The 43,397-nt window shown below is 55.5% G+C and carries 34 protein-coding genes and 1 tRNA gene; 16 read left to right on the top strand and 19 right to left on the bottom strand.

Translation table 11 applies throughout. The features are described from left to right. A partial coding sequence (locus ABJM11_RS04685; RefSeq protein ID WP_348292858.1) for a contractile injection system protein, VgrG/Pvc8 family occupies nucleotides 1-249 on the bottom strand: 249 nt, incomplete at its 3' end. A 166-nt stretch (nucleotides 250-415) separates the two neighbouring features. Here ABJM11_RS04685 and ABJM11_RS04680 point away from each other — a divergent pair. Beyond that, nucleotides 416-1,441, top strand: coding sequence for an NADP-dependent oxidoreductase (locus tag ABJM11_RS04680; protein WP_348294473.1), 1,026 nt, complete (start codon nucleotides 416-418; stop codon nucleotides 1,439-1,441). 26 nt (nucleotides 1,442-1,467) lie between these two features. Here ABJM11_RS04680 and ABJM11_RS04675 read toward each other — a convergent pair whose 3' ends face one another. From ABJM11_RS04675 to ABJM11_RS04650, 6 genes are read right to left on the bottom strand one after another with little or no spacing between them, the layout of a single operon-like run. Then, the gene (locus tag ABJM11_RS04675; RefSeq protein WP_348294471.1) at nucleotides 1,468-2,436 is read right to left on the bottom strand and encodes an NAD(P)H-quinone oxidoreductase; all 969 of its coding nucleotides are present in this window, start codon (nucleotides 2,434-2,436) and stop codon (nucleotides 1,468-1,470) included. A 29-nt stretch (nucleotides 2,437-2,465) separates the two neighbouring features. Continuing rightward, the gene (locus tag ABJM11_RS04670) at nucleotides 2,466-3,578 is read right to left on the bottom strand and encodes a DUF3524 domain-containing protein (RefSeq protein ID WP_348294470.1); all 1,113 of its coding nucleotides are present in this window, start codon (nucleotides 3,576-3,578) and stop codon (nucleotides 2,466-2,468) included. Between the two features lie 15 nt (nucleotides 3,579-3,593). Continuing rightward, a complete protein-coding gene (locus ABJM11_RS04665; RefSeq protein WP_348294477.1) occupies nucleotides 3,594-5,291 on the bottom strand; it encodes a sugar phosphorylase in 1,698 nt (565 codons plus the stop codon). Between the two features lie 29 nt (nucleotides 5,292-5,320). Further along, on the bottom strand, nucleotides 5,321-6,541 hold the full coding sequence (locus tag ABJM11_RS04660; protein ID WP_348294469.1) for a glycosyl transferase: 1,221 nt from the start codon (nucleotides 6,539-6,541) through the stop codon (nucleotides 5,321-5,323). A 30-nt stretch (nucleotides 6,542-6,571) separates the two neighbouring features. After that, entirely contained in the window at nucleotides 6,572-7,387 is an 816-nt protein-coding gene (locus tag ABJM11_RS04655) for an HAD-IIB family hydrolase (RefSeq protein WP_348294468.1), read from the bottom strand. Between the two features lie 11 nt (nucleotides 7,388-7,398). Next, complete coding sequence (locus ABJM11_RS04650; RefSeq protein ID WP_348294466.1) at nucleotides 7,399-8,346, bottom strand: hypothetical protein; 948 nt, start codon at nucleotides 8,344-8,346, stop codon at nucleotides 7,399-7,401. Between the two features lie 148 nt (nucleotides 8,347-8,494). Here ABJM11_RS04650 and ABJM11_RS04645 point away from each other — a divergent pair, with 148 nt between their 5' ends. After that, nucleotides 8,495-9,949: a protein adenylyltransferase SelO gene (locus ABJM11_RS04645; protein WP_348294464.1), complete on the top strand. Its 1,455-nt coding sequence runs from the start codon at nucleotides 8,495-8,497 to the stop codon at nucleotides 9,947-9,949. Between the two features lie 15 nt (nucleotides 9,950-9,964). Here the strand turns inward: ABJM11_RS04645 and ABJM11_RS04640 are convergent, their stop codons facing one another. Further along, on the bottom strand, nucleotides 9,965-11,479 hold the full coding sequence (locus ABJM11_RS04640) for a fumarate hydratase (protein WP_348294463.1): 1,515 nt from the start codon (nucleotides 11,477-11,479) through the stop codon (nucleotides 9,965-9,967). A 184-nt stretch (nucleotides 11,480-11,663) separates the two neighbouring features. Here ABJM11_RS04640 and ABJM11_RS04635 point away from each other — a divergent pair, with 184 nt between their 5' ends. Further along, nucleotides 11,664-12,437 (top strand): enoyl-CoA hydratase, encoded by a 774-nt coding sequence (locus tag ABJM11_RS04635; RefSeq protein ID WP_348294461.1) that lies wholly within the window; start codon nucleotides 11,664-11,666, stop codon nucleotides 12,435-12,437. A 300-nt stretch (nucleotides 12,438-12,737) separates the two neighbouring features. Further along, entirely contained in the window at nucleotides 12,738-15,920 is a 3,183-nt protein-coding gene (locus ABJM11_RS04630) for a hypothetical protein (protein ID WP_348294460.1), read from the top strand. A gap of 426 nt (nucleotides 15,921-16,346) precedes the next feature. Here ABJM11_RS04630 and ABJM11_RS04625 read toward each other — a convergent pair whose 3' ends face one another. Beyond that, on the bottom strand, nucleotides 16,347-19,085 hold the full coding sequence (locus ABJM11_RS04625; protein WP_348294459.1) for a penicillin acylase family protein: 2,739 nt from the start codon (nucleotides 19,083-19,085) through the stop codon (nucleotides 16,347-16,349). A gap of 211 nt (nucleotides 19,086-19,296) precedes the next feature. On the opposite strand from ABJM11_RS04625, the gene ABJM11_RS04620 reads away from it, so the two are divergent. Further along, on the top strand, nucleotides 19,297-20,487 hold the full coding sequence (locus tag ABJM11_RS04620) for a diguanylate cyclase (RefSeq protein WP_348294457.1): 1,191 nt from the start codon (nucleotides 19,297-19,299) through the stop codon (nucleotides 20,485-20,487). Here the strand turns inward: ABJM11_RS04620 and ABJM11_RS04615 are convergent. After that, nucleotides 20,445-21,563: a CaiB/BaiF CoA-transferase family protein gene (locus ABJM11_RS04615; protein WP_348294455.1), complete on the bottom strand. Its 1,119-nt coding sequence runs from the start codon at nucleotides 21,561-21,563 to the stop codon at nucleotides 20,445-20,447. The two genes, ABJM11_RS04620 and ABJM11_RS04615, sit on opposite strands and share 43 nt — an antisense overlap. A gap of 180 nt (nucleotides 21,564-21,743) precedes the next feature. Here ABJM11_RS04615 and ABJM11_RS04610 point away from each other — a divergent pair, with 180 nt between their 5' ends. After that, complete coding sequence (locus tag ABJM11_RS04610) at nucleotides 21,744-22,763, top strand: AraC family transcriptional regulator (protein WP_348294453.1); 1,020 nt, start codon at nucleotides 21,744-21,746, stop codon at nucleotides 22,761-22,763. On the opposite strand, the gene ABJM11_RS04605 is transcribed toward ABJM11_RS04610, so the two are convergent. Then, nucleotides 22,748-23,614, bottom strand: a complete 867-nt coding sequence (locus ABJM11_RS04605; protein WP_348294451.1) for a hypothetical protein — start codon at nucleotides 23,612-23,614, stop codon at nucleotides 22,748-22,750. The genes ABJM11_RS04610 and ABJM11_RS04605 overlap by 16 nt on opposite strands. Nucleotides 23,615-23,619: 5 nt before the next feature. Then, nucleotides 23,620-25,011 carry a DNA recombination protein RmuC gene (rmuC, locus tag ABJM11_RS04600; RefSeq protein WP_407069961.1) on the bottom strand — a complete coding sequence of 464 codons (1,392 nt, stop codon included), beginning with the start codon at nucleotides 25,009-25,011 and terminating at the stop codon, nucleotides 23,620-23,622. Between the two features lie 309 nt (nucleotides 25,012-25,320). On the opposite strand from rmuC, the gene ABJM11_RS04595 reads away from it, so the two are divergent. From ABJM11_RS04595 to ABJM11_RS04580, 4 genes are all read left to right on the top strand, one after another. Beyond that, complete coding sequence (locus ABJM11_RS04595) at nucleotides 25,321-25,686, top strand: hypothetical protein (RefSeq protein ID WP_348294448.1); 366 nt, start codon at nucleotides 25,321-25,323, stop codon at nucleotides 25,684-25,686. Nucleotides 25,687-25,855: 169 nt separating this feature from the next. Further along, nucleotides 25,856-26,635, top strand: coding sequence for a RimK/LysX family protein (locus ABJM11_RS04590; RefSeq protein ID WP_348294446.1), 780 nt, complete (start codon nucleotides 25,856-25,858; stop codon nucleotides 26,633-26,635). Next, entirely contained in the window at nucleotides 26,632-28,149 is a 1,518-nt protein-coding gene (locus ABJM11_RS04585; protein ID WP_348294445.1) for an inactive transglutaminase family protein, read from the top strand. Before ABJM11_RS04590 ends, ABJM11_RS04585 begins: the two co-directional genes overlap by 4 nt. Next, nucleotides 28,149-29,099 (top strand): alpha-L-glutamate ligase-like protein, encoded by a 951-nt coding sequence (locus ABJM11_RS04580; RefSeq protein ID WP_348294444.1) that lies wholly within the window; start codon nucleotides 28,149-28,151, stop codon nucleotides 29,097-29,099. Before ABJM11_RS04585 ends, ABJM11_RS04580 begins: the two co-directional genes overlap by 1 nt. A gap of 65 nt (nucleotides 29,100-29,164) precedes the next feature. Here ABJM11_RS04580 and ABJM11_RS04575 read toward each other — a convergent pair whose 3' ends face one another. Further along, complete coding sequence (locus tag ABJM11_RS04575; RefSeq protein WP_348294442.1) at nucleotides 29,165-30,754, bottom strand: BCCT family transporter; 1,590 nt, start codon at nucleotides 30,752-30,754, stop codon at nucleotides 29,165-29,167. Nucleotides 30,755-30,910: 156 nt separating this feature from the next. Here ABJM11_RS04575 and ABJM11_RS04570 point away from each other — a divergent pair, with 156 nt between their 5' ends. Next, nucleotides 30,911-32,557 (top strand): glutamate synthase-related protein, encoded by a 1,647-nt coding sequence (locus tag ABJM11_RS04570; RefSeq protein ID WP_348294440.1) that lies wholly within the window; start codon nucleotides 30,911-30,913, stop codon nucleotides 32,555-32,557. A 112-nt stretch (nucleotides 32,558-32,669) separates the two neighbouring features. Beyond that, nucleotides 32,670-32,746 (top strand) — tRNA-Pro (locus ABJM11_RS04565). 438 nt (nucleotides 32,747-33,184) lie between these two features. Here the strand turns inward: ABJM11_RS04565 and ABJM11_RS04560 are convergent. Together ABJM11_RS04560 and ABJM11_RS04555 are read right to left on the bottom strand one after the other, a co-directional pair. Next, the gene (locus ABJM11_RS04560) at nucleotides 33,185-33,790 is read right to left on the bottom strand and encodes a LysE family translocator (protein ID WP_322853759.1); all 606 of its coding nucleotides are present in this window, start codon (nucleotides 33,788-33,790) and stop codon (nucleotides 33,185-33,187) included. 55 nt (nucleotides 33,791-33,845) lie between these two features. Then, nucleotides 33,846-34,766, bottom strand: a complete 921-nt coding sequence (locus ABJM11_RS04555; protein WP_322853758.1) for a dihydrodipicolinate synthase family protein — start codon at nucleotides 34,764-34,766, stop codon at nucleotides 33,846-33,848. Nucleotides 34,767-35,262: 496 nt separating this feature from the next. On the opposite strand from ABJM11_RS04555, the gene ABJM11_RS04550 reads away from it, so the two are divergent. Together ABJM11_RS04550 and ABJM11_RS04545 are read left to right on the top strand one after the other, a co-directional pair. Further along, nucleotides 35,263-35,322 carry a hypothetical protein gene (locus tag ABJM11_RS04550; RefSeq protein ID WP_248185651.1) on the top strand — a complete coding sequence of 20 codons (60 nt, stop codon included), beginning with the start codon at nucleotides 35,263-35,265 and terminating at the stop codon, nucleotides 35,320-35,322. Nucleotides 35,323-35,615: 293 nt separating this feature from the next. Beyond that, nucleotides 35,616-35,738: a hypothetical protein gene (locus ABJM11_RS04545; protein ID WP_264766311.1), complete on the top strand. Its 123-nt coding sequence runs from the start codon at nucleotides 35,616-35,618 to the stop codon at nucleotides 35,736-35,738. Between the two features lie 563 nt (nucleotides 35,739-36,301). On the opposite strand, the gene ABJM11_RS04540 is transcribed toward ABJM11_RS04545, so the two are convergent. The 3 genes from ABJM11_RS04540 to ABJM11_RS04530 are packed head-to-tail and all read right to left on the bottom strand — an operon-like array spanning nucleotide 36,302 to nucleotide 42,095. Beyond that, entirely contained in the window at nucleotides 36,302-39,427 is a 3,126-nt protein-coding gene (locus ABJM11_RS04540; RefSeq protein ID WP_348294437.1) for an efflux RND transporter permease subunit, read from the bottom strand. After that, entirely contained in the window at nucleotides 39,424-40,770 is a 1,347-nt protein-coding gene (locus ABJM11_RS04535; protein ID WP_199455912.1) for an efflux RND transporter periplasmic adaptor subunit, read from the bottom strand. The genes ABJM11_RS04540 and ABJM11_RS04535 overlap by 4 nt, the downstream gene beginning before the upstream one ends. Nucleotides 40,771-40,775: 5 nt before the next feature. Next, nucleotides 40,776-42,095 carry a TolC family protein gene (locus ABJM11_RS04530; protein ID WP_348294434.1) on the bottom strand — a complete coding sequence of 440 codons (1,320 nt, stop codon included), beginning with the start codon at nucleotides 42,093-42,095 and terminating at the stop codon, nucleotides 40,776-40,778. A gap of 246 nt (nucleotides 42,096-42,341) precedes the next feature. Here ABJM11_RS04530 and ABJM11_RS04525 point away from each other — a divergent pair, with 246 nt between their 5' ends. Further along, nucleotides 42,342-42,587, top strand: a complete 246-nt coding sequence (locus ABJM11_RS04525; protein ID WP_348294433.1) for a hypothetical protein — start codon at nucleotides 42,342-42,344, stop codon at nucleotides 42,585-42,587. 163 nt (nucleotides 42,588-42,750) lie between these two features. Further along, nucleotides 42,751-42,960 (top strand): hypothetical protein, encoded by a 210-nt coding sequence (locus ABJM11_RS04520; RefSeq protein ID WP_153741751.1) that lies wholly within the window; start codon nucleotides 42,751-42,753, stop codon nucleotides 42,958-42,960. Nucleotides 42,961-43,250: 290 nt separating this feature from the next. On the opposite strand, the gene ABJM11_RS04515 is transcribed toward ABJM11_RS04520, so the two are convergent. Continuing rightward, the coding region (locus ABJM11_RS04515; RefSeq protein WP_348294475.1) for a transposase at nucleotides 43,251-43,397 on the bottom strand (147 nt) is incomplete at its 5' end.

Here is a 43,397-nt window from a genome sequence, read left to right as displayed (position 1 = left end):
GCCCCGGGCGAATTCGTTGACCACGCCGTGGAAGCGCCTCAGGGGCACGCCGTCCTGCCAGACCACCAGTTCCACGGGCTGCTCCAGGACGTCTTCGGGGGCAATGTCCGGGGAGGTACTGGCCAGTTCCAGCTTGCAGTGGCAAAGCCTGGAGAGGTGTTCGGTCAGTTCGAAACGGGCGACCACGAACAGGTCTTTGGGGAGTTGGCCAAGGGTGGCCGTGAACTGCAGTCCGGTTGCCTGAGGCATGTCTTCGATCCCTGAAGATTAAAAGTTTGTCAGCTCTTCCTGAGCACGCCCGATTATAACGATCGGCCCGGAGAATGTAACCCTGCATTTCCGAAGCCGGGATGTTGACCTCAAAATGATTCTGCTGCACCCTAATCTGGTTTCATTACGCAACCGGAGATACTTTGTGAGCAACTATACCAATCGAGCGGTGATTCTCAACAAGCGCCCCCAGGGCGAAATTCAGGACGACGACCTGCTACTGGAAGAGCGCCCGGTACGCGATCTCAAAGAAGGCGAAGTGCTGGCCAAGGTACTGTGGCTGTCTCTGGACCCCTACATGCGCCCACGTATGAACGACGCCAAGGGTTACATGGACCCCATCGGCCTTGGTGAGGTGGTGGTCGGCGAGAGTGTTGCGCGGATTGTGGAGTCCCGTTCGGACAACCTGAAAGTGGGCGACCTGGTGACCTGCTATTCCGGTTGGCAGGAATACGTGGTGTTCCCTGCTGATGCGGAGATGGTTTACAAGATTGACCAGAAGGACAACGTCCCCCTGCAGACCTACCTGGGTGTGGCCGGTATGCCGGGCCGTACCGGCTATTGCGGGCTGATGTACGTAGGCCAGCCCAAAGCCGGCGAAACCGTGGTGGTTTCCGCAGCGTCTGGCCCTGTTGGAACCGTGGTGGGCCAAACCGCAAAGAAGGAAGGGTGTCGCGCGGTCGGTGTGGCCGGAGGCCCGGAGAAATGCCGCTATGTGGTGGAGGAGCTGGGCTTTGATGCCTGTGTCGACTACAAGGCCGGCAATCTCGAAGCGGACCTGAAAGCCGCCTGCCCCGATGGTATCGACATCTACTTCGAGAACGTCGGCGGGGCTGTGACCCGTGCCGTAGCACCTTTGCTGAACCCTGGTGCACGGGTTCCTATTTGCGGTTTTGTGTCCGCCTACAACGCGGAAGACATGAACTCGGTGGAAACGCCCTTCCATGTGCTTAAAGCGCTGGACCCGGTCCCGGAACACCGCTTCTTCCTGGTAACAGAGTGGCAGGACAGGCACCAGGAAATCACCAATATCCTTGCCGACCGCATCGCCTCCGGCGAACTCAAATACCGCGAGACCATCGCCGAAGGCCTGGCAAACGCCCCGGAAGCTTTCAAAGGCATGCTGAAAGGGAAGAACTTTGGCAAACAGCTGGTGCACATCGCCGACTAATGGCAAGAACCTCCACGGATGGGGGTTTACCCGGCAACCTGTAGCAACACCTTTCCGATATTACGGTTCTCTGCGACGTAAGCCATGGCTTCACCGGCTTTTTCAATGGGCCAGGAGCTGTCGATAACCGGATCAATCTGCCGGGCACTGAGCAGCGGCCAGACGTGCTTGTAAAGGGCGCTCATTACGGCGCCCTTATCTGCCACGGGCCGTGACCGAAGCGTTGACCCAATCAGCCGATGACGCTTCATCAGCATCAGCCCCAGATCCACTTCGGCCATGCGGCCACCCATCAGGCCGATGAGTATGATCCGGCCATCCATGTTCAATACTTTCTGATCTTCGGCAATGTAATTGCCGCCTACCGGGTCGAGCACCATGTCGACCCCACCCCAGGACTTTATCGCGTCCACAAACGAGCCGTCCCTGCGATTCCACACGCCGCTGGCGCCAAGCCTTTTGCAGGTCTCGAGCTTTTCGTTGTCACCGGCGGTGGCAAACACCGGGTTACCCAGGGCCGTTGCCAGCTGAATGACCGCGGTTCCCAGGCCGCTGGCAGCGGCATGAACCAGCACCTTTTCGCCGGGCTTGAGAGCGGCTTCGTGGTACAGGTTGAGCCAGGCGGTGGCGAACACTTCCGGAATCGCCGCGGCCTCTTCCAGGGTGTACCCCTTCGGGATCGGTAATACCTGAACCGCTGGCACCACCACATGGGTGGCGTATCCACCGCCAGTAAGCAGAGCACAGACTTCATCACCAGGCTTGAGGTGACCCACACCCGCGCCCACTTCAGAGATGGTTCCGCTGACTTCCAGGCCCAGAATGTCCGAGGCACCGGGCGGTGGCGGATAAACGCCGGCCCGCTGCATCAGGTCCGCACGGTTGATGGCGGTCCACGCGATATCAATAGCCACATGATTTTCGGGCACTTCGGAAGGGATGTCATACGCCTCCCAGCTTAACGTGTCGCCACTGACCTTGATGGCTCTCATCATCTGCGCTTACTCCATGTTTTGAGTCAGGCTCAGCATACCGTCAGTTGGCCCAGAGTTGCACTGATCACTTTGTAATATTTCTTGTTCAGTTTGCTGAGCCGCCAGGCATGCGGCACGCAAGACTCCGGTGGCTGGTGCAGCAACTGTCGCAGCAGACCGGCTGCTGCATCGGCTTCAGCCACCGGATCATCAGGATAACTGATGTAACGTTGCGGCGCCGGCACATACTCGGGATAAGCCAGCCTGTCCGGCGTCAATGCCATGCAGCCAGACGCCATGGCTTCCAGCACAGCCAGCCCCTGGAAATCATGAAGGGCGGTAGAGATAGCCACATCCGCTTCTGCCAGCAGGCGGTCATAATCCGCCCGGCTTTCCAGGAAGCCCCAGTGCACGATACGCTCCCGGTAATGCTCGTGTATCAGATTAAAAGCTTCAGGCTGATTACGAAACTGTTCACCTACCACGCTCAACCGGAAGTCCTGGCCCGCTGCTGTTAACGCTTCCAGCAAGCGCAACAGCCGATCCGGTGCCTTGTCGTATTCCCAGCGATGATTCCAAAGCAGATGGGGAGATTGCGCATTGAAGGCTGTGCCCCTCTCCAGAAAAAGCCGGTCCTCGATTGGCACAGGGATCACGTGGGATTTTTCGCGAATACTGTGGATCAGACCGTCGGGAAGTCCATCCGGCATCTTCCCCAGAAAACGGTAAGCTCCCTCCAGAAAACTGTCGCGGTTCCAGGCACTGTTAAACAGCACCTGGTCAGCGGCCACCGAGCTGTAAAGGTTGACGATTTTTGGTTCGGCGCTGGAGTGCTGCCGCCCGGAATCCGGATAGGCAAACTGGTTCTCATGCATGTAAAGAATCGTAGGCGTGCGGGCCAGATGAGGATGAAATCCTTTCAACGAGGCCAGATCCACCATGGACGTAACGATCAGGAGGTCATAATCTGCTTTTAGCGCCGGCTCCTGCAGCCAGGTCAGTGCGTTTCCGCGAATCCGCCAGCGGAAAAAACGCGGAGGCAGGGCCAGCACCTCCCAGTGAAAATCCGGCTGGCTGGCCACCAGCTGTTCCCGCCAGCGCTGGTGGCTCCCGGCGTCGTAGGCGGACAAAAGCAGGATTCGGGGTGGATGGTTCGGTGGCATCCGCGCATTCTGCCATCATTCCCGGTTGGACAGCCACACACTTTGATAGGGCTTGAGGGTCAGGTTTCCGGACAGGTCATCGATTTTCAGACCCGAGATAAGGTCCTGCCACTGATCAGTTCCGATCAGATTGATGTCCCCCAGGAATACCTGCTGTATCTCGTCAGTGATGTTGTGAATGCAGAAAATGGACTGGTCCCGGAGCATGCTCTGGCGCCAGAAACCGAACAGTTGCAGGCCTAGGTGCAAGGTGAACTGGGTAGCGTTGGGATGGAACGCCGGCTGCTTGCGACGAATGGCGACCAGCCGCTTGAGTTCGGTGAATACCTTATGGTGGTGGCTCAGTGGGTCCGCCAGCTCACTCTCCAGCCGGTCCAGGTTCCACTGGCCGCGGTTGATGGAGCGCAGGCGCCCCGTGTTCTCCACCCGCTCGCGATCGTTCTCCGTGCCTAACAGGCTGTGAATATAGAACGCCGGAATCCCCTCCAGGGCCAGCATGATGGTATGGGCGCAGAGAAAGCGATGCAGTTGCCAGTGGTCCGCCCCCCGTTGCGCCGTTCCCTTTAACGCATCAAACAGGGTGATGTTCATTTCATAGGGCTGGTCCTTGCCATCCGGCGTGCGCCGGTAGGACACCTTGCCGCCGAAGGATTCCATGGTGTTGATCAGCCGCTGCTTTTCCTCCTCCGAAAGCAACCCGTCGGTCGGGCGCAGGCCCACACCGTCGTGGGAAGCGATAAAGTTGAGGTATGTGGTGCCCATCTGGGCCGGTGGCATGCTCATCAGCCAGGTTTTCAGGTGACGGCAGTTGCCAGTGACCAGAGTGTTGATCAGCAGAGGCGGCAGAGAAAAATTATAGATAACATGGGCTTCGTTGGCGTTACCGAAGTAGGTCAGGTTTTCCCGGTTGGGAACATTGGTTTCGGTAATCACCACGCCGTGGGGGGTATGATGTTCGATGAGCAGCCGCAGTATCTTGATCAGCTCATGGGTCTGCTGCAGGTGAATCGAGGGCGTGCCTACCTCTTTCCACAGGAAGGCCACCGCATCCAGCCGGAAGATGGTCACACCCCGTTCCAGGTAATACCGGATAATGCCCACGAATTCGTTCAGTACCTGGGGGTTGGCGAAATTCAGGTCCACCTGGTCTTCACTGAAGGTGCACCACACATAGCGTTCGCCGTCGTCTGTCTGTACCGCATTGAGCAAGGGGGATGTCCGTGGCCGGACCACGGCACTCAGGTTATCGGTGGGCCGGGCTTCGAAGAAATAATCCTTGCCGGGGTCGATCCGTTTCTTGAAATTTTCAAACCAGCGGCTGCGGGCCGACATGTGATTGATCACCAGGTCCGCCATCAGTTTGTAATTGCCGGCAATCCGTTCGATGTCTTCCCATTCACCATGAGATTCGTTCACCGCCAGGTAGTCCATCACCGAGAAGCCATCGTCGGAGCTGTAAGGGAAAAACGGCAGGATATGCACCGCGGATACCGTGTCCTTAAGGCAATCCTCCAGGAACAGGAACAGGGTTTTGAGGGGCTTTTCTTGGTTGCGTTGAACCGTGTCAGCGTAGGTAATCAGCATGACATCGGATTCGTCCCAGTTATTCTGGTGGGCCGGGGGCGCCGGGGTATCCGGCGCCAGCCCCATGGTATTCAGCAGTTGATCCGCCAGGAAACCCGTATCAACGGCGGGATAGACCACATCCAGCATGGTGGCGAGCTTGTGGTGGAGGGTATTCACTAGCGATATTCCTCATTGTCCAGCTCCACGGCTTCAAGCAGCTGTTCCTTGATATCCGGGATGGCACTGGTGACACGATTCCAGCTCGGAATGAAGGGGGTGTCCATGGGGTTGTCCAGGAAATAGGCCCCTGCCCTCATGACGTTCTGGGCAAACAGTTCCACGGCCTTCTCTTCCTTGTGGCGATCAAACGTGAGCCCGTTGATCACGGCATCGCTCTGGTAGGTTTCCACAAAATCCAGGGCGACGCGGAAGTAGGCGGCCTTGATGGTACGGAACTTTTCATTGGAGAAGATTTCACCATTGGTGGCCAGTTTTCGGAACAGGGCCTTGCTGATGTCCGTACTCATCTTCGAAAGGCCACGGCTGGCGTCTTCCGGAGACAGCTCCTGGTGCTTGTGGTCGTAGGTGTCGGCGATGTCGACCTGGCACAGACGGTTGGTGGCATAGTTGCGCTTCATCTCGGAGAGCACGCCGACTTCCAGCCCCCAGTCACTGGGAATACGCAGATCATTGATGACGTCGGTGCGAAAGGAAAATTCCCCGGCCAGCGGGTAGCGATAGCTGTCCAGGTAGTCCAGGAAGTCACTGGGGCCGCAGACTTTTTTCAGTGCGCGGATTAAAGGTGTGACCAGCAGGCGGCTGACACGGCCGTTCATTTTTCCATCCGCCACACGAGCGTAATAGCCTTTGCAGAACATGTAGTTAAAGGCCGGGTTGGCCACTGGATAAATCAGCCGGGCTAACAGGCCCCGGGAATAGGTCAGTATGTCGCAGTCGTGCAGGGCCACTGATTTGCTCATGCCCGAGGCAAGCACATACCCGAAGCAGAACCAGACGTTCCTCCCCTTGCCCATTTCCGTGGGCGCCAGGTTCTGCTCCCGGAGCTTGAGGTCCAGCGCCCGGAGCCTGGGGCCGTCATTCCACAGTACCCGGACATGTTGAGGCAACTCAGCGAAGTACTCCAGGGCATGACGGTATTCCTGCTCGTTGGCGCGGTCGAGGCCGATAACAATCTGCTCCAGGTAGGGTACCTTCGCCAGTTCCTTCACGATGTTTTTCAGGGCCGGGCCTTCCAGCTCTGAATACAGCGATGGCAAAACCAATGACATGGGCCGGGCCTTGCGAAAGCTCATCAGCTCTGCCTCCAGCTCTTCAACCGGCCTGCGGCACAGGTTGTGGAGGGTTGTGATGATGCCGTTCTGATAAAAGTCGCCCATCGTGGAGCTCCTGTTGTTTCAAACCCGGTTTCAGTAACCGTACTCAATCAGCAGATTCAGCACGCATTCGTTCCAGCCCGCGGGACCTGCCTTGATGGACCGTATGGCCCGGCTCTGGGATGGCAAAGACACGCTATCGGACTGCACGCCCCGTACGATCACCGCAATATCCGCCTCTTCCAGCATGTGCTGGTCATTGGGGCTGTCGCCCAATGCAATGGCGATGAGTTTGTCGCCCGCGTAGTGCTCTTGATAGTGCTCTCTATATTTGTCCAGCAAGAACCGGACCCCATCGGCTTTGTCGAAGGTGCCCATGGCGTGGAGAAAGCGCCCGCCCTGCACCAGGCGGCAGTTGCGCTCGTCCAGTTTCTGGCGGAAGTGGACCAGTGAACCCTCGTCCCCTTCCCACAAAAGCGGCTCCGTGCCGGCCCGGTCTTTCGCCAGTTCCGCTTCCGATTCCGAAAGGTTGGAATGCCTGGCCAGTTCGGCCGGGCTCATGTCCGAGAAGCTTCGAAACTGGAAACCCTCTTCCCGACACTCGTTCAGCAACGCAAGCACCTCGTCCCGCGATGCCCCGAAAGTCTGCACCTGCTCCGGGCCCGGCCCAAAACAGTTCGCGGGGATAATCACTGCGGCGCCATTTTCCACAATAAAGGGAGCGGTGTTGCCAAGTTGTGCCCTGACGGCGCGGATCTCGCCGGCGGTTTTGCTGGAGTTGAGCAGTACCGGGATTTCCGCCGCTGCCAGCCGCGCCAGTGCAGGTTTTGCCGGCGACCAGTCGTAGCTGTCATGGTCCAGCAGGGTGCCGTCAAGATCGGAAAACAGGAGCAGGCGGGGCTTTGGCATGGCGGTATCCTCTACTGTCGCTGGCGTATCAGCGGTTCGCTGAAACTGTGGTCTTCGCCCACATTGACCAGGCAATCGGCACGGGCCGGCATTTCCACCAGGCTGGCACGGGTGATTCGCTCATAGTGCATGATGAATCGGACGACCTCTTCGTCACTCATGATGCGCGATGGTTGCGCAACCTCAACGTTTTCAGCGCCCTCTTCTGGTGCACTGCCAGATCGCTCCCTGAGCTTGTGCTCCTGAAGGGTGCGCCATTGCAGGACGCATTCCATGGACGGTGCCCGCAGCATAATCAGGCTGTCGACCTGGTTGAAAAACTGGCCATACTCTCCCTTTAGGCAGCGGTTAACGTATTGTCGCCACGTGCCTTCCGGGTCCTCGGCTTCCTCAAGGTCGTTGACCGGTTGCATCAACTCTTTCTCGCTGGCTGCCGGCACCGCCCCCATGCACCAGCCCTCGATCAGAATAGTGTCCGCCCTGCCCCGGAATACGGGCCACTGATCCGGAGGGTGGCGGTCATCGCGGGATTTGTCGAAGGCGGGTACGGGGGTTTCCGTATCCGGGCCCGCCGCTTTCAGTTGGTCGATGACCTGCTGGCCGAGGACTATGTCGTGGGTGCCGGGAACGCCCCGGGTGATGAACAACGGGTGCACCTCCTCTGCCAGTGTTTCCCGTTCGGCGCGGGTAAGGTAGAGGTCGTCCAGAGAGAAGCTCGCAGTTGGTATGCGGTAGTGGGTGGTCAGCAGTTCACTCAGGAACAGGGTGAGGGTGGATTTGCCGGTGCCCTGAGCGCCGTGGATGCCGATAATAATTGGCGCAGCTCGGGCCTGTCTAAGAGTGCAGAGGTGCTGGGCAAGGGGAAGGATGGTCTTTTTGAAGGTGTCGGCGTAGGAATCAGGGAGGGATTCCTGGCGGATCAATTTCTGGATGGTGGTGGTCAGATCGGGTGCAGACACTATGTTGGTTCCCTGTTGGTTTGTTTTTGGTTTTGCAGGTTTTGTACCAATTGGAGTATAGGTTGCCAGAGTTCGGTTTGTTTGTGGTGGTTGGGAGTTATCTGGGACACTGATGTTATGGACTTCAGTAAAACAGACATGATCCTTTATGAGCAGCAACGGTTTTAAAGTCGAACATCGCTACCTTGAGCTACCGGACAGTTTTTACACCCGGGTGCAGCCAACGCCGTTGAAGAATGCGCGGATGGTGTGTTTTAACCATGATCTGGCGCAGGCGATGGGCTTCCACTCTGAGAGCCCGGAAGAATGGACCGGTGTGGGGGCCGGGGCGGAGTTGCTGGAGGGGATGAAACCTGTGGCGATGAAATACACGGGGCACCAGTTCGGGATGTATAACCCGGATCTTGGGGATGGCCGTGGGCTGTTGCTGTGGGAGACGGTCGGTCCGGACGGGCGGCGTTGGGACTGGCACCTGAAAGGGGCGGGGATGACACCCTATTCCCGGTTTGGGGATGGCAAGGCGGTGCTGCGGTCGACCATTCGGGAGTATTTGTGCAGTGAGGCAATGGCGGCGCTGCGGATTCGCACTACGCGAGCGTTGTTCATGGTAAGTGCGAAAGACCCGGTGCGGCGGGAGTCGATTGAGACGGCGGCGGCACTGATGCGGGTGGCGGAGACTCACATCCGCTTCGGGCATTTTGAGTTTGCGGCTCATCATGAAGGCGAGGAAGCCCTGAAAAGCCTGATGGAGCATGTGATTGCACTGCACTTCCCTCACCTGATTGATCTGCCGGAGGATGAACGTTACCAACGCTGGTTTGTGGAGGTGGTTGAGCGTACCGCGCGAATGATCGCCGACTGGCAGGCGGTGGGGTTCTGCCACGGGGTGATGAACAGCGACAACATGTCGATTATCGGTGATACCTTTGATTATGGCCCCTACGCCTTTCTGGACGATTTCGACGCCGGTTTCATCTGCAACCACACCGATCAGGGCGGCCGCTACGCCTACAACCGCCAGCCCAACATCGGGTTTGTGAACTGCCAGTACCTGGCCAATGCGCTGCTTCCGGTAATGAATGAGGATAATGTGCGACGGGGTCTGCGGCGGTACGAAGTGGCCTACAACCAGCGCTTCCTTCAGAACATGCGGGACAAGCTGGGGCTGGCCCTGGAAAATGAGTCAGACCTGGGTCTGATCATGGACACCTTCAGCATGCTTCACGAACACCATGTCGACTACACCCTGTTTTTCCGAGGGCTGTCCAACCTCACCACGAAAGGCTCTGCGCCGATCCGTGACCTGTTCGTGGATCGCAGCGTGGCGGATGAGTGGCTGGAACGCTACGAACAACGCCTGCAATCGGAAACCCGAGCCCACGATGAGCGGGAATTCCAGATGCGCAAGGTCAACCCGAAATACATCCTGAGAAATTATCTGGCACAGCAGGTAATCCTGGAAGCCCAGAATGGCGACTATGCGCCAATGAAGGAATTGCTGGAGGTATTGAAGAAGCCGTTCGATGAACAGCCGGAATTCGAGAAGTATGCGGCGCTCCCCCCGGACTGGGGGAAGCACCTGAGCATCAGTTGCTCTTCGTAATAACGGTCAAGAGCATCAGACCGCTTTGGCGGCGATGATCTTCTCGTGCCACTCTGCGGGGCCGGTCTGGTGGACGGAGGAACCCTTGGAATCCACTGCCACGGTGACCGGCATGTCTTCCACCTCAAACTCGTAGATGGCTTCCATTCCCAGCTCCGGGAAGGCAACCACTTCTGCGTGTTTGATGGCCTTGGACACCAGGTAGGCGGAACCGCCAACGGCCATGAGATACACCGCACCGAACTCGCGGATGGCGTCGATGGCCACCTGACCACGCTCTGCTTTACCGATCATGCCGGTGAGGCCGGTTTTCTCCAGCATGGTGCGGGTGAACTTGTCCATCCGGGTGGCAGTGGTGGGGCCAGCCGGGCCAACCACTTCCTCGCGGACCGGGTCGACCGGGCCCACGTAATAGATGAAGCGGCCTTTCAGGTCCACCGGCAGTTCTTCACCACGCTCGATCATGTCCACCATCTTCTTGTGGGCGGCATCTCGGCCGGTCAGCATCTTGCCGGACAGCAGCACGGTTTCGCCTGGTTTCCAGTCTTTCACGTCTTCCGGTGTCACTGTATCCAGGTTCACACGGCGAACGCTGTCACCCACTTCCCAGGTGATCTCCGGCCAGTCTTCCAGGCTCGGTGGGGTTTGCAGCGAAGGGCCGGAGCCGTCCAGCACAAAGTGCGCGTGTCGGGTGGCGGCGCAGTTGGGAATGATGGCCACCGGCTTGTTGGCCGCGTGGGTCGGGTAATCCTTCACTTTTACATCCAGAACCGTGGTCAGGCCGCCCAGGCCCTGGGCGCCGATACCCAGTTCGTTGACCTTCTCGAACAGTTCCAGGCGCAGCTCTTCAGCGCGGTTGGAGGCGCCACGGGCCTGCAGGTCGTGAATATCGATCGGGTCCAGCAAGGATTCCTTCGCCAGTTCCATTGCCTTTTCGGCGGTTCCACCAATACCGATACCCAGCATACCCGGCGGGCACCAGCCGGCACCCATTTGTGGGACCATCTTCAGTACCCAGTCCACCACCGAGTCCGACGGGTTCAGCATGGCGAACTTGGACTTGGCTTCGGAACCACCGCCTTTGGCAGCAACGTGCACGTCCACGGTATTGCCGGGAACGACTTTGTAGTGAATCACTGCCGGGGTGTTGTCCTTGGTGTTGGCACGTTTTCCGTCAGGATCGGCCAGCACAGAGGCACGCAGAACATTGTCCCCATGGGTGTAAGCCCGGCGAACGCCCTCATTGATGATGTCATCCAGTGCCATATCGGCATCCCATTGCACATCCATGCCGATGGTAACGAATACCGTCACGATACCGGTGTCCTGACAGATCGGCCGCTTGCCCTGGGCACACATGCGGGAGTTGATCAGGATCTGCGCCATGGCATCCTTCGCCGCCTGGGACTCTTCCCTCTGATAGGCCTCGTACACTGCCTGAATAAAATCTTTCGGGTGGTAGTAGGAAATGAACTGCAGCGCGTCCGCTACGCTCTCAATCAGGTCGTCCTGGCGGATTACGGTGGTCATAGGCGTCTCATCAGGTCTGGTTTATAGATCGGGTTGTGAAAATCAGGAGCGCGGAGTTTACCAGAAAATCCGAAAACGAGGGATGAGACAGACGGCGAAGGTATTTCACGTGAACCTTGGCTAAACGCCCACGAAAAAATGTAACATCGTCGCTATCTTCGATTATTTCATCGCAGGAGACACCGTGACTGACCTCGTCCTCACCGAAAAGAACAACCACATTCTGACGGTCCGTATTAACCGCCTGAACCGCAAGAACGCCCTCACCCATGACATGTATACGGCCCTCGGCGATGCCATCGAACAGGCCCGGGACGACAACGATATTCGCTGCATCCTTTATACCGGCAGCGAAGACTGCTTCACCGCCGGCAATGACCTGGGCGATTTCGCCGCCGGCCTGCCGGGTGAATTTCAGGATACGCCGGTTGGCCGCTTTCTGTTGCTGCTGGCCACCACCAGCAAGCCCATCGTAGCGGCTGTAAACGGCCCCGCGGTGGGCATTGGCACCACTATGTTGCTGCATTGCGACATGGTATTCGCCGGCAACAACACCCGCTTCCAGATGCCCTTCGCCACTCTGGGCCTATGCCCGGAAGGCGGCTCCAGCCTTCTGCTGCCGTCCTGGCTTGGACGGGTCCGCGCCGCAGAGCTGCTAATGCTCGGTGATGCTTTCACCGCCGATGACGCCCTGCGCCTTGGCCTGACCAATAAAGTGTGCGAGCCCGCAAGAACGGAAGCCACCGCGCTTGAAGCCTGCGCCCGGCTCGCAGCACAACCACCGGCCGCCATCCGCGCCACCCGGGAACTGCTGAACAGGGCCACCGGCGAAGCGCTGACCACCACCATGCTGGCCGAAGGCAAATTGTTCGCTGAACGGCTGAAATCTCCGGAAAATGCCGAGGCCATCAAGGCTTTCACGGAAAAAAGAAAACCGGACTTCTCAAACTTCAAATAGGCAGGAGCGGGGGCGCCCCGAAGGACTCGACAAACGTCTCAGGGCCAACTATTTTTCAATGAAGCCGAACTCCGACTGTGCGGGTGGGCTCCCAATGGTCAGAATCACACTTTAGAGCGATCAACTGTCGCCTTACTGTCGCTATAGTCAGAGTTACAGAAATTGGCACAGAAAGCGCTGGCCAGAAATTCAGACAACAGAATAAGCAGAACCGGCCACTGACAACGGGTTTACCGGACCAGACCGGCCCCGTCAGCTGCCGAACATAACGACACAACAACAGGAAAAGGTTCCACACCCATGTTCAAGAAAACTCTAATAAGTCTTGCTGTGGCGTCCTCCCTTGGACTAACAGGGTGCTTTGATAGCGCCGGGTCCGGGTCCAGTAATGCGAATCCTGACTATAAGATCAGCAATCCGGATTTCGACGGGAAAACCTGGCCGCTTTTCAACCCATTACAAAGCGTAGTGCCAATTCCGTCAGACCTGAACTTTGACCAGGAAGCAGGCGATGGCTCGTTCGGCATTGACGGGGACATGACCAACCCGGTTATCAGCGCACTGAACAATCTGAGCGGTGCTTCGACAGTTGCTCCTGCTGTTGTGCGTTTTAACGGTGATATTGACCCCGACTCCGTTGACTCACGCGCCTTTATTGAGAACCCTGCTGCCGGACAGGAAGGACAACTGCCTTATATCCCCAACCCGAATCAGAACGTTTTCCTGATTCAGCTCGGCTACGCCAGCGGTGAACCGGTTCGTGGGCTTTCCATTCAAGAGCCACCGACCATTCCTTTGGCCATTACCTTCCAGGTTGCCGCCGGGCAGGATCCCTTAGGTATCGGCACGGATTTGGATGGCAGAAACCAAGCACAGGCAGTCGGATATATATCGCAATTGGGTCAGAAGCCTACCTTTGATCACGATGTCATCGAATTGAACGGCGACTCAGCTCTACGAGTTCGCCCGAATACACCACTTGACCCGCTAAGCCGTTACGTTGTGGTTGTCACTGATGGTGTGACCGATGTCAGTGGCGAGCCGATCGTTGGATCTCCCTCTTACCAGAATTTGAAGGATCCCAATAACCCCAGCGGCAACGCCCTACTGGATCCGGTGCAACGCCTGATTGCCGGTTTCTGGGAAGAGATCGGCAATAACTATTTTGCTTTGAACAACAGTTCGCGAGCGGCTCTCGGACTTCCGGCTCTTTCAAAAGAGAATATTGCCTTCTCCTACAGCTTCACAACGAGTGAAGACAAGAAAGTACTGAGCCACATCGCAAATCCTGCGAACTGGGTAGCAGATCAACTTAGACGTTCCGTCACTGTTGGTGCTGCGGAAGACGCGATTGAGGACGGTGCAGAGGAGTTCGGTGAGGTGTTTGTCGCCGTAAATAGCGCGCTTGCCAACTACACCCCCAGCCAGGCTTTAGACAATGGTGGATTAGCCAGCTGTGACGAAGAACCTTTCGTGATAAATGCAGATCCTTTGATTACCGTCGATGACCAGTTTGATTGCGTAGCTACTCTGGTTAAAAATGGCTCACTAGATCCTTTACTGAGCAGTCAAAGTCTATCTTTCCCGCAGCCAGCCGCTCGGGACATCGCAATTACGCAAACAGACGATGCACTCTCAGTATCTGCTGTGCTCTCGTCACTAGAGATTGGGCCAGGCCAAGTAGCAGTACACCAGGGTTCCATCTCTCTGCCGCAATATATCGCGGTGCCTGATAAAACCCAGACCGGCGAAACCTCCACGATCAGGACCAAAAGCTGGCGTCCTGACGTATCGGTTGCCGCTGTGCTTGGTGAAGCACTCGACGCAACGATACCGCAAGAAGATCCGGAGGTAAGCGAGGTACTCAACTACAACTTCCCGTTCCCGGAACTGGAAGGAGAAGTAGACGTTCCGATGCTGGTGATCACCCCGACTGGGCTCGACCCGCGAGATGCGGAAGCCAATCTGATACCGGTTGTTTTCCAGCATGGCATAACAACTGACCGTAGTGCGGCACTCGCATTTGGCAGCCAGCTGGTTGCATCAGCCAAGGCCAATAGTGTGAATATTGCCGTCTTCGCTATCGATCAGCCGCTTCACGGTGTGGCTCCGTTTACGCTCGAAGACCAAGAGGAGCTAGCACTGACCTTATTGGTTGGAGGCGGTGTCGTAAGCAAACCAGCCGAGGACGACAACGGCGATCCGATAATCACTGATGAAACGCAGGCGACTATCGACGCAGTGGTTTCTGGGCAATTCCCTGGCCAAGTACTAGCAGCAATTGCACTTGGACTTAATCCGGAACTCAACGAATCTCCGGACATCCCTTGCTCCGACGCTGTTTACAACGGACTTCCAGATGGCGAAGGTGGCACAATCACTGGAGTTCGCTCCTTTGAAGCCGCGGTTACCAATGTCCGTAGCGGTCTCTGCGATGATCAGATCGTCGACGCCGGCTTCGATCCAGTGGCAGCACCAGCTTTGGCCTCTGCATTCTCTGTAGATCATACTGTTGCCAACGCAGGCAGCACCATCCCCGGCCTGGCACCCGCAAGCACAGAGACTGGCGTGGTTGACGGTGTCAATGAACGCCACTATGGCTTCACAGCCGGAGCCGACGGCAACCCGGTCGCAATGGACTTTGAAGAGGGCGTGGGCAGTTCAGGCTCCCTGTTCATTAACCTGACCAACTTCATGAACAACCGTGACGTACTGCGCCAGGGCTCTGTTGATCTCATGAACCTGACAGCAACCGTGAATAGCCTGCCTGGTGTCACGGGTACTGGCGTTACCTTTATCGGGCACTCACTTGGCACCCTTAACGGTGGCGCATTTGTCGGTGCGGCGGCGGCCAGCGGGAATCCCGATTTGTTCATCTCGGGCACACACCTGCTGACTCCGGTCGCTGGAACCACCCGATTGCTTGAAAACTCACCCAGCTTTGCCCCTACCATTCTTGGCGGGTTGCAGCTCGCCGCTGGACTGTCTCAGGGCGATGCGGACCTGGAGACCTTCCTGAATGTGAACCAGGCGAGTCTGGATGCGGTTGATCCTATCAACTTCGCCAATGAACTAGCGGTTTCCAATACGGTTCTGGCGCAAGTGGAGGGCGATCGCACCACGCCAAACGCCGCGGACACCCGCTATGGTGATGACAAAGGCCCGCTGAACATAACGTTCCCGAACGGCCTAACCGTCCGGTCACCGGCGGCACCACTGTCCGGCTCTGAGGCTCTGGCGGCTGTAATGGGGGCTACTCCCACTGCTCTTCCACTGGATACACCGATGATCACTCGCTATGAAGAAGGCGTGCACGGTACCCCGGTGTTGCCGCGGGAAGAAGTAGCTGAAGCCGGCGACGTGCTTAAGGACCGCACAATAGCCACAGGCGGAGAGATTATTGTCTCTGCTGACAACGCAGAGGCAACGTTTGGAACCATGATTCAGCAAACTCTCTTACTGATTCAATCCACACAGCCGTAACTTAACTAAGCATTACCGCAGGTGAAAAGCCGCCATCTTTGATGGCGGCTTTTTTATGCGCCATTACTCCTGCCTAAGCGATAGTAAACATTTCTGGCAGCTCTATGCTTGGAAGAAACGAACCTGTTCAGCTTGCTTTGTCCCAACCTCTGTTAGGTGCAACTCGCACTTTGAGTCAATTGGACCTACACCGAGTTATTGAGGTCGCTGGTGCTCAGACACGTGCCCTAGATACAAATAACCGGATCTCCGTACGGTATTTGTTCCTTCCTCCATTTGGCAACTCGCAGGGCCGTTCGCAAGACCAATTCCACGAGTATCCAACCACAAGCTTATGCATTTTGGGCACATAAACAAAAACCCCCGGGCCGAAGCACCGGGGGTTTTCAAGCAACCAAATGATTGCCGTACTTGCTTTTCAGACAATCAGTTACTGATGGTCATCTCACCATTGCTCAGAAGATTCTCTTCAATCTCTTCATCTGTGAAGAAAAGCTTTCTAGCGTCTTTTTGCGAATAGCGCATGCTTTGATCCACGAAGAAATCCGAATCTGCATCTGACGACTGGGAATAGCTGGTCAGGCCATAAGCCTGTGGCCCCTCTTCCGTGAACTCCAACCCGAAATGCCAGCTTGTGCCACGCGCGATGAGCCAGCCATCGGTGTTATTAGAAGACAGGCCACCTGCAAAGCGGAACTCCGCTTCTTCCGGTGGACTGGTAACACCAATATATTCAGGGGTGTTAACCCTCGGAATTCGGGTATCTTCAGCGAAGTTGCTATCGACCACACCAATCGCGTTGAATGCGCCTTCCACGTTACCATCACCACCGTGCCAAGGGATTCTGGACGCAAGTGCTTCGGCACTTGTGGGATCGCCGCCTGGGGGAACACCGCCACTGGGCTGATAGTACTGCACTTCACCCAACTGGCTGTCCAGAGCGATACCCGCGTCTTCCAGCAGCACCATCGCTGCGGCGAGGGACTGGAGCATCGCATCGTCGGCGCTACCTCTACCAACCGTTGAGGGATCAGCCGGGGTATAGACAGGGTCTGAGGGATCGAATTCCGTTTCCAAATCATCTGGAAAACTGCGGTTGTAAATATCGATGAACGCTCTGAAAAGGTGGGCACCAGTGCTGGTCAAATCGTAGGTTCCGTTCCAGCCATTCAAAGCATCACAGCCTGCAGCTACATTTTGTGTGCCAGGTGATGTCACCTCGGGATCCGACGGCAGGAGTTCTTGGGGCACTTCAACCGGCTCGCTGATCAAAGCGCAACGAGCTCGCAATTCAGGCAAGAATTGTTCGGCATACCAGGCCCGGTTGTTCCAGATGGTGTCTATCAGATCCCGCGCGCTGAATTTTCCGTCCTGGCCGGCAGGTGGTTTCGTGTTTGCATCCAGCCCCGGATCTGTCGGGTTCCGCAGCATCTTGATTCCAAGTCTGGTGCGAGGATTGATGGGCGCATTCTCGGCGCCAAACAGGGGCGAGAAACCTGTCAGGAATTCGTCCGGGTTGGTAGACCAATGGCTGCTGTTGGAGTTCTGAACCCAGTCTGTGCGCTGCAACTGTGGCTTGTCCTCAAACGGCACCAGTCCCGCACACTCACCCTCTACCCAGTCGTCGCGGGATTTTGAACCATCAAGCAGGGTTACACCGGCCTTGAATAGCTCGTTGAAATCGGAGCTGAGACTCCGCTTCAGGTTCAGAACAGCAATAGTCGCTTCCGACAGGTTGGGAACAGAGCTGCTGTCAATGTAATAGGCGTTACCCTGATCATCTGTGTAAGTACTATTGGTCCAAAGGGTAGTGCCGCACTGCCGGAAAACATCCTTGAATTCCTCAAGGTTACTGGCCCTGCTCATGCCCAGCCAGGTATCCAGCAAACCCGAAGTGTTGGCATTGGCATCGCGATAAGTGTAAGCAGCGGGCTCTTCGTTAACCAGTCCGGTGCCTCCCCACTTCGGGAAGGAATCGTTGGTTTCTTTCGCTGCCAGCATCGGGCCGTACTCGGAAAACCAGAAGGTCCTTTCAAGCACAACCGGCTCGGGGCCGCCCATATCCACTTCGATTTGAAAGGTTTTGGAGGTGATAGGTTTTTCGACGCCATCCTTAATGTAGGTAAGCGGATCCCCTGGTTTCAGCTGCAGCTCGTACCAGGTGAAACGACGACTGGTAGTTACCGTGTGGGACCACGCCAGATTTTCGTTAAAGTTGATTAGAGGGATCGCAGTACCCAAAAGACCTGCACCATTCACATTCAAGTAACCAGGAACAGTTAATTGCGACTGATAAAGGCGTCTGTGTCCGGTATACGGAAAGTGGGGGTTTGCCAGCAGTGCCCCTTTCCCGTTTTCAGTCAATTCAGAACCAATACCCCAGGCGTTACTTGCCAAGCCAGTATCAACGAAGTTCTCGATCTTGCGAGCATTCATACGAGCAGCATCAGCCACTCGTAGCACGTTTCCGGATTCACCTTCCAGACTTGTCACTGGCTGGGCCGGAACAGGGTCGGCGACTTCTCCCGGGGGAACCGCAGCAAACACAACACCCGTGGCAAATTGAGCACCACTGGCAAACTGGCCCACTATGCGATAATGAGCCAATAGGTCCGTAGGCTCAATTTCCTTTACCCATGGTTGATCCCGGCACTCAACAGGCAGCGTTCCCGGGTCCGTCTCATTCACGTAACGGTTATAACCTGCGGTAAAGCCTTCTACCATTGCCCGGCTTTCTTCGCTCAACTGCGGAAATTCGGCTTTCGCGCCACTGAGTATCTCCTGCGCCTTGTAACTGAAGTCGTTGATGATATTGATGCTATTATCACCGGGGCCGAAGTACTTCGCCCTTTCACTCCTCGCCTTAACAAAAGCCTCTGCCAACAGGCACACATTATCCTGCGCCTGAGCATACCCATGCCCAAAAGCCGCTGACGCCAGATTATCCGCCTTGATATGCGGAACACCGTTCGTTGTTCTCCTTATCGTCGCCTCAAATTTACCGTCCGCCGGGAAAAGCTGTTCGTTCACCGAACTATCGGAGTCGGAAGAAGAGCTGCTACCGTCGAAACATCCTGTCATCAGAATGCTGCTGGCCAGCGCTAACCCAACGGCTTTCAATGCGCCTTTATCAGCGTTCCTGAAAGGTTTGCAAAGCAATGTCATAGTTATTTGTCCATTGTGATTGTTATGACTGAGCCAAAGGTGACTCACTCTCACAAATTAGCAGACAAACCCGAACATCGCTAAAAACTGACGGTCGATTCACTCCTTATTCGTATGACTTTATGATTTATTTCAAATATCCTTATTGGAGCTCATGTCACCATTGAACATGTACTGTTAAATCCGCAGACCAACACAAAAACAACACTCTATGAACCAGCCAACGTCCACCGCCACATCACCCTCCCCGGCAGAGGCCACTGAACGCGACCAGAAGCTACGGCTAAGGCGCCTCGGAATGTCCTTCGGGTCCTACATGGTCACTTTCAGCATTGTTGTCTACTGCTGGCTGCAAGGCATGATTTCTTTGGGCGTTACAACCGGGTTCCTGGTGTTCGCCTCACTGATCAACGCTACCTTCTGGTGGCTGATTCGCACCGGACAAAACCTGAAGTTCAGCGACCCGAGCATGACATCCGCACAGATGATTGTGTCTCTGCTGCCCCCTATCTGGGTGATGGCGTTTCTGGATGCGGGCCAGGCCCGGGCGATCTTCCTGCTGATTGCCGTTGTGCCCATGCTGTTTGGCATTCTGGCGCTCACTACGCGGCAGTTCATTGTGGTGGGCGTGTGGTTTTTTGCGCTTTACGGCTTGCTCCACCTGGTCCTGTGGGCCTATCGGCCCGAGGTCCTCAACAGCGAGCTGGATATTCTGCAAACCGTCGCCTTTGCGCTGGTGATGGCGGAAATCACCATCATTGGCGGATTTATCAGTGGCCTCCGTGGCAAGCTCCACCAGCGCAATCTGGAACTGGGCAAAGCCATGGAGCAGATCCAGGAGCTGGTGAATGTGGATGCCCTGACGGGTGTCTATAACCGTCGCCGGCTATTCGAGGTGATTACCGAGGAATGCAACCGGTACAGCCGCATGCCGGGGTCGTTTTCCCTGTGCCTGATGGACATTGACCACTTCAAGGAGGTGAACGATACCTACGGGCACCAGGCCGGTGATGCCATCCTGCAGGCGGTGGCGCGTTCGGTTTCCGACGGGCTGAGGGCCATCGATTGCTTTGGCCGGTATGGAGGGGAGGAGTTCCTGCTGGTGCTGCCCCAGACGCCACTGGAGGGCGCCCGAATCAAGGCGGAGCGGGTACGTGAAGCCATTGAAGCGCTGACTTTCCCCGATATCGCGGAAGGCTTCCGGGTAACGGTGTCGATTGGTGTCGCGGAATATCATCGCGAAGAAAGCACGGATGACACCCTGCTCCGGGCAGATCAGGCGCTATATGCGGCGAAAGACGATGGCCGCAACAATGTGAAGCTGGCCCCTGCCCCTGCAGAAGCCAGTGAAGAGGCGCCTCAGAACTCGTCGTTATCCGCGCCCAGTGTGCGCCCGGTGTAGAGGGACTCGCAGGGCGTCGCACTGAACTTGATCGGGTGGCCGATCTGCTTCTGGGTTTCGCCACTCTCTTTGGCCACTTCGATAACCATGTTGCGGGCTTTCATCTGGGGATGATCAGCGGCCTCGGTGATCGTCAGCACCGGCTCCACGCAGGCATCCTGGCCAGCAAATACCTCTTCCCACTCTGCCAGGGTTTTCTGGGCGAAGGCAGTTTTCAGAGCCTCACGGATTGTCTGCTGATGCTCCGGGTTCTGGCTAAGCGCAAAGCTTTTCATCTCGGGGATATCCAGAGCATCGCACAGCCGGGCGGAGAACTGGGGCTCCAGGCTGCCTACGGATATCCAGCGGCCATCATTGGTCTGGTAGTAGTCGTAAAAGGTGCCGCCGTTAAGCAATGTGCTCTCCGGGTACTGCTCCTGGCCTCCGGCCAGTGCGGCTGCCCCTGCCATACCATTCATGGCGAACGCGGCGTCGGTCATGCTGATGTCAATATACTGGCCTTCTCCGGTCTGCTGCCGATGAACCACCGCCGCAAGGATACCCATTACCGCATGGTGTGAGCCGCCTGCCACATCGGCTATCTGGACACCCATCGGTGGGGGCCCGCTCTGCTTCCGGCCGCAGTGGCTGGAAACGCCGGCCAGGGACAGGTAATTGATGTCGTGCCCGGCACGGTCTTTATACGGGCCAGTCTGGCCATAGCCGGTGATAGCACAGTAAATGAGGTTGGGATTGATGGCTTTCAGGGTCTCGTAGCCAATGCCCAGCCTGTCCATCACGCCGGGGCGAAACTGTTCGATCACAACGTCGTAATCTTTTACCAGACGCTTGACAACATCGGCACTGCCCTCTTTTTTGAGATCCAGTCCCAGGGAGCGTTTGCCCCGGTTAAGAAAGGTATGGGCTGTGCTCACACCGTCCTCCAGTGGCGGCATCACCCGGGTCAGGTCCAGCCTGTCCGGCGCCTCCACGCGCAACACATCCGCACCCATATCTGCCAGCAGCATGGTGGCATAGGGGCCAGGCAGTAGTGTGCTGAAATCCAGTACCTTGAGGTGGCTTAACGGGCCTGGCATGTGCAACTCCTTTATTGATTATTGGTGCAGTCCTGATGCTGCCCTGTTTTCCCCACCGGGCCAACTGCCGGTTCCGTCATTCCTATTGACCATTTCTTCCAGCGCCCGCGAAGCGCAATGGTTGCATTGTTCCCGGGGGGTTTTATGATGGGCTTCGTTCAAATAAAGATAAAGGATGACATGTCGGAGCTCACCGTTTCCAGACACTTCGTCGAGGCCGCTCTGATTGGCGCCGAGCAGGCCGGCCTGGATACTCGCGCAATACTCAAAGAGGCCGGAATTTCACCAGACCTGCTGAAGATCGAGATGGCCCGGGTAAGCAGCACCCAGTACAGCAGGCTGATGCAGGCCACCTGGAATGTGATGGAAGATGAGTTCATGGGGCTGGGGCCCAGACGCTGTCGCACCGGCACCTTTGCCACCATGTGCGCACTCGTTATCGACTGCCCCAATCTGGAGGCCGTATACCGGCAGGCGTTTGAGTTCTGCCGTCTGTTTGAACCCATGGTCGCCATGGAGCTGAAGGTGGATGACACAGCCGCTCGGCTGGTCACCGCGATTGAAGGTGATATCCACGACCCGATGCACTTCTTCCGGGAAAGTATTCTGGTGATCTGGCATCGGCTGGGCAGTTGGCTGATCGGGCAGCCGGTGGAGCTGTTCAAAGCGGAATTCAGCTACCCTCGCCCACCCCATGGTGACGAGTATCGGCACATTTTCCATTGTCCGTTGTCGTTTGAAGCAAGGGAGACTGCCCTGACGTTCGACAAGCGTTTTCTGCAGGCGCCGGTCATTCGCGACAAATCCGAAATGCGTCAGTTCCTAAAAACATCACCAGCGGACCTGCTGTCGCGCCCGGATGAAAGCAACACCTTCACTGGCCGCATCCGTGCACTGATCGGCCGGGACTTTACCCGTTCCCTGCCCGATTTCGAATGGATTGCCGCGGAGCTCCACACCAGCCCTCAGACGCTGCGGCGGCGATTGAAGCAGGAAAATACGTCGTTTCAGGAGATCAAGGATCTGCTCCGGCGCGACATGGCTATCTATTACCTGTCCCGCCCGGATCTGCCCATCAACGACATTGCCTTCCGCGTAGGATTTACAGAACCTTCCACCTTCCATCGCGCCTTCAAGAAGTGGACAGGCGTTACCCCCGGGGCGTACCGCGAGGGTGAACGGGGTCAGCTGCGGGGCTGACCGACACCCTGCATCGTCTTTATCAGGCGCCCCAGTGTGCGGGCGATTTCTTCCGCCTGCTCGCGATCCTGGCTCAATTTCATCAATCGGGAGCCATCTCTGGGGTCGTAGATCCAGCAACTGGCGGTGGCGCTCTCGCAATTCCACTCGATCTGTGGATTAACCCCGAAAACAGCCAGCGACTCTGTGCTTTTCACCACCCGGCCATCTTCCTCGCGCCGCGATTCCTGGATACTGATGACATCGTTACGCCGGTCAAGCTTGTAGGCAATGTCGGCGGGTTGATCGAGCCTTACGATTCTCTGGTCTGACCTCCAGCCAACCCCTTCAAGAAGGGTGTTGGCATGAATAACCAGCGCCTCGGCATCCGTTTCCGCCAGGTAGAGTTCCTTCAGCTTCGTCAGCGACTCATCGCCCGCAGGCTCTATAATCGCAACGGGCTCACTCTTGTTCTGACTGTTCTGGCTGGCCCGGGCGCCCTCCTGCTTACGGGCTTTCTCAACACTGGTAATCAGTTTGAGAGCGTCCTTGTAATGCTTGCCTTCGGCACCAGCCTGGCTGACGTATTTTTCCAGCGCCGCCCGCGACTCGTTGAAATGGCCGGCTTCCAGCATCACCCGGCCACGAAAATAGAAATAATCCGCCGGCTTCTGCCCTTCCAGTTGCTGCAGGCGGTTCAGATATTCGCCGGCTTCACCCCAGTTTTCTCCGGCAACCGCTTCTTCGGTCGCCAGCATCAGGCGGCGAATTTCGTGCTCGGGTTCCAGCGCATCAACCTGACCGGTTATCAGCAACGATGCCAACACAAAGCCACAAACAGAACTGCGCCCGAATCGGGTTCTCTTCACCATTTCATCTACTCCTGCTGGTTATTTCGGGCGGCATCTTCATCGGCATCCACTTCCGCCTGATCCATAATCGCTTTCGGGAGTTCTTTTTTAACACGAACGCCCAGCTCCACAAAGCGATTGGCCTGGGAGATCAGGTTTCCGCGGCCCCGGGTCAGGGTGTTCATGGCCGAATCATAGGTGCCCTGGGCGGTATGCAGCTGGCTGCCAAGTTTTTCCATGGCCTCCACAAAAATCCGTAGCTTGTCGTAAACCGCGCTGGCCCTGTCTGCAATCCGGCGCGCATTCTGGCTCTGGCGTTCGTATCGCCAGATATTCTCGATTGTGCGTAATGTGGCCAGTAACGTGGTTGGTGTAACCACAATAATCTTTCGCTCAAAAGCTTCTGCGAATAAGTTCTCGTCCTGCTGAAAAGCGGCCACAAAGGCCGGTTCTATGGGCATGAACAGAAACACAAAGTCTGGTGAATGCAGGCCGTGAAGCTGGCTGTAGTCTTTCTCGCTCAACGTACGAATGTGATTACGCACGGCTTCGACGTGCTGCTTCAGCGCCTCCTCCCTGGCGGCGTCATCTTCTTCTGTTGCCCACTGCTGGTAGGCCACCAGTGATACTTTGGAGTCCACCACCAGATTGCGGTTGTCCGGCAGATGAACAATCACGTCCGGCCGTAGCAGTTGGTTGTCGTGATCACGGTAACTGCCCTGGGTTTCGTACTCAACTCCCTTGCGCAGGCCCGAGCGCTCCAGTACTCGTTCAAGAATCAACTCGCCCCAGTTGCCCTGGATTTTCTTGTCGCCCTTGAGGGCCCGGGTGAGGTTTGAGGCCTCTTCGGTGATCTGTCGATTAAGTTCCTGAAGGGATTTGATCTCGCTTCGTAAGGCCTGGCGATCACGGGTCTCGCTGGTGTAGACATCTTCAACCCGCTTGCGGAAATCCTGCAACTGATCCCGGAACGGGTTCAGCAGGGTATCAATACTGGTGCGGGTCTGCTGGCTGAAGCGTTCGCTTTTCTGTTCGAAGATGCGATTGGCAAGATTCTCGAACTCCTGCTTCAGGGAATCACGATTGCGCTCCAGCAGCTCCAGTTTTTCCGTGGTTGCGCGGCGCTCTTTATCAAGGGTGACTTCCTGCGCTCTCAGGGCAACCCTGGCATCGCTGAGCTCTCTTGAAAGCTCATCCGCTCGCTGTTGGTGTGAGACGCGTTCCGCTTCCAGCTGCTCAATGCGTGCCAGTCGCGACCGGCTTTCGGACTCCAGCCCGGCTACCTGGTTGTCGAGTACGGCGGCGCGTTGACGCCAGCTTTCAGCAGCGCGATTCCCCTTCACCACCAGGAACGTCAACAAACAAAGAACCAGGGCCAGGAGGGCAGCAAATACGATGGTTTCCGGCTGGCTTTCCATAACAGCGACAACGGCCTCAGGCACCCTGATCTCCTTGACTGATTAGTCGAAAATGACAATACAGCAACAGTTTACCGTATTCGCGGAACCTTTTGACGCGTCGCCCCGTCGAATACTCGTTGTTACACAGTCAGTCATCGACTGCTTGGCAAAAATCTCAACCTGATGCATCCGCCTCTGGACTCGGTGCGTAATATCATCTAAAACGGAAGACATACGTTGTCTGCCGTGAAAATGGATAGAATACATCCGGCTATCGTTACTTCCGGCACCGAGGTCCCTGGGCAGTATAAAGGACAGGAATTCAACATGCTTAAAGAGCTCTGGAGAAAACTGGGATCGGAATTGTCTCCTGCGGGTTGGCCGGAAACGCAAAACGGCTGCCGGCCGCAAGGTGGTCAGAGCGAATTTCGCATACTGCCCCACATGACACACACTGGCGAATTTCATCTGGAGCGACTGACCGGCATCCTCAAGGGGCGCTATGGTAAAACATTCCAGAATAACGGTGATGAGTCGATATGGGACCTCATTCACTTTGCCTCGCGCATTCAGGATCAGGATGTTCAGCGGGAGCTGCTGCTTTTCTACCTCAATTGCTCCCCGATTATTCAGGAATATCTGCGCTCTGAGGAAGTGCTCGCTGAGAACCACTTCCTGTCCCGGAGATTCTGAGACAGATAATTCCGCCGTTAATGATCTGTAAACCCTCTCGACTGTTATGTTGTTGTATACTTCCGTCCTGTGAATAAGATAGCTTGCCCCTGAAGGGCAACGACTTCCATTGCGGCATTCCGGAATTGTAGAATTCACGCCGCGGATTCAGAGGCTTCGGATGTTTCTTATGCGTTCAGATTTCGGAAAGCTGGCGGCCACTGCCGTTTTTCTTTTTTTTGTTTCCGGTTGTACCGCAGATCGCTACTTGATGGTGGAAAAAGAAGACCTCGGCGCCCTGAACTCGTCGATTGTCAACCAGAGTGAGCACATCATCAGCCTTGAAGACCGCACCAGCGACCGGTTTCAGGCGCTGACCCGCCTTAACGAAGAATCCACCCAGACCATTCTCAAGACGATTGCCGAACAGGTGGAAAAGCCCGCCTGTCCTCCAGAGCCAAAAGCACCTGTATGCAAAACCCCCGCTGACGATGGCCGCGCCGACAGGCTCAAGGGCAAAGTAATCGTGGGCGAAGTGGAAAAATTTTATCTGGCCGGACCCGGGCTGATTTACGATGCACGCATCGACAGCGGCGCCGAAACCTCTTCCATGGACGCCAGAAATATTACCCGCTTTGAACGGGACGGTAACAGCTGGGTTCGGTTCGACGTACCGATGCCTGACACCGATGAGTTTGTCACCATCGAGCGGGAAATATCCCGCCGCGTCAAAATCATCCAGTCCAGCACCGAGGAGTCCGAAAGACGCGTGGTCGTCGAATTGCAGTTCATGATCGGTAATCACCGGCAACAGGCCGAATTCACCCTGACAAACCGTGAACACCTTACCCATAGCGTACTGGTGGGGCGCAATATTCTGAGAGACGTCATGCTGATTGATGTTGGCAAGGAGTTCGCCACCGAACTGCCGGAATCCGTACCCGCAGAAGATAATGGGGATGAATCTTGACCTCCCGCTCCCGTATACCGTTTTTCGTTGCCATATTTCTGCTGATTGTCGCAGGCATCTCCATCGCCGTCTGGCGCCATGTTGAGCTTGGCATTCCCTGGTTTACCGGCGAACAGAAGCCGGTGTGGATGGTAGAGGCCAGAATCGATTTTACGGGTACCGGTGAACCGGTGCTCGCCAGCATGAACATCCCCGATCAGCCCCCGGGTTTCCGGATTATTTCCGAACAGGCCGCCTCGCCGGGCTATGGCTTTTCCATTGTCGAGGATTCCGGTGTACGCCGGGCTGAGTGGACCAAACGCAATATCAACGGCCCCCAGACGCTTTACTTCAAGGTTCAGCTGGTACCGGACGAGCGTGTACGCTCGGCCAACCCCAGGCGCCGCCCAAAACCGGAACCGGTTTTCTGGGAAGAACCCCAGGCCACCGCTGTGGAGGAATTGCTGCAGCAGGCCGCCGCCCGATCGAGCACGCCGGAGAGCATGACGCGGGAACTGATCAAACTGCTTCAGCCAGACAGCAACGCCCAGAACACAACCTTGCTGGTGTCTGACGACAACTACATTGACCTGCTCAACCGGATGCTCAACCACGCCGGCATTCCCGCCCGCACCGCAGATGGGCTGGCCCTTGAAGATGCGAGGCGTCGACAACAACTGCGCCCGTTCCTTCAGATCTATGATGGCAACAGCTGGCTGACCTTTAACCCCCGAACCGCCGAGCAGGGGCTTCCGGAAAACGTGTTGCTTTGGCGCCAGGCAGCCACTTCCCTGCTGGACCTGGTGGGCGGGGATGACTCAGAAGTGAGCTTTTCAATGCTGCGGCAAACCATACCGGCACTGCAGCTGGCCCAGTCCCAATCCTTCGAGAATGGCCTCGGTTTCCTCAGTCTCTACCAGCTTCCGATTGAGGAGCAGGGTATGTTCAGAATGCTGCTGCTACTCCCTCTGGGGGCTCTTGTGGTGGCCTTCATGCGCATCGTAGTGGGCATAAAGACCTCAGGTACGTTCATGCCGATACTGATCGCTGTGGCTTTCGTACAGACAACACTGATCCCTGGGCTTATTGCCTTTGTGTCCGTGGTCGCCATCGGCTTGCTGATGCGTGGCTACCTCTCCAGCCTCAACCTGTTATTGGTATCCCGAATATCAGCACTTATTATTCTGGTGATTTTCATCACCGCCGGGCTGAGCATTGTCGGTTATCAGATGGGCTTCAATACCGGCATGACAGTGACGTTCTTCCCCATGGTAATCATTGCCTGGACCATAGAACGCATGTCGATACTCTGGGAAGAAGAAGGCGCCCGTGAGGTATTTGTCCAGGGGGCGGGCAGCCTGTTTGTGGCGGTATGTGCGTTTCTCCTGATGAGTGCCCCACTGGCAAGCCACCTGACCTTCAACTTCCCCGAATTGCATTTTGTGGTGCTGGGACTGATCCTGTTGATGGGGCAGTACACCGGCTACAAATTATCTGAGCTCCGTCGGTTTCACCCCATGAAGGTCTACGACTGATGGACTGGATTTCGCCCTTCAAGCTTAATCAGCTGGGGATGCTGAACATGAACCGGCGCAATGTGGACTACATTGCCCGGTACAACAGCCGCGTGTCCTATCCCCTAGTGGATAACAAACTCAAAACCAAGCTGGTGGTGGCAGAATACGACGTGCGCACCCCCCGACTGCTTCAGGTTGTACGCCAACAACATGAGATCTCCCATTTCCGGCAAATGGCAGAAGAGCTGAAGGGTTTCGCCATCAAACCCGCCAAGGGGTCCGGTGGCAAGGGTATTACCGTGATAACCGGGCGGGATGAGGACGAATTCATCAAGGCCTCCGGCGCACGGGTACATGCCTCCTACCTCGAGCGGCACCTCTCCAATATCCTGGCAGGCCTCTATTCACTCGCCGGTTCACCGGACGTCGCTATCGTTGAAGATCTGGTGGAGTCCATTCCGGAGCTTGCGAAATACTCGTTCCAGGGCGTACCTGATATCCGTATTGTGGTTTTTCAGGGCTATCCGGTAATGGCTATGCTCCGGCTGGCCACAAAAGCGTCTGACGGGAAAGCGAACCTGCATCAGGGTGCAGTCGGAGTGGGATTGAACATCGCCAACGGGCACAGCCTGAATGCAGTTCAATTCAATCGCCCTATCACGTTACACCCGGATACAGGTCTGCCACTTGAAAACATCGCTATCGCTGACTGGCAGGAAATGCTGGTGATGGCATCCCGATGTTACGAGGCCACGGGCCTGGGGTATATGGGCGTTGATCTGGTCGTCGATGTTAATCAGGGCCCCCTGCTTCTGGAATTGAATGCACGGCCGGGCCTGGCTATTCAGATGGCTAACGGCCGCGGCCTGTTGCCACGCCTCAGAGCGATTGAAGCGCTTCGCAAACCGCATTTCACGCCCGAAGACCGGGCTGCCTTTGCGATGGAAACCTTCACCTCAAAGATCTGAAAGCGGACTTTCAGACACAAAAAAACCGGGGCGCCTACAGGGCCCCGGTTTTTTATACGCGCGGATCAGAGCTTGCCTTCGGCAAGCAGCAATCTGCGCTCATGGTTGAGGCCCTTCAACAGCCCCCAGGTCATTACCAGCAATATCGCTGTAAACGGCAGACCCGCGGTTATTGCCACTGCCTGGATCGCGCCCAGCGCATCGCCGCCGCCACCGAAAATCAGTGCTGCGGCAATCGCACCTTCCATGACTACCCAGAATACGCGCTGGGCGGTAGGCGCATCGGTTTTACCGCCCGCCGTGATGCTGTCGATTACCAGCGAACCTGAGTCGGAAGATGTCACGAAAAACACCAGGACCAACACAATACCAACGAATGATGTAATCGCCACGAAGGGCAGGTTTGCGAACATCTGGAACATCGCAAGGGGAACCTCGGTCAGCCCGTCAGCAGCAAGTGCACCAATGCCTTGCTCAATCTGCTCCAGTGCAGAGCCGCCGAAAGAACTCATCCAGACCACGGTAATCACCGTGGGGACGATCAGCACTGCGGTTACGAACTCACGAACCGTCCGGCCTCTGGATACCCGCGCGATAAACATACCAACGAACGGCGACCAGGAAATCCACCATGCCCAATAGAACACGGTCCAGCCATGGAACCAGGCCTCGTCTTCACGGCCAAACGGGTTACTCAATGGCAGGGCATTACCGACATAGCTGGAGGATGTTACCCAGAGCGTCTCCAGTATCGTCATTGTCGGGCCGGCAAAGATGATGAAAAACAGCAGAATTGCCGCCAGCGACATGTTGAAGTTACTCAGGATCTTCACACCACCATCAAGGCCGCGCAGAACCGATATCAGTGCAACTGCGGTCACACCGGTGATAATCGCCATCTGTACGTTAATGCCGGACGAAATCCCGAACAGGTAGTCCAGGCCGGACGCAGCCTGCTGGGCCCCAAAACCGAGAGAAGTGGCCAGGCCGAAAATCGTGGCAACCACCGCCAGGATGTCAATGATGTGCCCCGGCCAGCCCCAGACACGGTCTTTAAGCAACGGGAAAAAGGCTGAGCGGATGGTCAGCGGCATGTTCTTGTTGTAAGCAAAGAATGCCAGGGAGAGCGCCACAATCGCATAGATTGCCCAGGGGTGCAGGCCCCAGTGATACATGGTAGCCCCCATGGCGAGTTTTGCGGCCTCTGGCGTGTTGGCCTCCACGCCCAACGGCGTTTCATACCAGCCGGTATAATAGGCCACCGGTTCTGCTACGGCCCAGAACATGAGGCCGATACCCATGCCAGCCGCGAAGAGCATCGCAAACCAGGACATCGTTGAAAAGTCTGGCTTGGCATCCATACCGCCAATTCGGATTTTGCCAACAGGCATAAAAATCAGGGCAAGAGAGACAACGACAAAGACATTGGCACTGAGCAGGAAAAACCAGTCAAATTGTGCAATTGTCCACCATTTGGCACCGTCGAGAAGTTCTTTTGCTTCTGACGGGAAGATCAGCGTACCTATAACGAACGCTACCACCAGTATCGCTGTGATCGGAAATACTGGCGCGTGCAGATCGAGGCCAAAAGGATTTATATTATCCTGGCCCGCGACGTAATCCGTTGAGTATTCGTCTTTTACAACGTCGCCCACGTTTTGAGCCTCCTGTTTGAGTAGATATCTTTTCGATTTTTGGATGCAAACGTTACAAGCTCGTCATCTTATTGCTTTGAGTTCAAAACATCAAAGAACGCGTACTTACGCCCTGCAATCAAGCTTAGACCAATATTTATGTGGCCGGAGGATCCAATGGCAAAAACCCGAACTGTTCCCTTCCGATATACCGCCTACGCACTGAGCCTGACGGGCTTTCTGCTTTCTCTGTTCTCTGGTGTTGTGCTGGGGAGTTGGGCCCTGGCGCTGATCCTTGTTTTCGGCGCCCTTACTGCACTTGGCACCTGGGATCTGTTACAGCGTAAACGCACAGTCAGTCGCAATTACCCGATTCTTGCCCACTTTCGGTACTTTCTCGAATCCATCGGCCCCGAAATACGGCAGTACTTTATTCAGTCAGATACCGATGAACGCCCCTTTTCCCGAGAGCAGCGCACTATCGTCTACCAACGAGCCAAGAACGTTCTCGACAAACGCCCTTTCGGCTCCCAACTGGGTATGTATGACGAAGGATTCGAGTGGATCAATCACTCGCTGAAGCCGGTAGCGCTTACCGATTCGGACTTTCGCATCGTGATCGGCAAGCGCTGCGCCAAGCCATACAGCGCCAGTGTGTTCAACATATCCGCCATGAGCTTCGGTTCCCTCTCCCCCAATGCCATTCTGAGCCTGAATACCGGTGCAAAAATGGGCGGTTTCTATCACGACACAGGTGAAGGCTCAATCTCCCGTTATCACCGCGAACCGGGAGGGGATCTGGTCTGGGAGATTGGTTCCGGCTACTTCGGGTGCCGCCACGAAGACGGAACATTCAACGAGGAAATGTTTGCGCGGAACGCCACAACCGACCAGGTAAAAATGATAGAGGTCAAACTATCGCAGGGTGCAAAACCCGGCCACGGCGGCATCCTTCCCGGAGAAAAAGTCACCCCTGAAATTGCCGAAGCACGGGGAGTCAAAGCCGGTGAAGATGTCGTCTCCCCCGCCTGCCATTCTGCATTCTCGACTCCCGTTGAACTCCTGGAGTTCCTGGAGCGACTGCGAGAGCTGTCAGGTGGCAAGCCAGTGGGTTTCAAACTGGCCATCGGCCATCCCTGGGAATGGTTTGCGATCGTCAAGGCAATGCTTGAAACAGGGAAAAAACCGGACTTTATCGTTGTCGACGGCGGCGAAGGAGGCACAGGCGCGGCTCCCCTGGAGTTCATCAACCGGCTGGGGACCCCCATGAAAGAGGCCCTGTTGCTGGTTCATAACACGCTGGTGGGGACTAATCTGCGAGAGGACATCGCCCTAGGCGCGGCCGGCAAGATCACCTCGGCCTTCAACGTCGCCAGAACGCTGGCCATGGGTGCTGACTGGTGCAATGCGGCCCGCGGCTATATGTTTTCTTTGGGCTGTATCCAGGCCCTGAACTGTCACACCGGAAAATGCCCCAGTGGGGTTGCCACCCAGGATCCAAGGCGCAGTGAAAAACTCGATGTGAGAGACAAAAGCCAGCGGGTTTACAACTACCACAGAAATACTCTGGACGCGTTGATGAACCTGCTCGCGGCCTCAGGCCTCAGGCACCCTTCAGAACTGGGCCCGGAGCATATCATCCGCCGCACTTCCAGGACGGACATCCACTCCTACATGGAGCTCTACCCGTTCCTCGAACCGGGCGCCCTTCTTACAGGCAAGACCGGTGAGCGGGTATTTGATCTTTACTGGCCAGACGCTACGGCACACAGCTTTGATCCACCGGAATTTATCCGTGAGCTCCGCGAAACCAAGCTGCAATAGAAATACTCCGGGAAATGCCGAAAGGATGTTTATTTTTTGCGGGCGCTGGTGTAGACTTCGCTCCCGCTAAGCCACTGAGATTTATCTCAAGTTTCTTTGGCCAATAGCGTTTCGGGGCGTAGCGCAGCTTGGTAGCGCACTTGCATGGGGTGCAAGGGGTCGTAGGTTCAAATCCTACCGTCCCGACCAATTCGTTATAGAAAAATCAGCCACTTAACGGTCGCTGATTTTTTTGTGTCCCAAGATTGTCCCAATTTTCAGTTTTTGCCTTCCCCGCATACATCATCAATATTTGACTGACAATTTCAGATGTACTCAAAAGGGTCCGACCATACCTTTAACCAACAACGATTTAGTATTTGTTTCCCGTAGGAAAAACGGTTCTGAATAAGCGCCTCCACGGCCCCGATGCCGAGTAAAATTCTCAACGGTATATCTTCGCCCACAGCGCACCAAATTCGGCTAGAATTTTGGATTTGATGACAATTTTTGCTGTCCACACACAGCGCCCTCTTCCTCAATGAATCGGCTTGGGGTATCTAGGGCGTCTGTGTAACCATCCCATAAAGTAGCCGCTACGGTCGCAAAGCGGACATTCAGATCAAAGGCCGAAGGGCCCGCTTTGAGTTATGTTGATTTGGAAGCCAACACACCAGCTGCACCCAAATAGAACGACGCGACGATCTTATTGGCCCATTCGCTCCTCCGCAAATGCTTGCCCAACTTGGATGCTCCCACTATGTAGGTTGCGTATATGGAAAAAGAAATCGCCATTGCGACTGCCACCAATGCTACCGCTTGAGAGATATAAGCGCCGGAAGACGTGATGAATAGCGGGTAGATCATCAGACTCGCCAGCAGTGCTTTAGGATTTGTCAATGAGACTGCCATTGCACTTAGCATCATTTTGCTTACGGTCATTGTCTGAGAGGAAACAGTTACAATATTTACCCCGGACCTGAACGCCTTTATGGCGAGATACACCAAATAAGCAACCCCACACCACTTCAGCAATACCAATGCACCTGCAAAGCGTTGTATCAGTACGCCCAGTCCGGATAACACGAGTATCCCGTGGACGCAGGTTGCCAACATAAAACCTACGGCGACTGCCAGCGACTTCCGTGCGCCATACCTAAGGGACTGTCCTACGGCAAATGCAGCGTTCGGCCCAGGCAGAGCCAGGATTGACGCGAAGGTTGTAGCGAAAGTGATTAAAAGTCCCCAATCCACTCAAAACCCTCCGCTTTTACCCCGTTGTATTGACCGTCGTGGAGCGACATTTGCGTCACGATAAATCCAGCTCATCAATCAAGTTCGCCAGTCGTCGACGCCCCTCTTTACCAAGGGTTTTGAGCGGCAGCGGTAAACACGGAGACTCAGCAAGTCCCTGCAATTCCGCAGCAGCTGCGACAACCCGCAGGCTTCCTCCAGATTCGTTGAACAATTCCCATAAGGGCTGTAATCGTTTCGATAACCGTGTCGCTTCCTGCGCGTTCCCGGCCTGAGCTGCGCGCGTAATCGCAAGTGCTGCGGCGGGAAACACGCCCCCGATCACAGAATACCAGGCATCACAGCCGGCATTCAGGCCAGTCGCGGCGAAGGCATCTCCACTCACCCCCACAGTGACGGTTGATGGAATGTGTGCACGAAGCCTTTCAACCCGCGCCATTGCTTCAATAGGGTCTTCAGGCACTCCGGGAATCTTGATCGACGCCACGTTCGGGAGATGCGCAATTTGTCCGTGAAGCTCGTCGCTGAAAACAAACTGCGTGGTACCAGGATTGTCGTAGACACAAAGCGGAAGCGATAGTGCGTGCGTTACTGTTTCATAGAGCCCGAAAACTTCATCTGGAAGCAGTTTCTGATAGGACATTGGCGCCAGCAGTACCCCGGAGGCACCAGCTACCTCGGCATCCTCGGCCAGCGTAAGTACATCGCGCGTGCGCAGCGCACCGATACCTACCATCACAGGGACATCCCCTGCGTGTTCAATGGCAAGTCTTACGACACGTGCACGCTCGTCCATGGTCAGATAGGCATAGTTTCCAGTCGAGCCCAACACGCCTATTGAATCAACGTTGGCGGTAACGAGCTGTTCGATCAATCGAACAAATGCCGCCTCGTCTATACCTTGCTCACTCATAGGGGTTAAAGGAAATGCGCTGAGGCCCGAAAACATGATGAATCCTCCGAAATCATGGAACATGACGGATGTCTTACCCTTTAAAGCCAGCCTATCAGAACAGAGGCCGATTAGTGCCCATATGCTAATTCAAATGCCGCTTGCCAGAGACTGGGCTACCAACGATTTACAGGCCTGGCTGGCGATTGAGTGTCATTCGACGAAAAATCTTTCCCATGAGGAGCAATAATAGGCATCCCAGATTGTCATCCTGAAGGTGCACTACAAACTCAGATCGCTCTGAGTGGTTGGCATGTTTCGTCAAATCCAGAAAGCACTGGTCGCAATGCGAACATTGGAAGCAACCAATTAACGCTTCTTCCCGCATTACTTCGAAACCTATATGAGGGAAAGCACACTTTTTCAGTATACAGCTATTTCACATTCCCCCTGAAACCAAGCATAAACGGGTTGCAGTAGCCATCTGGGCAAACGGCATCCTGACTCTCGTCCAGATCGCGGAAAGGACTTTGCCGGCAGCTTGGCGCTGATTGCCGATGCTATACATAACTTCTGGGACATGGCATCGCTGATTATCGCGTTCGCGGCCCGTAAGATTGCGCGTCGCCCGGCTGAATAAAAGCTGACCTTCGGCTACGGGCGAATAAAGGTAGGTGTTGCGCTGTTAAATACACCACCTTGATCATGATAGGGCCCTACCTGATATACGAGGGTGTCATGCGGTTCCCAGATCCGCTGGAACTCAAGGGGTGTTGGGTAGTCTGACTTACATTGTTGCACTGATAATGGACGCGTTGAGCGCGCTGCTGACCTACTCAATGCAGAAGGGCAGCGTTAATATTCATGCGTTGTTTTACACAACTTGTCTGATGCGTTTGCGTCAATAGCAGTGTTATAGGCGGAGCTCTTATCTTGCTCTACGACATGCGCTGGGTTGATTCCGCAATCACCATTGGCATGGCCAGCTATATTCTCTACCTGGACCTGACAGAAATTGGCGGGACCATCAGAACACTCATGCTGGGGAGTCCCTAGGATATCGGCACAGATTCCGTCATTGGGGCAGTATCAGACTTAGAAGGAGTTATCGACTTCACCCCGTACATTTTTGGCAGGTGGGTGAGCATGATGCCTCGCTCGACGCCCGTGTGGTTGTCGAGATGAGTGCGTGGAATGAACTTGAGAAAATCAAGGACGGGATAAAACAGGCTTTGGAGAAAGAATTCAGCGTAACTCATTCAACACTGGAATTTGAACACCCTGACTACAAGCACGAGGGGGCTTATACCTATAGGCATAGTTAACCGGCGCGCTATGTGACATACCTCATCATGCAGATTCCAAGCGAATGGCGAACCACAAAGGCACGAGGACTCCATGCGAGACATGATTGAACCCCATCAAATTTGGGCCTACCCCATCGCTGCTGTTCTCGGCCTTTTAGAGGGCAGGAAACCTCCCCCGGGAAATATGTTGCCAGAGTATCTGCCCGGGACTCCATACCCAGGCTCTTGCTTTATAACAACATTACCCAGACACCAATGCATCATCAGACCTCGCCAGAATCTCGAAAGCAATATGGCGAGGTCTAACTTTCTTTACGCTTCGGAAAAACTCCTGCATTTCCAGAGATAGTAACCTACCGGTATCACCAACAGCGCCAAAATCACAGCAGATATCATCCCACCGACCATTGGTGCAGCTATGCGCCCCATGACTTCGGAGCCGGTACCAGTGCTAACCATGATAGGCACCAAACCTCCGATAATAGCAGCAGCAGTCATCATTATAGGCCGCACGCGCAATCCGGCACCATGAAGCACGGCAAGGCGCAACGTCTCGCGTCTTGGAGTCGCCCCCTTCTCCTTACAGGTTTGCAACATTTCCTCGTAAGACTGGTTCAGATACACCAGCATGATCACACCAATCTCCACGGCAACGCCGGCCAGCGCAATGAAGCCTACACCGACCGCAACCGAAAAGTTATAGCCCAGCAGATACATCAGCCAGATTGCGCCAATCATGGCAAACGGCAGCGTACCCATGATGATGCCCACTTCCGCAAAACGGCGGAAGTTCAGGAACAGCAGAATGACGATAATCGCCAGCGTCAGCGGCACCACGTAGGTGAGCTTTTCCTTGGCACGCAGCATGTACTCATACTGGCCAGACCAGGTAACCGAATAGCCCGCAGGCAGATCGAGCTCCTCGTTAACGGTAGCCATGGCCTGCTCCACATAGGTGCCGACATCAACCCCTTCAATATCCACGAAGGTCCAGCCATTGAGGCGGGCGTTTTCACTTTTGATGGCGGGAGGACCATCTTCTACCCGGATATCGGCGACATCGGCAAGCGCAATCCTTTGCCCCGTTGACGTAACGATGGGCAACTGCTCCAGCTTCTCTGGAGAATCCCGGTAGTCCTGGGGGTAACGCAGATTAATCGGGTAGCGCTCAAGCCCTTCGATCGTCCGCGATACGTTTATACCGCCAATCGCCGAAGCAACAACTTGCTGAACGTCCGCTATGTTCAGTCCATAACGGGCTGCACGTTCCCGATCGATATCCGCCTTGATGTATCGGCCGCCGGCGACCCGCTCAGAATAAACAGAGGCGGTGCCGGGGATGTCGACCATGATCTCCTCAAGGCGTTTGCCGATGTCCTGAATAATGGCAAGATCCGGGCCCGCTACCTTTATGCCAACGGGTGTTTTAATGCCCGTTGCCAGCATATCGATGCGAGTGATGATGGGCATCACCCAGGCGTTCGTGACCCCCGGGAAACGGATCAGGGTATTGAGTTCCTCCTTAAGCTTTTCGGTGGTCATCCCTTCCCGCCATTGATCCCTGGGTTTCAGCTGGATAAACGTTTCAATCATCGTTAAGGGTGCTGGATCGGTTGCGGTATCCGCCCGCCCTACTTTGCCGAATACCGTTTCTACTTCCGGTAAGGTGGCAATCAGCTTATCGGTTTGCTGCAGCAGCTGCCGGGCCTTGCCAATTGAAATACCCGGGTAGGTGGTTGGCATGTACATCAGGTCGCCCTCATCCAGCGGAGGAATGAACTCACTCCCGATCTTGGTCGCCGGCCAAAGCCCCACAGCCAGTGCCAGCAGTGCAGCCATAACCGTGGTTTTCGGGAATCGAAGGACCAGCTTCAGGGCCGGCATATAAACACCGACCAGCAGACGGTTCACGGGATTCTTGTGTTCCGGCAGCACCTTGCCACGGATAAAATAGCCCATGAGCACTGGAACCAGCGTCACCGCCAGAGCCGCACTGGCTGCCATGGCGTAGGTCTTGGTGAAGGCCAGAGGCGCAAACATCCGCCCTTCCTGCGCTTCCAGCGCAAACACCGGCACAAAACTAACAGTAATGATCAGAAGCGAGAAAAACAGCGCTGGTCCGACCTCAGAGGCCGACCTGGCCACGACCTCCCATCGGTTCTCAGGGGTTAACGGGGTCCGCTCCATATGTTTGTGCATGTTCTCGATCATGACGATGGCGCCATCGATCATCGCCCCGATCGCAATCGCAATCCCCCCGAGGGACATAATATTGGCGTTGATTCCCTGCCAGTACATGACAATAAAGGCCGCCAGAATGCCAACCGGCAGGCTGAGAATCGCCACCAACGACGAGCGAACGTGGAACAAAAAGATGATGCACACCAGGCCCACCACCAGAAACTCTTCAAGCAGCTTGAACCCGAGATTATTCACCGCCCGCTCAATCAGACCGGAGCGATCATAAACCGTTACCACCTCGACACCTTCCGGCAAACTGGATTTCAGTTCCTCCAGTTTCGCCTTCACGCCATTGATGGTTGCCTGGGCGTTTTCACCGAAGCGCATGACCACAACGCCACCGACTGTTTCCCCTTCCCCATTCAGCTCAGCCACCCCGCGCCGCATCTGCGGCCCAATCTCAACAGTGGCCACGTCTTTCAGGAGCACGGGGGTGCCGTTGTCATCAAGCCCCAACGGAATCGACAGCAGGTCCTCACGGGACTGGATGTAGCCGGACGTGCGCACCATGTATTCCGCCTCCGCCATCTCGATGACGGAGGCGCCCACTTCCTGGTTTCCTCTCTTGATGGCGTTCTGGATGTGAGCCAGAGGAATACCCAACGCCCTGAGTTTTTCCGGGCTGACCTTGACCTGATACTGCTTCACCATGCCACCAAGCGCGGCCACTTCGGACACGCCTGGCACTGTTTGGAGTTCGTATTTCAGAAACCAGTCCTGCAGGCTGCGCAGCTGGCTCAGATCGTTGTTCCCGGTGCGATCCACCAGAGCGTAGAGGTAAACCCAGCCAACCCCGGTTGCGTCCGGCCCCAGTTGCGGGCGGGCCGAGTCTGGAAGGCTCGGGGCCACCTGGGACAGGTACTCCAGCACCCGGGAGCGAGCCCAGTACATGTCGGTGTCTTCATCGAAGATCACATAGACGTAGGAGTCCCCAAAGAAGGAGTAACCCCGGACCGTCTTGGCACCCGGCACCGACAGCATGGCGGTGGTCAGTGGATAGGTCACCTGGTCTTCCACCACTTGTGGTGCCTGGCCCGGAAAGCTGGTTTTGATAATGACCTGCACATCCGAAAGATCCGGCAGCGCATCTACCGGCGTCTTGCTCAGCGAGTAGAGGCCAAGCCCTGTAATAAGCAAGGTGGCCAGCAATACCAGAAATCGATTACGAACAGACCAGTGAATGATGGCTGCGATCATGATTCGCCTCCGCCATGATTCATGGAACTATGGTCCATCGCCTCAGGTTCGCTTTTGGGCTCCGCTTTCTCCGGATCCATGACGTGCCCCGAATGATCCATCTGTGAATCCATGGCGTTGCTGCCTGATGCCGACATTCGCTGGAAATCCGAAGTCTTGCTGGACTCGGAGTCGATCAGGAACTGCGCAGAGGTCACCACGGTATCGCCAGGCTTAATGCCTTCCAGTATTTCTGCGTACTTGTCGCCAATCCGCCCTACCGTGACGTTGACGGACTTGAAGGCACCCTGTTCCAGCGCCACCACCAGACGGTCGCTTTGTCCAGTGCGGATGATCGATTCACGCGGCACCAACAGGCGTCTTTGCCCACGATCCCCCTGGACCTCCAGGCGAGCAAACATGCCGGGCAGCAAAGCTCCGTCGGAATTGTCAAACCGCATCCGGACCCGGGCCGTCCGGGTTTCCGGATTAACCTCGGGATACACATAGTCCACTTTTCCGCGCCACTGGCGCCCGGGCATGTAATCCAGGGTCATCATCACCCGGCTATCGCCCTCCACGGCCGAGAGCTGGCTTTCAAATACCTCGCCAATCACCCAGACTTCATCCAGTGCAGCAATCGACAAAACCCGGTCTCCGGGCTTTATGAACATGCCCTCGCGAACGTTCAGATTGTCGACAACGCCCGAGCTTGGGGCGTATACGGTCATCGTTCTCTGTATGTTTCTTGTCTGGCGCAGCTGCCGTATCAGGCTAGCCGGCACATTCAGAGCAGCCAACCGTTCCTCAGCGGCATTGATCAGTCGCTGATTCCCCCGGTTCAGTGCCAGGAGCAACTCCTCCTGAGCATTGACCAATGTGGGTGAATAGAGGGTATACAGAGGCTTGCCTTTTTCGACTGGTTCCCCCTCAGCTTTCACGTAGAGCGCTTCGATCCAGCCCTCTACTCTGGGATGCACGTGGGCCATCTCATCTTCGTTATATTGGACGTAGCCCACAGTAGTGATGGTGTTCGGCAAGCGTCCCTGGATGACGGGCTCGGTGCGAACTCCCAGGTTGTTGACCACGGCAGGCGAAATACGAACGGTACCGGCCGGGTCGTCAGCTGACCCGGCATCCTCAAACACTGGAATCAGGTCCATCCCCATAGGTGATTTCCCGGGTTTGTCGCTTTTAAAATTAGGGTCCATGGGCGCCACCCAGTAGAGCGGCTCCTTTTCCTCGTTACCGACCCCATCTACGGTTGGATCTGAAACCATTCCCGGTGCCAGCCAATAGGCGGCACCGACGCCAGCGATCCCGCCGAGCACTATAAAGCCCAATGGACGAATGAAATTAGCCATGATGATCAATCCTGCAAATCGGTCATTGAAAAGGAGGGAATGTTTGAGGCTTCCGTGGTCAAATAACGGAAACTTGCCAGAGTTTTGGCCCGCTCGGCCATCATCTGGATCAATTCGACCTCGGCATTGAGTTCGGAGATCCTTGCGCGTACCGCCTCAGCAAAATCACCGTCGTCATTGTTATAGGCGGTCAGCGAGGCATCGGCCTGCTCTTCCATCTGCGGAAGAAGAGTTTGCTGATACAAGTCAATCCGATCATCCAATCGCTCAATGCGGGCCAACGCCGAGCGCGCCTTCGCCTGGAGCGATCGGATTCTCAGAACCCGATCCGTTTTTTCGGCTTCCAGTCTGGCTGCAGACGCGTTGAGCCGTCGGTCTTGCCGGCTTCCTGTGAATATGGGCAGGTCAAAACCGATACCAATAGAAAACAGGTCTGCCCTGTCCTGGCCGTTCGGAGCTCGGTCACGGTAACCATATTGTGCGAAGACCGACCACTCTGGTTTGTAGGCTTCCCTGGCAAGGTCTACGTCAATGTCCTGTACATCAATCAGTTGATCTGTGGCGCGAACCGACGGGTGACGGATGACAGACTCCACACTGGTCTCCGGCCAGCTGCTGGAAACATCTGCCAATAACAGAGGAGGAATGTTTTCGGCGACCGAGAGCTGGGCCCGCCTGGAACCGATCCATTCCCCTAGAGCTTCTCTGCTGGAAGCCAACTGAGTATGCAAAGCGGTCAGCCGATCTTCAAGCCGAGTCAATTCCAGCGAAGCACGAATAACATCTTGTTGTCTGGAGCCCATTGTCGCGGAGGTATATCCAGCTTCCGCAACATCCGCCAATTGCTCGAACAGCCCCCGGTTCTGTTCAATGAGGCGGATGCTTTCCTGGGCTTTCCAAAGATCGAGCCATAGGTGGGTCGCCGTTTCGGTGACCTGCGCACGACGATTCTGTCGGAGGTAAGGCTGTACACCGGCCAGTTCTTCTTTCTTTGCGCTAGCCAAGCGGCGGCTGTCTCCACGAGGAATTCGCTGTGTAATGCCAATCGTGCCCTGGGTCATGGGCTCTTGCCCGGTATCAAAAGTATCCAGAGGCAGATTTGCCGCGCCGATCGTTACCCGGGGATCGGGAAGCGCTCCCTCAGCAACAGACTCTTCCATCAGCGCATCTTGTTTGTAAGAGCTCTGGCCGAGCCAGGGATCGTTTTCAGTTGCTGCTTCGATGACACTCTGGAGCTCCAGTCTGGGCTGAGCCCACGCAGAAATGCTGCTAAACAGCAACACACCCAAAATAGTCTGCTTAGTAAAAAAGGTGCGGATGGACAACTTGAGATCTCCGTGGAAAGCATATAAGAGCGCTTATATTAGACCTCAAAGCTGAAACGAAGCTGAAATTAAGTGCGCACAAATTTTATATTGATCTGGCTCAACTATTTTTATCACTAACAAAAGTTATCAAATCTTATCACTAACAAAAGTTATCAAATCGTTAATAAACTTTTTTTGTTTTTTCAGTCAGGTTTCAGGAACTAATGATCTAATGAAACCATCAACCAAACAGGAGGTGAAATTATGAAATCATTAATAGTATTCGCCGCAGCAGCCACTCTCTCAATGTCAGCACTTGCCGGCAGCATGCCGGACCACAAAGACATGAAAGAGATTCACAATAAACTGCACAATGAAATGAACAATGACCAAGTAAATGAAAATATTCTTCAGGATAAAGAACTGCAGCGACTCCACAAAGAAATGACACGCTATGGATTGTCAGAAGTTGGAATGGAGGCGCGAAGACAGATGATAGAAGACAGATGATAAGTGAAGAAGGACGAGCCTACCATCGCGCTTTAGAGAAGAAACAAATGGAGCAGAAGGTAACGTACAGCAAATGATAACAGAAATACCGCTGGTGGGCATCAGCGGTATCTACTAGAGGCCCAGTTGCATGGGCCTGGAGCAACAAATCAAGGAGTTCGTCATGAAGAGCATCATTACAGCCATAGCAATGACAGCACTGTTTAGTTCCTTTGCCTACGCCGATTCTGGCTTAGCCGACAGGATTAACGAGGCAAGGAGCTATCCGAACAAGACCGTGGAAACCGTTGACAGGCAAGAACTCTGCCTGAAACATCAAAAATTACACAAGCAGATGAAGGAGGCGGGAATAGCAGATTCAAGTGACGACTAGTACGTTCCGCTTAGGCAGAGCTAACAAGCGAAGCTTGCTTCTCATACAAAGAACGTTGCCAGTCATGAAAATAGCATGACTGGCTATAGTATTGATTTACTGGAATCTCGGCGCTAAATTTATTACCGTACCGCAAACCTTAGGAGGGTCTGATTAACGCCTGATTTATCGCTGAATCGCTTTTCAACTCGAAAAAAAGCCATTCAAGCGCGATTTTGGCGTTATCACCCTCTGTTTTGTTCGATTTTTGCCTATTTCCCGCCGTTTTGGCGGAAAACAGGCGCACTGACCTACGCCAGCAGGTATTTTTCACCCATCAGCAGGTTGCTGAACGCAGCCAGCAAGTGCAATCGGTTACTGTTTTTGGCCAAGCCGCGATAGCGAACTTTGCTATAGCCAAAGACCTGCTTGATGTACCGGAATGGGTGTTCCACTTT

This window comes from Marinobacter sp., from assembly GCF_039977835.1.
Lineage (GTDB): Bacteria > Pseudomonadota > Gammaproteobacteria > Pseudomonadales > Oleiphilaceae > Marinobacter.
This window is presented reverse-complemented; position numbering and strand designations above follow the sequence as displayed.

Coding starts and splice junctions, on each gene's coding strand:
- ABJM11_RS04675 (WP_348294471.1), bottom strand. CDS start 2,436: ATGATGAGAGCCATCAAGGTCAGTGGCGACACGTTAAGCTGGGAGGCG.
- ABJM11_RS04670 (WP_348294470.1), bottom strand. CDS start 3,578: ATGCCACCGAACCATCCACCCCGAATCCTGCTTTTGTCCGCCTACGAC.
- ABJM11_RS04665 (WP_348294477.1), bottom strand. CDS start 5,291: ATGCTGGATGTGGTCTATCCCGCCGTTGATACGGGTTTCCTGGCGGAT.
- ABJM11_RS04660 (WP_348294469.1), bottom strand. CDS start 6,541: ATGGGCGACTTTTATCAGAACGGCATCATCACAACCCTCCACAACCTG.
- ABJM11_RS04655 (WP_348294468.1), bottom strand. CDS start 7,387: ATGCCAAAGCCCCGCCTGCTCCTGTTTTCCGATCTTGACGGCACCCTG.
- ABJM11_RS04645 (WP_348294464.1), top strand. CDS start 8,495: ATGAGCAGCAACGGTTTTAAAGTCGAACATCGCTACCTTGAGCTACCG.
- ABJM11_RS04640 (WP_348294463.1), bottom strand. CDS start 11,479: ATGACCACCGTAATCCGCCAGGACGACCTGATTGAGAGCGTAGCGGAC.
- ABJM11_RS04630 (WP_348294460.1), top strand. CDS start 12,738: ATGTTCAAGAAAACTCTAATAAGTCTTGCTGTGGCGTCCTCCCTTGGA.
- ABJM11_RS04625 (WP_348294459.1), bottom strand. CDS start 19,085: ATGACATTGCTTTGCAAACCTTTCAGGAACGCTGATAAAGGCGCATTG.
- ABJM11_RS04620 (WP_348294457.1), top strand. CDS start 19,297: ATGAACCAGCCAACGTCCACCGCCACATCACCCTCCCCGGCAGAGGCC.
- ABJM11_RS04615 (WP_348294455.1), bottom strand. CDS start 21,563: ATGCCAGGCCCGTTAAGCCACCTCAAGGTACTGGATTTCAGCACACTA.
- ABJM11_RS04610 (WP_348294453.1), top strand. CDS start 21,744: ATGTCGGAGCTCACCGTTTCCAGACACTTCGTCGAGGCCGCTCTGATT.
- ABJM11_RS04605 (WP_348294451.1), bottom strand. CDS start 23,614: ATGGTGAAGAGAACCCGATTCGGGCGCAGTTCTGTTTGTGGCTTTGTG.
- rmuC (WP_407069961.1), bottom strand. CDS start 25,011: ATGGAAAGCCAGCCGGAAACCATCGTATTTGCTGCCCTCCTGGCCCTG.
- ABJM11_RS04595 (WP_348294448.1), top strand. CDS start 25,321: ATGCTTAAAGAGCTCTGGAGAAAACTGGGATCGGAATTGTCTCCTGCG.
- ABJM11_RS04590 (WP_348294446.1), top strand. CDS start 25,856: ATGCGTTCAGATTTCGGAAAGCTGGCGGCCACTGCCGTTTTTCTTTTT.
- ABJM11_RS04580 (WP_348294444.1), top strand. CDS start 28,149: ATGGACTGGATTTCGCCCTTCAAGCTTAATCAGCTGGGGATGCTGAAC.
- ABJM11_RS04570 (WP_348294440.1), top strand. CDS start 30,911: ATGGCAAAAACCCGAACTGTTCCCTTCCGATATACCGCCTACGCACTG.
- ABJM11_RS04555 (WP_322853758.1), bottom strand. CDS start 34,766: ATGTTCCATGATTTCGGAGGATTCATCATGTTTTCGGGCCTCAGCGCA.
- ABJM11_RS04540 (WP_348294437.1), bottom strand. CDS start 39,427: ATGATCGCAGCCATCATTCACTGGTCTGTTCGTAATCGATTTCTGGTA.
- ABJM11_RS04535 (WP_199455912.1), bottom strand. CDS start 40,770: ATGGCTAATTTCATTCGTCCATTGGGCTTTATAGTGCTCGGCGGGATC.
- ABJM11_RS04525 (WP_348294433.1), top strand. CDS start 42,342: ATGAAATCATTAATAGTATTCGCCGCAGCAGCCACTCTCTCAATGTCA.
- ABJM11_RS04520 (WP_153741751.1), top strand. CDS start 42,751: ATGAAGAGCATCATTACAGCCATAGCAATGACAGCACTGTTTAGTTCC.